This is a genomic window from Sphingopyxis sp. (assembly GCF_035998905.1).
Taxonomy (GTDB): Bacteria; Pseudomonadota; Alphaproteobacteria; order Sphingomonadales; family Sphingomonadaceae; genus Sphingopyxis.
This window is the reverse complement of the sequence record NZ_DASYHG010000019.1, coordinates 55779-109225: the sequence shown is the minus strand read 5'-3', so window position 1 is coordinate 109225 and position 53447 is coordinate 55779. Positions and strand designations below refer to the sequence as shown.

Here is a 53447-nt window from a genome sequence, read left to right as displayed (position 1 = left end):
GGCGGACAATCGAACAGGCTATCGGTCATCTGGTGCACGAGGTGCGCTACGTCCGCGACCTCATTTCCGTCACGGTCAATTCGTCACGCTGGGGAAAGGTTCTGGGCGGGGTATTCCTCGCGATCGCCTAGGCGATCGCGCCTTCGGCAGGTCCGTGGCCTAGCGCCAGATAATCGTCCGACTGCATTTCGGCGAGGCGGCTCGCGGTACGCTCGAACTCGAACGCGCCGTCGCCCGCGACGTAAAGCTGGTCGGGCATCGCGGCCGCGCTCGCGAGCAGCTTGACCTTATATTCGTAAAGCGCGTCGATCAGCGTCACGAAGCGCGCGGCTTCGTTCCGGTTCTCCGGCCCCATGCGCGGGATGCCGACAATGATCACGGTGTGGAAATGGCGCGCCACCGCCAGATAGTCGGCCGCGCCGCGCGCTTCGCCGCACAATCGCTTGAACGAAAAGACCGCGACGCCCTTCAGCGCCTTCGGCACGTGCAGCATCCGCCCGCCGCCGACATCGAGTTCGAGGCTGGGGACATGCGCGCGGTCCTCGGGGGGATAGTCGGTGAGGCGGAAGAAGGCGGCCGACAGCGCCGCGCTCGCCGCATCGTCGGCGGGGACGAACCAGCGCGCGCCGTCGCCGAGCCGGTCGCGGCGATAATCGGTCGGGCCATTGAGGCTCATCACGTCGAGCCGTTCCTCGACGAGCGCGATGAAGGGCAGGAAATGTTCGCGGTTGAGCCCGTCCTTGTAGAGATCCTTCGGCGGGCGGTTCGAGGTCGCGACCATCGTCACCCCGCGGTCGATCAGCGCGGTGAACAGGCGCGAGAGGATCATCGCGTCGGCGCTGTTGTTCACCACCATCTCGTCGAACGCCAGGCAGCGCGTATTTTCGGCGAGCGCGTCGGCGACGAGCGGGATCGGATCGCCGCTCTCGCTCTTGCGCACCTCGCGCATCCGCGCATGGACGTCGAGCATGAAGGCGTGGAAATGGACGCGCTTTTTCCGCTGAATGGAGAGATGATCGTAGAAAAGATCCATCAACATCGACTTGCCCCGCCCGACCGCGCCCCAGAGGTAGACGCCGCGCAGCGCCGCGGGCTTGCGACCGGTCAGGCGCCACAGCAGGCTGCCGCGCGGCGGCACCGCCTCCAGCTCGGTCTGCAGCCGGTCCAGCCGCCCGGCGGCGGCGCGCTGTTCGGGATCGGGCTTGAGTTCGCCCGCCACGACGAGGGCGTCATAGGCCGCCAGAACAGTGATCACTTGCCGCTCGCCTTGCGGATCGTCCCGGCAAAGCTCAGCACGATATGGCTGTCGCCTTCGCCCTGAACGACGAGGCCGCGCAGGAAGATCAGGCGGCCGGTTTCGCGCACCAGTTCGACCACGGCATCGAGGGGTTCACCGACGCGGCCCGCGCCGACGAACTGCGTCGACAGGTCGAGCGTCACCGAATGACCGGCGTTGAGCGATCCGAACTGGTGCGACGCCGCGAACAGCGCGATGTCGACAAGCGCGAGCGTCACCGCGCCGTGAACATTGTCGCCGAGGTTGCTGTGTTTGCGTTCGGGGATCATGCGCACCCGCGCGCACGGACGGCCGTCGGGCGTCGGGGGTTCGGCGCGGACGGTCAGAGGTTCAATGAAGCTGTTGAAGCGCGTCGGGTCCTTGAGGTTCCAGCTGACCCAACCATCGTCCAGCGCCTCCGCGCTGAAATGGTCCCGCCGCTTCGGTTCCTCGATCCCGTCGTTCACACCTGCCGCTCGGCCTCGAGCTTCTTGATCTCGGCGATCGCGCGCGCGGGACTCAGGCCCTTGGGGCACGCGTTCGAGCAGTTCATGATCGTGTGGCAACGATAGAGGCGGAACGGATCCTCAAGCTCGTCGAGCCGTTCGCCGGTCATCTCGTCGCGGCTGTCGGCGAGCCAACGATATGCCTGGAGCAGGATCGCGGGGCCGAGGAATTTGTCGCTGTTCCACCAATAGCTCGGGCAGCTCGTCGAGCAGCAGGCGCACAGGATGCACTCGTAGAGGCCGTCGAGCTTCTCGCGCTCGGCGGGCGACTGGAGCCGCTCCTTGCCGCTCGGCGTCGTCGTCTTGGTCTTGAGCCAGGGTTCGATCGACGCATATTGCGCATAGAAATGGGTGAAGTCGGGGACGAGGTCCTTGATCACGTCCATCGCCGGCAGCGGGGTGATCGTGATGTCGCCCTTCAGATCCTCGATCGCGGTGGTGCAGGCGAGACCATTCTTGCCGTTCATGTTCATCGAACAGCTGCCGCAAATACCTTCGCGGCACGAGCGGCGGAAGGTCAGCGTCGAATCCTGTTCGCTCTTCATCTTGATGAGCGCGTCGAGCACCATCGGGCCGCATTTTTCGGTATCGATCTCGAACGTGTCGAAATGCGGGTTCTGGCCCTTGTCGGGATCGTAGCGATAGACCTTGAATTTCTTGACGGCGGTCGCGCCCTCGGCCTTGTGGACCTTGCCCGTCTTTTGCGGGCGGCTGTTCTTGGGCAGGACAAATTGAGCCATATCGCGGTCTTCCCTATGCAATCGCGCGCTGCCTAGACCCGATTGGCAGCGTCGACAAGAGGGTGAAGCGCGAAAGCCGCTGGCAGGCGCGCGGGCAAGGCGCTAGGGCGGCGATGATGAGCGAAAGCGCCGACCAGCCCGCCGTTACCAGCCGCAGCGTCGCGCGCGGGCTCGGCACCACCGTGCTGGCACGGCTGGGTGCGGTGGTCGAGATCGTCGCGCAGCCGCTCTATGTCCTGATGTTCGGCCTCGCCGGATACGGCCTCTATGCCGTGCTGTGGGCCGCAATCAACCTGCTCGAGAATATCTTCGATCTCGGCATGACCAGCGCAATGCAGCGTACCGTGCCGCAATCGGCGAGCGACGCCGACGCCGCAGCAGCGCTGCGCACCGCGATGCTGTTCGGCGTCGGACCATGCCTGGTTGTCGCGGCGCTGATCGCGATCTTTGCCGCCGAACTCGGCCCGCTGCTCAATGTCGCGGCGAAGGACCGCGACCTCGTCACCCCGGCGATCCGCATCTTCGTCTGGGCTCTCCCGCTGTGGGCATTTGTCGAGATCGCAACCTCAGCGCTGCGCGCGCGCATGGTGTTCGGCGCCGAAATCCGCCTCCGGATCGTGTGGGAACAGGTGATGCGGCTAGTGTTCGCCGGCCTGTTCTTCGCGGGCGGGCTTGGGCTCAAGGGGCTGTTCATTGCGCATCTCTGCTCGCTGGCGATCACCGCGGCGCTCAGCGTCCGCCTGCTCGCGCGGCACTACAGCCTTGCAGATATGTGGCGCGGCGCGCGGGCGAGCGACACGGCGCGCAACACCTTCTGGGCGGGGCTGTCGATCCTGCCGTCGAACATCATCGCACGCCTGTTCGGCGACGCGCCCGCGCTGATCCTCAACCTGTTGCTTCCGGGCGCCGCGGGCGCGGCGGCGGCGGGGCTGTTCACGATCGCGCGCAAGCTGTCGAGCGTCGTCCAGCTCGTCCGTATCGCCTTCTCCTATGTCATGGCGCCGCTCGCCGCCAGCGCCGAGCGGCAGGACCGGCGGCAGGTCGCCGACATCTATGCCTATGCGACGCGGTTGATATCGGCGATCGCGCTTCCGCTCGCGGCGGTGCTCGCGGCGGGCAGCAGCTCGTTGCTCAGCCTGTTCGGCGATCAGGCGCAGGGCGCACAGGCGGCGCTGATCGCCCTGCTCTTCGCCCGCGCGGCCGAAGCCGTGCTCGGGATTTCGGCGCCGGTGCTGCAGGTCGTCGCGGCATTCCGGCACCAGCTCACCGCCAGCATTTTCGGCGTCGCGGTCGCGCTCGGCACCGGCTGGCTGATCGTCGGGCACCTCGATCCGCTGACCGGGGTGACCCTCGCGACGGCGACCGGCCTCGTCGTCATGGCGGCGGTCCCGATGCTCCAGCTCGCGGTGACCGAAAAGCTCCAGCCGTTCGATGCGCAGTTTCCGGGCGTCGCGCTCCGCGGGCTCGTCGTCACGGCCGCCGCGGGCGCTGCCGCGCTGTTCGCGAGCCGCCTGCCCGACCCCGTCGCACTGCCGTTGATCGTCCTGATCGCCGCCGGATCGATCTGGCTCGCGCTCCGTTTCGCGCTCCCGCTCGCCGACCGCACCTCGCTGGGCAAGACCGGCCGCGCATTGCGGCTCTTCGAGCGCGAGGCGTTGTGACCCGCGGCGCCCCGCCCGCAGGTGTCGCGATCTACGATCTCGACCGCACCGTGCTTCGCAAGCCGACCTTCACGCTCTTCCTGCTATGGGCGGCGCGGCGCGAAGCACCGTGGCGGCTGATGCTGCTGCCCGCGCTCGCGGCGCTAATGATCGGTTATGCGCTGCGCCTCTATGGCCGCGACCGCTTCAAGCCCGCCGCCATCCGCCTGATGCTGGGCAGGCGCATCGCGCCGGCGCGTGCCAGCGCGCTCGCCGCCGACTTCGCGGCATGGCGTGTGCCGCGAGATGTCCCGCCGGGCGCCGCGGCGTGCATCGCGCGCGACCGCGCCGAAGGATACCGGTTGCTGATGGCGACCGCGGCGCCCGAGTTCTACGCGGGCGCGATCGCCGAGGCGCTCTGCTTCGACGCGATCGTTGCCTCGCGTCACCGGCGCGATGCCGACGGGAACTGGCTTCCGCAACTCGATGGACCCAATTGTTACGGCGCGGAAAAGGCGCGGCGCGTCGGCGAGTGGCTCGCCACCCATCCGGCAGACGGGGCAGCGCATATCCGCGCCTATTCGGACCATGCCAGCGACGCGCCGACCTTTGCGCTCGCCGACGAAGCGTGGCTGGTCGGGCGCGGGGACAAGTTCGTGCGGCGGGCCGCGAAGCACGGCTGGCGGGTTGCCGATTTCGAGGATGCCGCAGCGGGAAGGCTTCCCTGATGCGTACGCTGTTCCTGTTCATCGGCGAACCGCACCAGATTTTCCACGCGCTGCCGATCGCCGCCGAGATGGCGGCGGCCGGCGAGGAGGTCGAGGTCGCGGTCGCGAGCGGCGACCATCTGCGCATGGTCGAACAGGTCGCGCTCGCCTATCCGGGCTTTGCGCCGCGCATCACCTTGCTCGGCCAGCGCGGTCTCGCGCGCTGGCTGCGCGATTGGGGGCTGTTCCGCAATCCGCGGCTGCCGATGCTGTTCGGCGCTTTGCCTTTCCTGCGCGGCCTCGATGCGATCGTCGTCCCCGAACGGACGACGACCGCGATCCGGCATTTCCTGCCGCGCCGCACGCGGCTGGTCTTCACCCCGCACGGCGCGGGCGACCGCGCGATCATGCTCGACCCGCGCGACCGGCATTTCCATTTCGTGCTCGTCGCGGGCGAGAAAAGCGAACAGCGACTGCTCGGCGCGGGAACGATCCGGCCGGGCCACTATGCCGTGAACGGTTATGTGAAGCTCGACCTGATGCCGCGGCTGCAGGCGGCGCGCGAACCCCTTTTCGCGAACGACCGGCCGACCGTCCTTTACGCGCCGCACTTCCGGCGCGACCTGTCGTCGTGGGACCGCTTCGGGCGCGACCTGATCGCTTGGTTCGCCGCGCAGGATCACTATAATCTGGTCGTCGCGCCGCACGTCCGCCTGTTCGCCGAAGCGAGCGAGGCCGAGCGCGCGGCGGTCGAGCGGCTCGCCGTGCCCGGCAAGATCCTGATCGACCTCGGGTCGGACCGGCTGTTCGACATGAGCTATACCAGCGGCGCCGACATCTACATCGGCGACGTCAGCAGCCAGGTGTACGAGTTTCTCGCCACGCCGCGGCCGTGCCTGTTCCTCAACGCGCACCGCGTTCCTTGGCAGGGCGATCCCGATTATCTGTTCTGGACGCTGGGCGACGTCGTCGACGATCTCGCCGGCCTGCCGGCGGCGCTCGACGCGGCGCCGGCGCACCATGTGCGCTACGCCGGCGCCCAGCGCGAACGGCTCGCCGAATCGATCGGCGGCGACCCTGCCGGCGCCGCGCGGCGCGGCGCGGAGGCGATTTCGGCCTTTCTTGCAAAGGACGTCCCAGAGGATAAGAGCGGCGGATGACCGACGCAAACTTGCCCGCGCTGACGCCGATCGGCGAAAATCCGACCCCGATCTGGGGCATGACCAACACCGAACGGCTCCGCCGCCTCGCAAGCGCCGAGGGGTTGCCCGAAGCAGCGAGACCGTCGGGCGCGCATATCTACGCCAACCTCGCCTATGTCTTCGACCCCGTGTGGCTGCGCCATATCGTGCCGCTGCCGGGCACCGTCGTCATGAACGGCGACGAACTGGTGCTCGCCCACCTCGTTGGCGGAATGCGCCCCGAAGATATCGCGCAGCATCGCGGCACGCTGACGATCATCGACTATAAGGACAATCCGCAAATCTATAACCGCCAGCTCCGCAAGCTCGACTGCCCGTTCATCCAGCGGCTGACCCCCGAAACGCGACGCGCGATCGAGCGGAAAAGCTATTTCGGCGCCTACAAGGGCGTTACCGACGCGCTGACCAAATATCTCTGGCCCGAACTCGCGCTGTGGCTGACCCGGATCGCCGCGAGCATCGGAATGACGCCGAACATGGTGACCGCGATCGGGGCGACGCTGTGCGTCTATGCGACATATCTGTTCGCTTATGGCCATTATTGGGAAGGGATGCTCGCGGGCTTCATCTTCATGGTGCTCGACACCGTCGACGGAAAGCTTGCGCGCTGCACGATCACCTCGTCGAAATGGGGCAATGTCGCTGACCATGGTGTCGACCTGATCCACCCGCCCTTCTGGTGGTATTTCTGGGGCGTCGGGCTCAGCACATGGGGTCTCGCGTTGTCGACGCAGACTTTTGTCTGGGTCATGGCTGCGGTCGTCGCGGGCTATGTGCTCCAGCGCGTGATCGAGGGATTGTTCATCAAGGATTTCGGCATGGACATCCATGTCTGGGAGAAGTTCGACAGCCGGTTCCGCCTGATCACCGCGCGCCGCAACCCCAACATGGTCATCCTCTTCTTCGCGACGCTCGCCGGGCGCCCCGATATCGGCCTGATCCTGCTCGCATGGTGGACGATCATCTCGCTGGTCGTCCATGCGGTGCGGCTGGTGCAGGCCTATGCCGTCAAACGTTCGGGCCGCCCGATCACCAGCTGGATGGAAGAAGCATGAACGACACGATCGCAAAATTCGGCCATCCCGCGACGCTGATCGCCGAATATGAGCATTGGGTCGTGCTGCTCCGCCCCGCGCAGCCGACGCTCGGCGCGCTGGTTCTCGCGGCAAAATCGGACGCGACGGCGTTCGGCGACCTGCCCGCCGAAGCGCATGCCGAACTCAAGGTCGCGACCGCCGCGATCGAGGCGGCGCTCGGCCAAGCCGTCGACTATGCGAAGATCAACTATCTGATGCTGATGATGGTCGACCCGCACGTCCATTTCCACGTGCTGCCACGCTACGATGGCGAACGGTCGGGCGCGGGGCTGACAGTGGCCGACGCCGGCTGGCCGGGGCAGCCGGACCTCGGACATGCGGTGAAGCTGGGCGATGCAGAGGTCGCTGCGCTCACCGGCTGGCTCAAACCCTATTTCGCGTAGCGGCCTTCTTCGGCCCATTTCGCGGTCAGCGCGTCGGCGGCCTCGACGTCCTGCGGGAAGTCGACTTCCTGCCATTCGAGCCCTTCGATCGACACGGTGCCGACGCGGTTTCCCTTGGCGATGATGTCGATCGCGCGCAGATACCAGCGCTCGACCCCGTCGGGGGTGCGCATCATCTGGTCGACCTGGTTGCGGAAGATCGACGGGCCATCGCCGACGAAGGCGAGCATGCCGATCGACTCGGCATTGGTGTCGGGGGGCAATAGCCGCTTGCCGATATGATGCAGACGGCCTTCGGCGTCGCGGTTCACCTTCATATCGTCGTCGTCATAGTCGGCCTTGACGTCGACGGTGACGTTAATCGGCTCGTTCGCGCCTTCGATCAGCTTCGCGACGATCTCGTCCGAAATGATGGTGTCGCCGTTGAGGATGATGAAATCGCGGTCCATCTCCTCGCGCGCGATCCAGCAGGTGCCGAGATTGTCGGCGACCTGGAAGAAGGGATTGAACAGGGTGCGGATGCGCGCGCCGGTGTCGCGGTAGAGCTGCAGCGCATGATCCTCGACGCGTTCGGTACGAAAGCCCGTGACGACGACGATATCCTTGATCCCGTTCGCGACGAGCGCCGCGACCTGCCAGCTGATGAGGCTGCGGCCATTGAACTCGATCAGGCATTTGGGAATGTCGCGGGTCAGCGGCAGCAGGCGCGAGCCTTGCCCGGCCGACAGGATGATGGCTTTGTCGATGCTCATAGGGGTTGGCCTATAGCCGCTTCGCGCCGTGCGGCAAATATCGCGTCGATCAGTTCGATATCCGAAGGCTTGTCGGCGTCGATGCACGCCTCGGCCTCCGACATCGGCACGACCTTCGCCTTGAGGCCGAAGCGAAGCCCCGCGCGCGCCACCCCCTGCTGGATGGTGAAGAGGCGGAGCAGCGCGCCGAGCAGCAGCCAGGGGCCGAAGGCGGCGATGATCTTGAGCCCCTTCTTGCGGTCGCGCTCGATGCGCCCCCAGAAATCGAGCAGCGGCAGCACGCGTCGGCCGCGCAGCCGGAACATGTTCGCCCCCGACCACCAGCCGCCGCGGAATTTGAGCCATGTCCGCTGCGACTGCGGATAGCGCGCGAGCAGCACATCGCGCTCGACCATCGCGACCGCGACATCGCTATCCTCCGCGCCGCCAAGAAACTCGGCGATCATCGTCGGCGTCAACAGCACATGATCGGCAGTCGTAACGAGCAGCGGATCGTCGCACGGCGGCAGCGCGGCAGCGAGCGAGCTGCTGATCCCCTGCCCCGAATCGATGAAATGCAGGTTGGCAAAGCCCGCGAGCCCCGGTTCGGCCGCGAGTTCGCCGCTGTTCTGTGCGAGGATCGTGATTGCACCGACTTCGGGTGAGGCGCGCAGCGCCTTCACGACGTGGACGAGCATCGCCTGCCCCGCGATCGGCAGCAGCGCCTTGGTCGGCACGCCGCTCCCGGTCAGCAAGGGGTCGGGCCCCGGACGGCTGCCCGCAAGTATGATCGCCGGGATCGGCGCGCTCATTGTGCCGCGCCCGATGCGGGGGCAATGCGGCGGCCGGTTACGCCGCGGAGGAAGTCGGTCGCTTCTTCGAGCACCGGCCCCTTGTTCTGGAACGGCGCGGCAAACGCCATCACGATGCCGGTATGCCCCATGCCCGGATAGATGCGCAGCGTCACCGGGCCGCCCGCCTTCTCGATCGCGGCGGCGAGGTTCTGGCTGTTACGCGGGCGCACCGTGTCGTCCTCGTCGCCCGTTGCAAGCCACAGCGGCGGCGCGTCGCCGCGTGCGAAGTGAATCGGCTGCGTCTTTTCGATCGGCTTGACCTTGCCCATCGCCTTGTCGCCGCGGCCACCCTTTTCGAGCGGCAGGAAATCATAGGGGCCGGCAAGCCCAGCAACGCCGCGGATGATCGACGGATCGCTCTTCGCCGCGCGCAGCCATTGCGGGTCGAGCGCGAGCATCGCGGCATTATAGGCGCCCGCCGAATGGCCCATCAGCGCGATCCGGTCGGGATCGCCGCCGAGCTTGGCGATATGTTCGTGCGTCCATGCGACCGCCGCCGCGCTGTCTTCGATAAAGTCGGGCCAATGCGCCTTAGGTACGAGGCGATAGTCGGGGATCACCACGACAAAGCCCTGCCGCGCGAGCGCGCGTCCGGCGAAGCCGTAACTGCCCCGCTCGCCGCTGTCCCAGCCGCCGCCATAAAAGAAGACGACGACCGGCAACCGGTCGCCCTCTTTGAGACTATCGGGTACCCAAATGTCGAGCGACTGGCGCGGCCCGTTGCCATAGGGCTGGTCGCCAATCAGCAGCCGCGCCCCGTCGCCCTGCCCGAGCAGCCGGTCGGCCATGTTGAGCGACTTGGCGCCGCCCGCGACGATCATCTTCGCTCCGCCGCCGAAGAGCAGCACGAGCAGGATCACCACGAAAAGGAATTTGATCAACCGTCGTCCTTTGGAAACCGGCCCCGTCATCATCCGCGCCCTACAGGGCGGCGGCGCGGCGAACAAGCGACAGCGCGACAAGCTTCGCGACCTTTTCCGCGTTCGCGCGTAGGACAGGGCAATGACCAATCCCTTCTCCCGCCCCGCCCTTGTCTGCAACAGCCAGAGCGGCAGTCATGACGACGCCGTCCTCGCCGCGATCGCGGAAAGCTGCCGCGCGGCAGGAACGCCGCTCGTCGCCATCTTCGCGCTGCCCGACGACGATATTCCCGACGCGGCCGAGCTGGACCGGCAAGGCATCGACCTGCTGCTCGTGTGGACGGGCGACGGGACGATCAATGCCGCAGCGCGCGGTGCGGCGGGCTGGGACGGGGCGATCCTGCCGCTGCCCGGCGGGACGCTCAACCTGCTGTCGAAGGCTCTGCACGGCGACCGCACGGCACCTGAGATTCTGGCCGACGCGCTTCAAGGCACGGGGCGGCGCGGTTCGATCCCGACGATCCGGTCGGATGGCGGGGACGCGTTCATCACCGTCGTCGCGGGGCCGGCAACGCGCTGGGCCGAGGTGCGCGAAACGATGCGGCAGGACGGATTGATCGAGGCGAGCCGCGCGGCACCCGATGCGCTCGATGCGATGACCAACGCGCCGGGGGTCAGGGTCGCCGGGCATGAAGCGGCCTATCCTGCGGTTATCCTCACCCCCACGCCCAAGGGCATCCGCGCCGACGGAATATTGACCGGGGGGACAGGCGACGTATTGCGCCACGGCCTTGCGTGGCTCGGCGGCGATTTCCGCGACGGGCCGAGCGAAGAAATTGCGACCGACGCGACGGTCACCCTCGAAAGCGAGGCGCCGATCAGCCTTGAATATGATGGCGAGCTGGATGAGGTCACTTCGCCTGCCCGCTTCGATCTGGGCGCGAGCGCGGTGGATTTTCTGGCGACGGCATGACGCGGCTCTTCCACATCAGCGACCTCCATTTCGGACTCGAGGACCCGGCCGCGCTTGACTGGTTCCGCGAATGCGTGCGCCGCGAACAGCCCGACGCGGTGCTGATCACCGGCGACCTGACGATGCGCGCGCGCAGCCATGAATTCGCCGCGGCGTGCGACTGGATCGGCGCGCTCGACGTGCCGGTAACGGTCGAGGTCGGCAACCACGACCTGCCCTATTTCAACCCGATCGAGCGCTTCTTCTGGCCCTATCGCCGAATTCGCGGAATCGAGCGCCTCGTCGAACGCGAACTCGACCTGCCCGGCGTCGCGGTCGTGCCGCTGAAGACGACGGCGCGCGCGCAATGGCGGTTCGACTGGTCGAAAGGCTGGGTGACGCCCAAGGCGCTCGGCAAGACGCTCGCTGCGATCGATGCGCTGCCACGCGGCACGACCATATTGGTCACCGCGCATCATCCGCTGGTCGAAGCGGGCACGAGGGGACGCGCGCTGACCCGCGGCGGCGAGCGCGCACTGACCGCGCTGGCGAAGCGCGGCGTCGCCGCGGTGCTCACCGGCCACGTCCATGATGCCTTCGACTTGGCGAAGGATACCGGGGCCGGTCCTATCCGCATGATCGGCGCGGGCACGTTGTCGCAGCGCATCCGGTCGACACCGCCGAGCTTCAACGAACTGCGCATCGACAGAGCCGCGATTGCGGTGCGGGTGCGCAACGTCGAAGCGGTTCCGACCCCCGATATGCAGATCCCGGCTATCCCGCCCGACGCGTTGCCGCCGCGCGAACCGGGCGAGCCCGTCGCGCCCATCCAGGCGGTGCCGCCGATCGATCCCCCCGTCCATTGACGCGGCGCCTTATCCCGTTACGTTGCAAGAAAAAACCAAATGGGATGAGAGACGATGCTGACCAAGGGCGACGATTTCCCGCTGCACCAGAGCGCCGAGCCGATCGCGTTCGCGGGCACCGACCGCAATTTCTACGACCGTTATTTCTTCAATGGCACCTCGCCCGACGGGTCGGTCTTTTTCGCCGCGGCGATGGGCTTCTACCCGCAGCTCGGCATCGTTGATGCGGCCTTTTGCGTGCTGGTCGACGGCGTGCAGCATAATCTGCGCGCGAGCCGCCGCTCGGGCGGCGAGCGGCTCGACCTGTCGGTGGGGCCGATCACCATCTCGATCGACGCGCCGCTCGAAACGCTGACACTCCGCATCGCCGTGAACGACGGCCCGCTCGCGGCCGAGCTGCGTTTCACCGCGCGCCATTTCCCGATCGAGGAACCGCGCTTCACCCGCCGCAACGGCACGCGCCTGTTCATGGACTATACGCGCATGACGCAGAACGGCCATTGGTCGGGCTGGCTGTCGGTCGATGGCCGGCGCGTCGAGGTCGGGACCGGCTGGGCGGGAACGCGCGACCGGAGCTGGGGCATCCGTCCGGTCGGCGCCGCCGAACCGCAACCGCCGCCAGAGGGCAATTTCAGCCAGTTCTTCTGGCTGTGGACGCCGTGCAATTTCGCCGACCGTTCGTTGTTCTTTCACAGCAACGACGATGGCGAGGGAACGCCGTGGAACCGCCGCGCGGTCCTGGTCGGTACCAATGGCGGCGAACGCCATTTTGCCGATCCTGCTTTTGCCGCCGAATGGCATCCGGGAACGCGGCGCCTGTCGAAGCTGACCGCCGACTTCGATCGCAGCACGCGGCTCACGCTGACCCCGGCCGGACCCGTGTTCGCGATGAGCGGACTCGGTTATACGCATCCCGTCTGGGGGCATGGCTTCGATCACGGCGATCTTGAGGTTGCGCACGACAGCCTATCCGAAGCCGAACGGGCATGGGGCAATCCGCTCGCAATGCACGTGCAGGCGCTCGTTCGTGCCGAACTGGTCGACGGCGACCAAAACGAAAGCGGCGTCGGTGTGCTCGAACAATTGTTCGTCGGGCCGCACGCACCGACCGGCCTCGCCGGCCTGCTGGATCCCGCCGCATGAGTTTCCCGACCTCGCCCGAGGCGATCGAGGCGAAGTGGCTCGGCGCCGTGCTCGGGCAGTCCGGAAAGCTGAGGGGGTTCAGCTCGGCCAAGGTCGGAACGGGGCAGATGTGCGACAGCTATCGCCTGACGCTCGACTGGGCCGATGGCGTCGAGGCACCGCCGACGGTCATCGCCAAATGCCCGAGCCACGACGAGGCGAGCCGCAATATCGCGAAGCTGACGGGCACCTATGTCAAGGAAGTCAGCTGGTATCGCGAACTCGCCGCCGAAAGCGGGGTTGCAGCGCCGACCTGCCACTTCGCCGATATTGCGGCGGACGATGTCGATTTCGTCCTTATCCTGTCGGACCTCGCGCCCGCGCGAGCCGGCGACCAGCTCGCCGGGCTGGGCCTCGCCGCGCTCGTTCCGTGCATCGACGCCGCTGCCCGGCTCCATGCCCATCTGTGGAACGACGCCCGGCTCGCCGATTTCGCATGGCTGTCGCGCGATAATGGCGATCTGATCCGCACACTCTTTCCGCAACTCTATCTCGGTTTTCGCGAACGCTATGCGACGCGGCTGGCGCCCGAGGTGCTCGATCTCGGCGCCGGGCTCGTCGACAAGCTGGACGCCTATCTGGCGCGCGAACCCTCGGCGCGGACGATCGTCCATGGCGACCTCAGGATCGACAATATCCTCTTCGCGCCCGGCGGCGAGGCCTGCTGGCTCGTCGACTGGCAGACGCTGGGACGCGGCAGCGGCGCCGCCGACCTGGCCTATCTCGTCGGCACCAGCATCGCCGACCCGTTCGAGCGTGCCGCCGCCGACCGGCCGGCGTTCGACCATTGGATCGCGGCGCTGGCTGCGGCAGGCGTTGCGCCCGATGCTGAGGCGCTGTGGACCGACTATCGCGTCGGCGCGCTCAGCGGCTATTTCATGGCGGTCTTCGCATCGATGAGCGTCGAACGTACGACACGCGGTGACGAGATGTTTGCGGTGATGGCCGAACGCCCGGCGCGCCAAGCGCTGGCGCTGGGAAGCCTCGACCTGTTTTAGCCGAGCCGGTGCGGGGTCGGATCGCCGAGTTCGCCGACAAGCTGGCGGTAAGCCTCTGCACGGCATCTGGCATAGTGAAGAGCCAGGTCTTCGCGCGATATCGGCAGGTCGTTCGCGAGCGCGTCGAGGATGGCCGGGTCGTCGTGCAGCGCGATTTCGCGGCCGAGCATACCCGGGTCGATATCGAGGATCGCGGCGAGCAGGCGGAAGCTCCGCGCACGCTGGCGAAACTCGAAATCCATCAGCCGCGCCGAATCCTTTTCCTCCTTGGCGAGGAGGGCCCTGCGGAGGTCGAATGCCATGCCCGCAATCTACGCCGCGTGATATGTTTCTTCAACGCGCAAAGAAAAAGGGCGGCCCGTTGCCGGACCGCCCTTCCCTCTCCACCCGTCGGTGGAAAAGCTCTTAGCGCTTCGAGAACTGGAAGCTGCGGCGGGCCTTGGCTTTGCCGTACTTCTTACGCTCGACCGCGCGGCTGTCACGGGTCAGGAAGCCTGCCGCCTTGACCGGGCTGCGCAGCGCCGGTTCGAAGCGGGTCAGCGCCTGTGCGATGCCGTGCAGGACCGCACCGGCCTGGCCCGAAAGGCCACCGCCCTTGACGGTTGCGATCACGTCATACTGGCCAACGCGCTCGGTCAGGCCGAAGGGCTGGTTGATGACGAGACGCAGCGTCGGACGTGCGAAGTAAACTTCCTGGTCACGGCCATTGACGGTGATCTTGCCCGTGCCGGGCTTGACCCACACGCGCGCAACGGCGTCCTTGCGGCGGCCGGTCGCATAAGCGCGGCCCTGCTTGTCGACCTGCTTTTCGCGAAGCGGAGCGGTCGGAGCTGCCGGAGCAACGGTGCCTTCGACGGCGCCGGCGAGATCCTTGAGATCGGTCATGGTCTGTTCGTCAGCCATTATGCACCCACCTTGTTCTTGCGGTTCATCGACGCGACGTCGATCACTTCGGGGCTCTGCCCTTCATGCGGATGTTCGGTGCCGGCGAAGATGCGCAGGTTGCGCATCTGCTGGCGGCCGAGCGGGCCGCGCGGGATCATGCGTTCGACAGCCTTTTCGAGCACGCGCTCGGGGAAACGGCCTTCGAGGATCTTCGCGGGGCTCGTTTCCTTGATGCCGCCGGCATAGCCGGTGTGCTTGTAGTAACGCTTGTCCTGCAGCTTCTTGCCGGTGAACGCCACCTTCTCGGCGTTGATGACGATGACATTGTCACCGCAATCGACGTGCGGGGTGAACGACGGCTTGTGCTTGCCGCGCAGGATGTTGGCGATGATCGATGCCACGCGGCCCACAACGAGACCCTCGGCGTCGATCAGCACCCATTTCTTTTCGACCGTTGCGGCATTGGCCGACTGGGTCGTCTTGGTCAGCGCCTTCATGGCACGCTCCTTGACAGAGATGGACTAGGACGAACGGCGATGCCGCCGCCCGAAACAAACCGCGCCGCCCGAATCCCGAAGGAACGCAGCGGCGCTTCGGAGCGGGCCAATGGCGCCCGATGAGCGGAAAGTCAAGCACAGAGCGGCTTTGCTGACGGGTATCATGATACCATTGCCGCTATCGGACAGGTTCGAGCGCGCGCACCCTTTCCTCGACGAGCGTCCGTCCGCCGCCCGGCTCGATCACCCAGCTCTGCCGTCGCTCGCGCATCACGAGCCCCGTGGCGGTGTCGATGGTCCACAGATTGTCGATCGCCAGCGGTTGCTCTGCGCCGCCGACGGGGGCCGCAGCCTGCTCGACTCTCGCGATGGTCTGCAACGCGCCGTCGTGCGTGATCGACACGCTCGCCCCGTCGGCGGGTGCCCGCGCGGGAATGGCGTGGTTTGCAGGCGCGATCAGCGCGCGGATGTCGGCGGTCGCAATCCGGTCGCGCTCGGCGGCGGGGAGCGCGGCGATCAGTTCGGCCAGCCGCCGCGCCTCAGGCCGTCCGGCCTCGGCACCCGTCGTCTCGATCCGCGCGGTCACCCGCGCCCATGTCTGTTCGGGATCGACCAAGTCGATCCGGCTGCCGTCGGGCGCGACAAGATACGCCATCGCTTCACCGACGAGCGGCTGGAGCATCATGGTAAGCGCGCGCGTGACCTCGGGCCGGGCATCCGAATCGATACGCTGCAGCAGCGCCTCGAGCCGATAGCCACGGCCGACTTGCTGCCATTCGAGCGCATAGACGAGCGCGAAATTGATCAGCGCGCCGTCGCGGCCGATGCGGCGAGTCGTGACGCGATAGGTCATCGGCACGCCGATCGGCGGAGCAAAGCGGACCTGCGCGGGCGCGGTGGCCGCGGCATCGCCGGGCAAGGCCGCCGGCAGGGGCTGGGCCAGCAGCAGCAGCGCGCCGCCGAGACTGCCCGCCAGCGTCATGCGGCGCGACGGCCCAGTCGGTGCAGCGCCGCCGCCGCGATGGCAACAAGGATCGCACCCACAACCTGGTGCATCACCGCGACCCACATCGAAACGCCCGACACGACGGTCCAGATGCCTAGCAGCATCTGTGCCGCGACGACCGCGACGAGCAGCCGCGCCTCGATGCGAGCGCCGCGCCGCGACAGGCTGCGCGCGAGGAGGAGTAGCGCGATCGCGGCAACCCACGACCACCAGCGATGGAGGAAATGGATGAGGAATGGATCGTTGGTCAGCGCCAGCCAGGCGCCGCCCGCCCAATCGATCCCTTCGGGCACGAAATGATCGTTCATCAGCGGCCATGTGCTCGCGACATAGCCCGCGTTGAGCCCCGCGACCCACGCGCCGAGCAGCAGCTGGACGAACAGGATCAGGATGACGCTGATCGCGGCGCCGGTCAGCCGCGCCGGCCGCGCGCCCCGATCCTGTGCCAGCGCGCCGAGATCGCGCGCGGTCCAGACGAGTCCCGCAAGCAGGAATAGCGCGGTCAGCAAGTGCGTCGCGAGACGGAAATGGCTGACGTCGACACGATATTCGAGCCCCGAGGCGACCATCCACCAGCCGATCGCGCCCTGCAGCCCGACGAGCGCGGCAAGCGCAGTGAGCCGCCAGCCATAGCCCGCGGGGATCGCGCGGCGCCAGGCGTACCAGATCAGCGGAACGAGGAGCGCCATGCCGACCAGACGGCCGAGGATGCGATGCAGCCATTCCCAGAAAAAGATCGCCTTGAACCCGGCGAGCGTCATGCCGAGGTTGATCTCCTTATATTCGGGGATCTGCTTGTATTTCTCGAACTCCGCGATCCACCCGGCCTCGGTCATCGGCGGGAGGACCCCCGAAACAGGGCGCCATTCGGTGATCGAAAGTCCCGATTCGGTGAGGCGGGTGATCCCGCCGACCCCGACCACGATAATCACGAGCAGCGCGACAGCCCACAGCCACCGCGCAAGCGCTGCGGGCCGGGGGGTGCGGGCGGCGGGCGAAGGCAAGGCCGAGGCGTTCGTCATCGCCGCCCTATCGGCGCTTGCCCGAAGATAGGCAAGGGTAGGAAACCGCTGATCCGGGGAAATTCATGGCCCCGACAGCGCGGCATTGATAAGCGGTGTCGATGTTACGTCCCTTTCGCTTCCTGCCCTTCGCCTTGTCGCTCGCGCTGTCGCCGGCGCCCGCGACAGCAGGCGACGCACGCACTGACTATTACTCCGCCCTCGCCGATCAGGAGACGCGCCTCGCCACCGTCGGCTATCGACTGACCACGGCGAACGCACGCTGGTGCGACGTCGTCACCCCGCAGCCCGGATGGATCCTTGGCGACTTGCGCCAGTTCGAGGCGAGCGACCGCGCGGCTGCTAGCAACATCTATCGGTCCGGCGACGGCGCATTCGTCGCAGCCGTCGCGCCCGGCTCGCCGGCCGACCGCGCCGGCCTGACCCGCGGCACCCGGATCGCGGCCATAGAAGGCGATGCGATCGCGCCAGCGGATAGCGGGCCGACGATCCGGATGGATACGGCGATAGTGAAGCTCTACACGATCGATCCGACCGCCCCCTGGACGGTCACCGACGACGCCGGGCGCGTTTACCGGATGCCCCCCGCATCGGGCTGCGCGAGCGCCTTTCGCGTCGAGCTTGGCGGGGCACAGGCGGCCGCGAACGGGATATTGGTGCGGATCACGCTGAAGCTTGCCCGGTCGATCGCCGCCGACGACGAACTCGCGGCCGTCGTCGCGCACGAACTTGCGCATAATATCCTTCGCCATCGCGACCGGCTGGGCGCCGACCGTTCGGCTGCGCGTGTCCGCCGGACGGAGTTCGAAGCCGACCGGCTCGCGGTCTGGCTGATGGCCGATGCCGGCTATGACCCCGCCGCCGCCATCCGGTTCTGGAACCGGCACAAGCGTCCGCTCGTCCGTGCGGCGTCGCATCCGCCGCGCAGCGAACGCATTGCCGCGATCGAATCCGAAATCGCAGCGATGCAAGCGGCACGCGCCGGCGATGCTGCGGCAAGGCCGCCGCTGATCGACGCGCCTCCGCCCTTGGAATGAGGTGCGGCGTATCCTATTTCCGGAGTATTCCATCCCTCCAACAAGGACGACGCCATGACCCGTGAGACTGCGATTTTCGCCGGAGGCTGTTTCTGGTGCACCGAGGCCGTGTTCCAGTCGCTCGGCGGCGTCGAAGGCGTCGAGAGCGGTTATATCGGCGGCACCGTTCCCGATCCGACATACAAGCAAGTTTGTGGGGGCGACACCGGGCATGCCGAAGCGATCCGCATCACCTTCGATCCTGCGGTCATTTCCTACGCCGACCTGCTCGACGTTTTCTTCGCGACGCACGATCCGACGCAGCTCAACCGGCAGGGGAACGACATCGGTACCCAGTATCGCAGCGCGATCTTCCCGCTCGACGCCGCACAGGCCGACGCCGCACGCGCCGGGATTGAGCGTGCCGCGCCCGACTGGCCCGCGCCGATCGTCACGACGATCGAGAGCGCGTCGGACTGGTACCCCGCCGAGGATTATCATCAGGCCTATTGGGAGGGCGAAGGCCAGCGCAATCCCTATTGCATGGCGGTCATCCCGCCGAAACTGGCCAAATTGCGCAAGGGCTTCAGCGACCGCCTCCGCACCGCCTAGCATAGCATAGCATATGGCGTGACGATCTTGTTGCCATAGGGCTGCATGACGTCACTTTTCATTGACTTTCCAAACGTTTTGGCTAGCGGACGCGCCTTCGCTGGGGCAGGATGCCCCTGAACCGCAGTTGGGGGCACGGCCAGGTGCTGGCATCACTGTTTCTGATCGGCGCGCTGTTCACGACGCCACCGATGTCGGTCCAGGCCGCAAGCCAGACGCTCGTCGACGATGGCACCGGCGGGATGACGCGTGCCGTCAACCGGATGGTGGGCGGCATCGTCAGCTATGCGCGCTGGCCCGATGCTGCGCCGCCCGGAGGACGCGTGATGTGCCTTGTGGGCACGCCGCGGCTGAGCGAGCGTATGGCGCCCGACCTTCCGGGTCCGGGCGCCGTCATCGTCCGCCGCATGACCGCCGCCGCCGTGACGCCCGAATGCGACATCCTGTTCCTCGGCCGTATGCCCGTCGCCGACCGGCGCCAGTTGATCGCGTGGGTGCGCGGACGCCCGATCCTGACGATCACCGACGACGACGCGGCGTGCATCTATGGCGCGATGTTCTGCCTGAACAGCCGGGCCGCGAGCCTCAGCTTTTCGGTCAATCTCGATGCGATCGGGCGCGGGCCGCTCCGCATCGACCCGCGCGTCCTGCGCATCGGCCGCGGCGAGGGAGGGGCGTCATGACCGGCCAGACCCCTCCGCCGGTCGAACGGATCGGCGCGCGCACGACGCTGCAAAAGCTGCTGTCGCGCTTTCATTTCGGGATCACGCTGTTCGCAGTGGCGCTGTCGGGCCTCACCATCCTGCTCGCGGGGGTTACCGCGCTGCGCGGTTATGCCGACCGCAATATGGAGCTGGCGGCGCAATTGGGCGCCTATGGCGTCGAGCCCGCACTCGTGTTCAACGATCCGCAGGCGGTGCGCGAAGGACTCGAACCGCTGACGCGCATTCCCGGCATCGCGCGGCTGCGCGTGCTGAACGACGTCGGGCGGCCGGTCACCGAATGGACCTCGCCCGCCGCCGACCCGGCGCCGATTCTCACACGCATATTCTTCCCGCGCCCGTTTGCGGTGACCGTGCAACGCAACGGATCGGCCATCGGCACGATCGAGGTGTGGGGCGATAGCTCGACCTTGATCGACTATGTCCGGCTCGGCCTGCTTGCGGGGCTCGGCTGCCTGCTCGTCACCGCGTTCGGGACGATCTTCCTCGCGCGGCGGTTCGAATATGAACTGGTCAAGCCGCTGAACGAGATCGCCACCGTTGCGCATGACGTGCGCCTGCACCGCCGGTTCGACAAGCGCGTCCAGCCGCTCGGCATCGCCGAGCTCGACCGGCTGGGCGGCGATATCAACGCGCTGCTCGACGAGCTGCAGGGCTGGCAGGGGCATATGGAAAGCGAACGCGCCATGCTCGCGCACCGCGCCTCGCACGACCCGTTGACCGCGATGCCCAACCGCGCCGCCTTCGACGAACAGCTCGCGCTGCGCATCGAGGCGGCCGAAGGACGCGGCAGCCGCTTTGCGCTGCTGTTTATCGACGCCGACAATTTCAAGGCGGCGAACGACAATTTCGGTCACGCCGCAGGCGACACAGTGCTCGTTGCTCTGTCGGCGTGCATCAAGGACACGCTTCGCAAGGGCGACTTTGCCGCGCGCATCGGTGGCGACGAGTTCATCGTGATCATCGACCCGCTCGACACCGAAGCGATCCCCGAAGAATTGGCAAACCGGATTCGCGCGTGCGTTTCCCAACCCGTCGCGCTGCCGGGCGGCGAGACGTATCGCGCCGCCGTCAGCGTCGGGGCCGCGATTTTCCCCGACGACGGCCGCGACGCGACCGCCCTGCTCACCGCCGCCGACGCCGCGATGTATGCCAACAAGATGACCAGCCGTTCCCGATAATCACCAGCGGAGATACCCCGTGGCCTTCCATTTCCCCCGATCGATCCGAGCCCTTTTCCTGACAGTGTTCGCCGCGATGCTCGCCGCGTGCCAGAGCGTGCCTGCGCCCGCCGGCTTCCCGCCCGAACAGATCGCCGCACTGAAGACCGAAGGGTTTGTCGAGGGCGACGCCGGCTGGGCACTGACGTTCAACGAACGGCTGCTCTTCGCCTCGAACGAAAGCGCGATACAGCCCGAACAGGAAGCGCGGATCGCGACACTGGCGCGCAACCTGACCTCTGTGGGTATCATGACCGCACGCGTCGAGGGGCACTCCGATTCGACCGGCACCTCGGCGTATAACCTGACCCTGTCGCAAGCGCGCGCGCAGGCGGTTGCCGCGCCGCTGACCGCAGGCGGGATGCGCTTTACGGCGGACCAGGTCGTCGGGCGCGGCGAGGCGGTCCCGATGTCGAGCAACGACACGGCCGAAGGCCGCCAGGACAACCGGCGCGTCGTCGTCATCGTCACGCCGCAGTGAGGCGGATCGGCACCGCTTTTCTTGATCGACGATCGCCGCTAAGCCCGCAGCCATGAAACCGATCCGCAAAGCCGTCTTCCCCGTCGCCGGCCTCGGCACCCGCTTCCTTCCCGCGACCAAGGCGATCCCCAAAGAGATGCTGCCCGTCGTCGACCGGCCGCTGATCCAATATGCGGTCGACGAGGCGCGCGAGGCAGGGATCGAACAGATGATCTTTGTCACCGGCCGCGGCAAGAGCGCGATCGAGGACCATTTCGACGTCGCTTTCGAACTCGAAAAGACGATGTCCGAACGCGGCAAGGATTTGTCGGTGCTCGAACCGACGCGCCTCGGACCCGGTAACTGCGCCTATGTCCGCCAACAGGAACCGCTCGGGCTCGGCCACGCGATCTGGTGTGCGCGCGACATTGTCGGCGACGAGCCTTTCGCGATCTTCCTGCCGGACGAATTCATGCACGGGTCGCCCGGCTGCATGAAGCAGATGGTGGATGCCTATGCCCAGGTGGGCGGCAACCTGATCTCGGTGCTCGAAGTGCCGCACGAACAGGTATCGAGTTATGGCGTCATCGCGCCCGGCGCGCGTGACGGGGCGCTGACCGAGGTGACGGGCCTTGTCGAAAAGCCGGCGATCGAAGCTGCGCCGTCGAACCTGATCATTTCGGGCCGCTATATCCTGCAACCCGAAGTGATGCGGGTGCTCGAAAAACAGGAAAAGGGCGCGGGCGGCGAAATCCAGCTGACCGATGCGATGGCGACGATGATCGGCAACCAGCCCTTCCACGCCGTCACCTTCGACGGCGCGCGCTATGACTGCGGGTCGAAGGCGGGGTATATCCAGGCCAATCTCGCAGTCGCGCTCGAACGGCCCGACATGGCCGACGAGGTCCGCGCCTTTGCGATCGACCTGTTGAAATAGCCCGGCGGAGGCCTCGCCCCCGCCCGGAAAGCGGTTATTCGCCTTCGATATTCGGCTTGGGGAAGGTGTCGGCCCCCAGCGTTTTGTAAAGCAATCCGCCGACCGCCCCGCCGATCAGCGGCGCGAGCCAGAACAACCACAATTGCTGGAGCGCGATGCCGCCGACGACAAGCGCCGGGCCGGTGCTGCGCGCCGGGTTGACCGAGGTGTTGGTCACCGGGATCGAAATCAGGTGGATCAGCGTCAGCGCAAGGCCGATGGCGATCGGGGCGAAGCCCGCTGGCGCGCGGCCGTCGGTCGATCCCATGATGATCCACAGGAAGAAGGCGGTCAGGACGATTTCGATGATGAAGCCCGACCAGATGTCATACTGTCCCGGCGATCCGGCACCGAACCCATTGGCGGCGAGGCCGTTGGTCGCAAGGTCGTATGACTGGCTGCCGCTGGCGACGTAAAAGAGCAGGAATGCCGCGACGATCGCGCCGAGCACCTGCGCAATAACGTAAAGCGGGATGTCGCGCGCGTCGAAACGCCCGCCCGCCCACAGTCCGACGGTGACTGCCGGATTGAGATGACATCCCGAAATATGGCCGATCGCATAGGCCATGGTGACGACCGTCAGACCGAAAGCGAGCGAGACACCGAGCAGTCCGATCCCGACATCGGGAAAGGCGGCGGCCAGAACCGCGCTGCCGCAACCGCCGAATACAAGCCAGAACGTGCCGATAAATTCGGCCAAACCCTTTTGGATATTCGTCATCTTGACCCTCCTCCCCGCCGGCGGCCTCAGACGCCTCCGGCGCTCGGGCCATCCTACCAGCGCTGCGCCATCGGGCAACCCCTTGTCCGGGCGTGACGAATCAGGCGACGGCGACCGCTTCGACGAAGCGTTGCGCGCGCTGGTGCAGCGACAGCGCGGCGTCGGTCAGCCCGGCTGACAATTTGCCGAGCGATTGGGCGCCGTCGCCGACCGCGGTCGCGCCATGCCCGATCTCGCGGACACGCGCATCGATCTCGCGCCCCGCGAACACCGCCTGCTCGACATAGCTTGCGATCATCAGCGTCGTCGCACTCTGCCCATCGACCGCTTTGTCGATCGCGTCGGAGAAGCCGTTGTTCGCGTCGATCGCCTTTTCGACCTCGTCGAAACCCGCTGCGACCTGCCCGACAATGTCGCGGATCCGGTCGACATATTGGGTGATGTCGCCGGCGGCGATGCGCGTCTGGTTCGCCAGCACCTTCACCTCCGATGCGACCACCGCAAAGCCGCGGCCCGCATCGCCGGCGCGCGCCGCCTCGATCCCCGCGTTGAGCGCGAGCATGTTGGTGCGGCTCGCCATGTCGATGATCAGCGCGAGCATCTGCTCGATCGACTGGCTCGCCGATTTGAGCGCGATCGCCCGCTCGCTCGCCTGTTTGATCTTGCGATAGGCATCGCCACGAACCGCACGGGCCCGCGATCCGTCGTCGACGATCTTCGCCATCGTCGCAGCGAGCGCATGACCGCGATCGCCGAGTTCCTGCAATCCCGCGAGCGTCTGCGCAGTGGCGCCAGCGACGGTCACCGCGTCGCTGCCGGTCTGGCGCGCGCGTTCGGACAGCGTCCCCGCGACCGCCTCGACCTTGCGCGCCATCTCCGACAGCGCGGCGGTCAGCGCGGTGATGTCTTGCTGGAACCGGCGCCCGGCGTCGTCGATATGCGTCGCGCGCGTAGCGCGCTCCTCTGCCAATTCGACCTCGCGCAGCATCGCCAGCTTCGCAAGCTGGCCGCCGTCGAGCGTTTCGACAAAACGCCCCGCGCGGACGAGGATCAGTTCCTGCTGCCCCGGCGACCGTGCGACGATGCGCAGCAGGTCGGGGGTCGAGCAGGCGACATCGGCGACCGGGCAGGGTTCGATCATCGAGGCGATCGAGCCCCCGATCGTGGGATTCTGCATCAGCGAGAACCAGAAGGGGCAGAAAAGCAGTTCGCGCACACGCTGTTCGCGGATGATGCCGATGGGGCGGTCGCCGGCGTCGATCACCGCCAGCGCGCGTAGTTGCGGGTTACCGCGAAACAGGTCGATGACCTCGGACATATGCGCGTCGGCACCGATCGCGGACGCGTGGCCCGGCGATGGCGTAAAGGCATATCCCATGGCGTTCATCTGACTCTCTTCATGCTGCGACCCGTTCGCGCATGACCTAGGGCCTGTCGGTAAACAGTAATTTAACCATTTATTTCAGTGATGTGACACATGGGCCACCGATCGTGGCGGCCCGTCGCAATATCCTGTTCAGATCGCGGCGGTTATGCGATGGGACGCCAGTCCGCGAGGAGAAGAGAAATGCGCGTCCTGATTGCTGCCTTGCTGGCCGCCCCCCTGCTCGCTGGCTGCGTCAGCGCGGTCAAGACCGTCGTTACCGCGCCGGTCAAGGCCGTGGGGCAGGTCGCCGACTGGTCGACGACGAGCCAGGACGAGGCCGACCGCAACCGCGGCCGCGAAATGCGCAAGCGCGAGGAACAGATGGGCAAGCTGTCGCGCCAGCGCGACAAGGCGGCCGAAAAATGCCGCGACGGCAAAGCCGACCAGTGCCAGCGTGTCGAAGTGCTCGAGCATGAGATCGAGGCGCTGATGGCGGCGCCGCGTTAGAATTGATCGCGGTACCAGCCCGCTCCCTCACCCGGCCTCCCATTTCAGCATACTCTGTGCGAGGCCGGGTGGGGGAGCGGGCTGGTACCGCCTTCGCCGTCAGGCGAAGATGATCAACGCACCCGCCGGCCCGTCCACACGACGCGGCCGACCAGCTGAACCGACGCCATCGGCAAATCGTCCCAGCTGCGATAATGCGGATTGTCGCTGATCACCGAAATGCGCCCCTGTCCCGGCGCGCGCGCGACGCGCTTCACCATCAGCACATCGTCCATGCGCAGCACATAAATGCCATCGCGCAGCCGCGCCGCGGCGTCGCCGCCGTCGACCAAGATATCGTCGCCATCGTCGAGCGTCGGCGCCATCGAATCGCCCTCGACGCGAATGATGCTGAGCGCGCGCGGGTCGGCGCCAAGGTCGCGCAGCCATTTGGGGTCGAACGCGACTTCGCCCTCGACCGCCTCGCCGTCGACGCTCGCGCCGGCACCTGCAGAGGCACCGATTGCCAGTTTCGGCACGAGAATCATTCCAGGCCCCCGCGCCCGCGCCGGACTTGCCACGCGCTGCACCGGGCCTCCGAGCATCGCCTCGGGCACCCCCAGATAAGCGGCAATACGCGCGCGGTCGTCTTCGGCGAGGCGCCGCGGCGATCCGCGCTTGATATATTGCTGGATGTAGGCGGGATTGCGCCCGATCACCTGCGAGATGCGCGCATAGTCGACCCCCCTTTCGGTCAGGAGGCGGTCGAGCGCCGCACGCGGGTCCTGGGCAAAATCGGTCATAGGATTTGTTGGGGCCGGTCCTTCCTATTTCGTCTCTAGCAAGCGGATTTTTCCTAGACAAGTAGGAAATCGAATATCAAATAGGAAATATCCTATCGGGTGAGTCGCCCGGTTTCCACTGCGATCTGGGAGGAAAATATGGAGCGCAGCCTGTTGCAACGGATCGAGGCCTTTCTGAAGGAATCGGCGATGCCGCCGAGCGTGTTCGGCCGTGACGCGGTGCGCGATCCGCGGCTTGTCAGCGACCTGCGCGGGGGGCGCGAACCGGGGCTTCAGCTGATATGTCGTATAGAACATTTCATGAACAAATGGCGTGCCGACCGCCGCGCGGGCCATGTCGCGCCGCAGGGCGACCGCCGTCTACGCGCGATGCGCCGTCCGGGTGCGGGAACGCGGGTATGATGCGCTGGTCGCCCGCTGCGCCGCCGCGCCCCGGCTGCCCGCACCGCCGGCTTCGCCACCTGCTGCTCCGCGAAATGCCGCCCGGGCTGGCGGTCGGCGCATCGACGTTTCGCCCATGGGCGAGCGCAAGCTTCGTCGGGGCGCGGCACCTGTTCCCGTGCACGCTCGCGGCCGGCGACGCCGAAACGGTGCGCCGCGCGCTGCACGACCGGCTGGGTGCGACCGAATGGGCGCTGCCTGGGCATATCGTCGCCGATGTCGTGGTCGAATGCGGCGCCGGGCCGGACCGGCTGCAAATCGAAATATTGACGGTCGAGGACTAGCCCGCGCGCGTCAGCCGACCGACTGGCGCGTCATCCGCTGCAAGGTGCCGAGTGCAGCTTCGAGCGCGAAGTCGACTTCGGGTTCCGGTTCCGCGACAAAGCCATCCGATACCGGAATGGTCGCCTTCGCAACCACATCCAGACGGCGGCGCGACAGCCCTGCCTCGAATCGCGCGACCATCGCGCCGAGCGACTTGTCGGCGGTATCGGGCAGTGGCGGCGGCGCGGTCATTTCGGCGGGTTGCAGCCAGGGCGCCTCGCCATCGAACTCTTCTTCGGGGGCGAGGTCGGCGAGGACGAGTTCCTCCTCTTCCGCCGCGACCGCTTTTCCTGACCATGGGTCGAGTCCGGTTTCATAAGGGCTGACCGTATCGATCGGCCCCAGCCCGCCCGCGGGCAGGTCGCGCCCGGCGCGGATCGGCGGACGCGGCGGATCGTCGGGGTGCAGGTCGACGCGGCGGCGCGTCAGCACCGGCTCGTCATCGTTCGCCTCGTCGGGCGCACGGCGGAAACGGTCGCGCAGCGAAGACAGCCCCGCCGCTTCGGGTTTGGCGATCAACAGCGCGACAAGCCCCGCCAGCACCGCAGCGATCGCCGCCATGCCGAACGCCAGCGCCAGCCGCCCGCCATTGCCGATCGGCGGCACGAACAGGTCGGAAAGCCGGTCGAGATAAAGGTTCCAGCTGATCCCCGCGACCCACGAAAAGGGCATCACGGCGGCGAACAGGAAGGTCAGCGCCGCAGCGCCGATCACCGCCGGAATCGCGGGCTGGAGCGCGCGCAGCAGCGCAGTCGCTATATCCCTGGCCCGGTTCTCGCTGGTCTCTTCCATATCGTCCCAAATCCATCGGCCCGGCGGGCCATCTATCGTCAGTTCGCGCGGCGACGTCAGGCGCCGCGCAGCAATCGCTGGTAAACCGGCTCGTAACGTAAAATGTTTGATGACCAGTTACGATGGGTTTCGACAAAAATACGTGCCGTGCGCCGGCGCTCGGGCCACATTGCCCTGTTTTCCAGCAGCCTGGCGAGCGCGTCGGCAATCGCGGCCGGGTCGTCGGGCGCGAACAGCGTGCCGGTCACGCCATCCTCGATCAACTCGCGGTGACCGCCGACGCTCGACGCCGCAACCAGCTTGCCCTGCGCCATCGCCTCGAGCGGTTTCAGCGGCGTGACCAGATCGGTCAGCCGCATCTTCTTGCGCGGATAGGCGAGGATATCGATCAGCGAATAGTAACGCTCGACCTCGGTGTGCGGCACGCGGCCGACGAAATGGATATGCGCCGCTGCGGGCGACGCTGCGGCCTGCGCTTTTAGCGCCCCCTCCATCGGGCCGCCGCCAACGAGGAGGAGCCGCGCCCGCGGCTGCACCGCGACGAGCGCGGGCATCGCCGCGATCAGGTCGTCGATTCCTTCATAATCGTAGAAGCTGCCGATGTAGCCGATCACTGCATCCTCGGCGGCGAGTCCCAGCGTTTCGGCAAGCGCATCGTCGCGCGGCGGCGGATCGCCGAACAGGTCGAGGTCGACGCCGTTCGGCGACACGGTGATCTTGTGCGCGTCGATACCGCGCGCGATCAGGTCGCCGCGCAGCCCTTCGCAGATCACCGCGACCGCGTCGGCCGATTTGACCGCATGGGTTTCGAGGTGCTTGGTCAGCCGATAGCGCAGGCTGCCCTCGCGCCCGGTGCCGTTGCCGACCGCCGCATCCTCCCAGAATGCACGGATTTCATAGATGACCGGAATACCGAGCTTCTTGCCGACGCGCAGCGCCGCAAGCCCGTCGAGCACGGGCGAGTGCGCGTGCAGCACATCGGGCTTCCATTCCTTCGCCAGCGCCTCGACGCGTTTCGCCAGCGCGCCGATTTCGCGCCATTCGCGGATCGGCGCGCGCGCGGGCGCGATCGGCGGGGTGCGGTAAAAGGTCAGCCCGTCGACCGTCTCGCCATCCGGCCCCGGATCGGGGTGGCGTACGCCGGTAACGCCCGCCACCGCCCATCCCTTCGCGGCCTGCGCCTTCATCAGCGCGCGGGTACGAAAGGTATAGCCGCTGTGCGCGGGCAGGCTATGATCGAGGACGTGCAGGATGCGTGTCATAGGCCAGTGCACTGACATACAAGCCTTAACGCGGCGTCAACCCCGATCGCGTAGCGGGAGCGAACATGGTCGACAATTTCTCCATTGGCCTGACGCACGCCTTGATGGCGATTGCACTCTGGCGCCTGCTCCATCGCGACGATCTCGACCGCGAGGTCAGCCCGCGCATGCTCTGGCAGCAGCGCCGCGATGCCGAACGCGCCGAAGCGGACGCTCGCCCCGATGCGTGACCTTGCCTTCGTCGCCTTTCTTTTTGCCTTCATCGGGGTCGGCTTCAGGAAGCCGTTCCTCTTCATACTGTGCTTTTGCTACATCGACATCGTCGCGCCGCAACGGCTCAGCTATTTCCTGATCAATTCGATCCCGATCTCGCTGATCGTCTTCGGACTCGCGATCGTCGGCTGGCTCGCGGTCGACGACAAGCGCGACACACGGTGGTCGGGCCGCCAATTCCTGCTGGCGGCGCTGCTCTTCTATTGCTGGATGACGACGATCAACGCCGACTTCCCGGTCGAGGCCGCCGACAAATGGAGCTGGGTGTGGAAGGCGCTCGTCTGGGCGATCTTCCTGCCGCTCACCTTGCGCACGAAGCTGCGCATCGAATCGCTCGTCCTCTTCATGCTGCTCTCGGCGGCGGCGATCGCGATCGCGGGCGGGATCAAGACCGCGGCCGGCGGCGGCGGCTATGGGACGCTGCAATTGCTGCTCAACGAAAATTACGGCCTCTACGAAGGATCGATCATGTCGGCGGTCGGGATTTCGATTATCCCGCTGATCCTCTGGTATCGCAGGCATGGCACGATTTTCCCGCCCGACTGGCGCGTCTCGATCTTCTGCTTTGCGCTCGTTTTCGCCTGCGCGCTGCTGCCGATCGGCACACAGGCGCGTACCGGGCTCGTCTGCCTCGTGATCCTCGCGGTCATGTCGCTGCGCGCGGTGAAGCACCGCTTCCTCTACATGGCGGGTGCGGGCCTTCTCGCGGTCGCGGCGATCCCCTTCCTGCCGCAAAGCTTTACCGAGCGAATGGAGACGATCCGCGACCATAAGTCCGACCAGTCGGCCTCGACGCGCGTTGCCGTGTGGGCGTGGACGTGGGAATATGCGAAGGAAAATCCGTTCGGCGGCGGCTTCGAAGCCTATATCCAGAACCATGTCCGCGTCGAAAAGGCGGCGAGCGCCTATGACCCGAACGCGCCGCAGAACGCGCAGGCGACGGTCTATGAAGAAAAATCGCGCGCCTATCATTCGAGCTATTTCGAAATGCTCGGCGAACAGGGCTATCCCGGACTCGCGCTCTGGCTGCTGATCCACGCCATCAGCCTCGTCCGCATGGAGCAGCTCCGGCGGCGCTACATCAAGACGCGGCGCGCCGAGGAACAATGGATCGCGCCGCTCGCGACCGCGCTCCAGCACGGCCATGTCACCTATATGGTCGGATCCATGTTTGTCGGCATCGCGTTCCAGCCGTTCATCTACATGATGCTCGCGCTCGAAATGGGGCTGTCGACCTATGTCCGTCGGCGCGAGCAGGAAGCGGGGTGGCGCCCGCTGACCGCGCGTCCGGCGCAGGTTCCCGCGCGCCACCCGGCGACGCATCCCGGCTGACGCCGGAACCAACAGGCGGGGCGGGCGCTATAAAGCCATGTCCGCCACGCGCCTGATCCACGTCGACGACAGCCTGCCCGGCATCGGCCGCGAGCGCTCGGGGGCCGGATGGCGCTACCGCGATGCCAAGGGAAAGATCATCCGCGAACGGGGCGAAATCGATCGCCTCAACGCGATCGCGCTGCCGCCCGCCTATGAGGATGCGTGGTTTTGCCCGGCGCCGAACGGCCATATCCTCGCAACCGGCTATGACGCGCGCGGACGCAAACAATATCGCTATCACCCCGAATTCCGCATGGCGCGCGACGCCGACAAATATGACCGCTGCGCCGCCTTCGGCCATGCGCTGCCATTGCTGCGCGCGCGCCTCGTCGATGACCTGAACCGCCGGACGCTGTGCTCCGAGCGCGTCGTCGCGGCGGTCGTGCGCCTGCTCGACCTCGCCGCGCTCCGCGTCGGGAACGAGCAATATGCCGCCGCGAACAGGAGTTTCGGCGCGACAACGCTGCGCCAGCGCCACGCCAAACTCTCGGGCAAGACGCTTCGCCTCAAATATGTCGCGAAGGGCGGCGCGAAGCGTGAGGTGGCGATCAGCGATCGCAGCCTTTCCACGCTCGTCCGCCGGTTGCAGGACCTTCCCGGCCAAAATTTGTTCCAATATGCCGAAGGCGACGGCTTCTGCGCCGTCGGCTCCGACGATGTGAACGCCTATATCCGCGAGGCGATGGGCGGCGAATTCAGCGCCAAGCACTTCCGCACCTGGTCGGCGAGCGTCGAGGCCTTCGCTTTCCTCTACGACGCCCCCGAACCGCCGACCTTGAAGGCCATGCTCGAACATGTCGCCGATCGCCTCGGCAACACGCCCGCGATCGCGCGCAAGGCCTATGTCCACCCCGCGATGCTCGCCGCGGCGCAGGCGCGCGAAGATTTCGCAGCCGGGGTCGGCAACCTCCCACGCGCGACGCGCTATCTTTCGCGTTACGAACGCGGATTTTTGACCTATCTGGAGCGGGCGCCCGCGGCCGCGGTGCTGCTCCAATCCGCCTGATCCGATTCAAGAGGACCCCCGGACCCCCATGACTTTCTCCTTGCTTGCCGCTGCGACCTCCGCCGCCCCGAAAACCGCACCCGCGCGGGCGGCCCCGACCAACCCGCTCGACGACCTCCAGCGCTGGTGGGACATGAGCGTCGCCTGGGTGGATAGCCACTGGCTGCAAATCGGCATCGCCATCGGCGTCGGCCTGATCATCTATTTCCTGCTGTCGATGGTCCGCAGCTTCGCGCTCAAACATGCCCAGCGGGCAGAGGGCGAGATGACGCTCACGCATATCGCCGGACGGGTCATCCACAAGACGCGATCCGGTGTGCTTGCGATCATCGCGATCCGCATGGTCGCAGGCTATGCGCAGCCGCCAGCGATCATCATGCAGACGGTCCAGTTCGTCTTCACCGTCGCGGTGGTGCTCCAGGTTGCGATCTGGGCGCGAGAGATCGTGCTCGGGCTGATCCAGCGCCGCGCCTCCGAGGGTCAGAACGAGACGCTATCGAACGCGATGGGCATCATCCGCCTGCTGATCAGCGTCGCCTTGTTCGCGATCGCGGCGATCGTCATCCTCGACAATATGGGGGTCAATGTCACCGGCCTGATCGCCGGTCTCGGCATCGGCGGCATCGCGATCGGCCTTGCCGCGCAAGGCATCTTCTCCGACCTCTTCGCCTCGCTCTCGATCATCTTCGACCGGCCGTTCCGCGTCGGCGAGACGATCAAATATGACATGAGCACCGCGACGGTCGAGCGCATCGGGCTGAAAAGTACGCGCCTCCGTTCGCTCAACGGCGAATTGCTGGTGATCTCGAACACAAATCTGCTGAGCAAGGAGATCACCAATTTCGCGCACCTCCATCGCCGCCGGATCACCTTCAAGATCGGCGTCATCTATCAGACGAGCCCCGAGATGCTGCGCGACCTTCCCGCGCTGCTCGAGGAACAGGTGGTCGCGGGCGGACAGGAATTCATCCGCTCGAGCTTCCTGACCTTCGGGCCGTCGAGCCTCGACTTCGAACTGCTCTTCGACGTGTTCAGCGACGAGTTCGACGTCGTCGCCGCGGCGCGCACCGATATCGGCATCCGCCTGTTCGAGGCGATGGCAAAGGCGGGATATGAGTTCGCCTATCCGACCCAGACCACCTTTACCGCGGCGCCCGACGGGACGATGATCATGCCCTATTCCGAGTCTCCGAAACCCAAGGGGAGCGCCGCGAAGGCAGCCAAGCCCGGCTGACGCTACGGCGCGGCGGCTGCGGGGGTTGGCCCTTGTGCAACGCGTCAAGAGAGGCCTAGAACGCGCCCCGAACCAGCTATTGAGGGGATGATTTATGGCCACCACCACGCCGCAGGAGCTGCAGACCAAGGTCGGGCAGAATATCGGCACGTCCGAATGGGTGCTCGTCGATCAGGACATGATCAACAAATTCGCCGACGCGACGGGCGATCATCAGTTCATCCATATCGACGAGGAAAAGGCGAAGCTGACGCCCTTCGGCGGCACGATCGCGCACGGCTTCCTCACACTCTCGCTGATCCCGATGCTCGGCGCCAAGACCGACGCGCCGAAGATCGAGGGCGTCAAGATGGGCGTCAACTACGGCGGCAACAAGGTCCGCTTCCTCGCCCCCGTCCGCTCGGGCAAGCGCGTACGCAGCCATGTAAAGCTGCTCGAGCTCGAGGAAAAGCGCCCCGGCCAGTGGCAGCAGACCAACGAAATCACCGTCGAGATCGAGGGCGAGGAAAAGCCCGCGCTGATCGCCGAGTGGATTACGCAATTCTTCGTCTGAACAGGATTTGACCGGCAGACCTCCCCCGAAAAGATAACCGGAACCAACAAGAAGGACCCCAATCATGCGTGACGCCGTCATCGTTTCCACCGCCCGCACCCCGCTGACCAAGGCGGCGCGTGGCTCGTTCAACAACACGCTTGCCCCGACGCTGGGCGCCCATTCGGTCCGCGCGGCGGTCGAGCGCGCCGGTCTTGAGGGCGGCGAAATCGACGACGTGCTGTTCGGCGCGGCGATGCAGCAGGGATCGCAGACGATGAACATCGGCCGCCTCGTCGCGCTGCGCGCCGGCCTGCCCGTCACCGTCCCCGGCATGTCGATCGACCGCCAGTGCTCGTCGGGCCTGATGACGATCGCGACCGCCGCGAAGCAGATCATCGTCGACCGTCAGGACATTGCTGTCGCCGGCGGCATCGAATCGATCTCGAAGGTCAGCGGCAGCGGCAAGGTGTTCATCGAGACCGACGCCGAGCTGATCGCGATGCACGGCGCCACCTATATGCCGATGATCGGCACCGCCGAGGTTGTCGCGAAGCGTTACAACATCAGCCGCGAAGCGCAGGACGAATATTCGCTCCAGTCGCAGCAGCGCACCGCCGCCGCGCAGGCGTCGGGCAAGTATGACGACGAGATCGTCGCCTGCAAGGCGACCATGGCGGTCGTCGACAAGGAAACGAAGGAAGTCAGCTTCAAGGAGGTCGTCGCCGACAAGGACGAGTGCAACCGTCCCGACACGACGCTCGAAGGGCTCGCCAGCCTGAAGCCGGTGATGGGCGAAGGCCACACGATCACCGCGGGCAACGCGAGCCAGCTCGCCGACGGTTCGTCGGCGTGCGTCGTGATGGAAGCCAAGGTCGCCGAAAAGCGCGGTCTCCAGCCGCTCGGCCGCTATGTCGGCATGGCAGTCGCGGGCACCGAACCCGATGAAATGGGTATCGGCCCCGTCTTCGCGATCCCCAAGCTGCTCGAACGCTTCGAGCTCAAGATGGACGATATCGGCCTGTGGGAACTCAACGAAGCCTTCGCCGTGCAGGTGCTCTATTGCCGCGACAAGCTCGGCATTCCGAACGAGCTGCTCAATGTCAACGGCGGCTCGATCTCGATCGGCCACCCCTTCGGCATGACCGGCGCGCGCTGCGTCGGCCACGCGCTGATCGAAGGCAAGCGCCGCGGCGTCAAATACGCCGTCGTCACCATGTGCATCGGTGGCGGTCAGGGCGCAGCGGGCCTGTTCGAGGTCTTCTGATTTGCGCCTGAACGCCCCGCGTATCGAGCCGGTCGACCTGGACCGGCTCGATGCCGACCAGCGCGCCGCGCTCGAACCCTTCCTTGCCTCCGATGGGGGCAAGGTCGGGGGCGGCAAGATCCTCAACATCTTCCGCACCCTTGCCCATGCGCCAAAGGCGCTCACCGCCTTCCTCGGCTGGGGCAATTATATCCTCTCGAAGCGCAATGCGCTTTCGCCCCGCGACCGCGAGCTTGTCATCCTGCGCACCGGCTACAACTGCCGATCGGGTTACGAATGGACCCAGCACAAGCGCATCGGGCTCGACTGCGGCCTTTCCGAAGACGAGATCGCGCGCATCAAGGCCGGTCCCGACGCCGAAGGCTGGAGCGACCTCGATCGCGCGATGCTCCGCGCCACCGATGAACTCTCGTCCAGCCATTTCGTCAGCGACGCCACCTGGATGGCGCTCGCGCCGCTCGGCGACAAGGGCCGCATGGACCTCGTCATGACCGTCGGCCAGTACACGCAAGTTTCGATGATTTTGAACAGCTTCGGCATCCAGGTCGAGGATGGCTGGGACGTCGACCCCGACCTCAGGGCCTGATCAAATTGGGAGAATGACATGAGTGCCATCGGTGTGATCGCCACGCTGCGCGTGCAGCCCGGCAAGGAAGTGGAATTCGAAGGCGTGTTCGCCGAACTCGCACCCGCGGTCGCCGCGAACGAGCCGGGCAACAGCTATTACCGCCTGTTCCGTACCGCCGAGGCCGGCGTCTACAAGGTGCTCGAATGCTATGACGACGATGCGGCAGTCGAGGCGCACCGCGCGTCGGATCATTTCCGCACCCTCGGCGCGAAACTCGGCCCCTGCCTCGCCGGCGCGCCCGAAATCGAGCGTCTCGCCGCAGTCTGATCGCTGCTAGCCCAGCTCGGCAATCTCTTTCGCCCGGTCGCCGAGGAGGTAGCGCGGTCCGGAACCGCGCTGCGCCGCCTTGTCGTCGCGGTTATAGAGTCCGCATTTCTTCAAGGACAGGCAGCCGCACCCGATGCAATCGCCGAGCAGTTCGCGTGTCCGCTGCAGCGCCGCGATTTGCGCGTCGATCCGCGCGCGCAGCCCCGTGCTGATCCGCGTCCAGTCGGTTCCGTTGGGCGTCCGTCCCGCGGGAAGCCGCGTCAGTTCGGCGGCGATCTCCTCAAGGCTCAATCCCAGTTGCTGCGCGATCAGGATGAAAGAGACGCGGCGGATATCGGCACGCAGGAAGCGCCGCTGCCCGCCCCCAGTGCGCAACGCCTCGACCAGTCCCTTCGCTTCGTAAAAGCGGATCGCCGACACCGCGACGCCGGTGCGCGCCGCGAGTTCGCCGATGGCGATCAGGTCGGTCCGGTGCATCGCGGGGGCTCCTTTCTTTTCTCTTGATCTAAACCTCACTTGAGCTTTCATAAGCCGCGCGTCAACGCGAATCAGGAGAAGACAAGGTGACGCACCCCTTCATCGAGCATGTAAATCTGACGGTCAGCGATCCCGACCGCACGGCGGGAATTCTCTCCGCCGTCTTCGGCTGGCACGAACGCTGGCGCGGCCCCGCGCGTGACGGCGGCCGAACGATCCATCTCGGCAGCGACTCCGCCTATATCGCGCTCTACACCGGCCCCGACGGGCAGCATGCCGGCCTCCAATATGAAAAGGGTATCCCGCTCAACCATGTCGGCGTGCAGGTCGACGATCTCGACACGATCGAGATGCGCGTCAAGGCGGTGGGCCTCGTCCCGTTCGAACATGGCGATTACGAGCCGGGCCGCCGCTTCTATTTCCTCGACCCCGACGGCATCGAATATGAAGTCGTCAGCTATGCCGAGCCGCGCCTGCGTTGAACGGGGCAACGGCCAGCCGATTGCGGCGTTGATCGGTCATCGAGGGGACGAAAGGAGCCGTTCCCATGGCCGACGATATCAAAAAGCAATTCTGGAAAGCACTCGCCGACAGCCCCTATGTCATGGTCGGCGCGACCGGCGAGCGCGAACATCATATCCCGATGAACGCGCAGCTCGACAAGGATGCCGACAGCGCCTTCTGGTTCTTCACCGCAACCGATAACCGGCTTTCAGGCGGCGGTCCTGCGATGGCGCAATTCGCATCGAAGGGCCACGACCTCTTCGCCTGCATTGCGGGTACGCTGGTCCGCGAGAGCGACCGCGCGATACTCGACAAATTATGGAACAACAGCATCGCGGCCTGGTACGAAGGCGGCAAGGACGACCCGAAACTCGTCCTGCTCCGCTTCGATCTCGACAATGCCGAAATCTGGACCGCCGACCCGAGCATCAAGGGCCTGTTCAAGCTCGCGACGGGGATGACGATGAAGGAAGGCGAACTCGGCCAGCACGCCGAAGTGGCGCTCTAGGGTCCTGGCCCTAGATTCCGATTCGCCCCTCGCGAAACTCGAACCCGCCCTCGCGGTCGCGTTCGAGCAAGGCGGGGCCGTCGAGGTCGACCCAGCGCGCGCGCTGCGCCAGAACAAAAGCTGGCGCGATCGCAAGGCTGGTGCACAGCATGCACCCGGCCATGATCGACAGCCCTGCCGCATCGGCCGCATCGGCGATCTTTAGCGCCTCGGTCAGGCCGCCCGCCTTGTCGAGCTTGATGTTCACCCCGTCGTAAAAGGGGCCGATCCGCGCGATGTCGGCGGCGGTCTGACAACTTTCGTCGGCGAGGAAAGGGATCGGTGCATAAATGGGATCGAGCAACGCGTCAGCGCCCACCGGCACCGGCTGCTCGATCATCTCGACCCCCATGTCGGCGAGGGCTTCGGCCTCGCTCAATATGTCGATCGCGCCCCAGCTTTCATTTGCATCGACGATCAGTCGCGCTTCGGGCGCGCCTCTGCGCACGGCAGAGACGCGCAGGCGATCATTTTCGCCGGTCAGCTTCAGCTTGAGCAGGCGATAGCCGTCGGCCGCGGCTGTCGCCGCCTGTTCGGCCATCGCGCCGGGCGATCCGAGCGAGATGGTGAAGGCGGTGACCCGCGACGTCGGCGCCCCATCGCACCCGGCGAGCTGCCAGAGCCGAAGGCCGCGCTGCTTGGCTTCAAGATCCCACAGCGCACAATCGAGCGCGTTGCGCGCCGCCCCCGCCGCCATCAACTCCTGTACCGCAGCGCGTGCGTCCGCCGCGCCCATGTCGGCGATATGCGGCGCGGCGAGCAAGATCTGGTCGCGGCACCCCACCGCGTCCTCACCATGATAATAAATGGGGGTGCCCTCGCCGCGCCCAACGGCGCCTTCTCCTTCGATTTCGGCGACGACGACATCGATATGCGTCCTCGCGCCGCGGCTGATGACGAACGCGCCCGCGACCGGCCAGCGTTCGACGCGAGCGCTTTTCAGTTGGATAGCCATGCGGGGACAGTAATGATCAAATGATGACCGGCAAATCCCTTTCCGAACGTATCGGCGATCTTGGCCACCGCCTCGCGGTCGAGGCGCACGCCGCCTGGCTCGCCGCGCGCGACCCGCGCGTGCCCTGGCTCGCGCGCGTGCTGGCGATCGCGGTCGCCGCCTATGCGCTGTCGCCGATCGACCTGATCCCCGACTTCATTCCGGTGCTCGGCTGGCTCGACGACCTGATCGTCGTGCCCTTGGGCCTGCTCGCGGTCCGCCGCCTTATCCCCGCCCCGCTCTGGGCCGAGCTTCACGCCGCCGCCGAGGCGGCAAGCGAACGCCCGTCGAGCCGCACCGGAATGGCGTTCGTCCTGCTGCTGTGGGCGGGGCTGCTCTATATAGTCTATTGGAGCGTGCGGACGTCGCCCTGGCATTGACCAAGCGACGACCGACGGCTCCCGGCTATTCCGCCCCGTCGATCCGCAGCAGCTGCTTGCCTTGGCTGGCGCCGCTGAACAGGCGCAGGAAGGTCTGCGGGACAGCCTCGAAGCCATGCTGGATGTCGGTGCGATAGCGTATCTGACCACCGCGAACCCATTGCCCGAGCTGGTCCATCGCGGTGGGCACCCGATCCAGATGATCGAGCAGGATGAAGCCGCGCATCTCTGCACGCTGCGAGACCAGGCGCATCAGGTTGCGCGGACCGGGCGCAGGGCGCTCGTCATTGTAACCCGCGATGGCGCCGCACAGCACGATCCGGCCGAAACGCCCGATATGCGCGATTCCCGCTTCGAGCGTGGCGCCGCCGACATTGTCGAAAAACAGGTCGATCCCTTCCGGCGCGAGCGTCTTCAGCCGCGCGCGTATATCCTCGTTGCGATAGTCGATGGCCGCATCGGCGCCATAATCCTCGATCAGCCAACGGCATTTTTCGGGCCCGCCGGCGATCCCGATGACGCGCGCACCATGGAGGCGCGCGACCTGCACCGCGATCGATCCGACAGCGCCGGCTGCGCCTGAAACCAGCACGCAATCACCCGCGCCAAGCCGCCCGACTTCCAGCATCCCGACATAGGCGGTGAGGCTGGCCGCGCCCAGCACGCCCAACGCCTCTTCGGGCGCGACGCCGGGGGCTATTCGTACCGGATCGGCTTCGCCGGCCCGCGCGGCGACCGCATAATCCTGCCAGCCGAACAGACCCCGTACCATGGTCCCCTCGGGGTAAGCGGGGTTGGCCGAGGCGACCACGCGCGCAGCGGCGCTGCCGCGCACCGGCTCGTCGATCGCGATCGGCGGCATATAGCTCGCCACGTCATCCATCCAGCCGCGCTGGGCAGGATCGAAACCGAACATGAGGTTGCGGACGAGAATTTCCCCCGCGGCCAGATCGGGACGAGGCAACGGCGCGTCATATCGCCGGAAATCATCGACAAGCACCTGCCCCGCGGGACGGCGTGCCAGCAGCCATTGGCGATTGATCGTCTGTGCGGGCATGGCAACACTCCGGTGCCCGAAAGCGGGCAGGAATGTTATGGCTGCCGCTCACCGCCGTCGCCAGCCCGCCATTGTCCTGCCGCGCGCACATATTGTTTTCAGGGATGGCTGGCCGACTTCGACCTCACCCGCCGTGCGCGCGAATCCATTTCTCCACGACCGGCGCAATCTCCTCGCGCCACTTGCGGCCGTTGAAAATGCCGTAATGGCCGACGCCCTTGGCCATCAGATATTTCTTCTTTTCGGCCGGCAGTGCCTTGGCGATCGTCAGCGCCGCCTTGGTCTGGCCGATTCCCGAAATATCGTCGCGCTCGCCCTCGATCGCGAGGATCGCGATATCCTCGATCAGGCCGACATCGACCGGCTGGCCGCGATGCGTCATCTCGCCCTTCGGCAACAGATGGCGCTGGAACACCGCATCGACCGTCTGGAGGTAAAATTCAGCGGTCATGTCGCACACAGCGCGATACTCGTCGTAGAATTCCTTGGTCTTGTCGGCGCTTTCGCCGTCGCCATCGACCAGATGTTTGAACATCTCCCAATGGCTCATCATGTGATTGCCGAGGTTCATCGACATGAAGCCCGCAAGCTGGAGGAAACCCGGATAGACCCGGCGCCCGGCGCCCGGATACCAGGCCGGAACGGTCGCGATGACATTTTCCTGGAACCAGGCATAGGGCCGCGTCGTCGCATGCTCGTTCACCGCGGTCGGCGCCTTGCGCGTATCGATCGGCCCGCCCATCATCGTCAGCGTCTTCGGCCGGCACTTGTGCTTGTTCGCCGCCATGATCGCTGCGGCGGCGAGGCTCGGCACCGACGGCTGGCACACCGCGAGCATATGCGCGCCGGGGCCGATATGTTCGAGCCACGCGATCAGGTAATCGACATAATCGTCGAGGTCGAACTTGCCCGCCTCCAGCGGCACGTTGCGCGCGTCGCGCCAGTCGGTGATCCACACGTCGTGACCGGGCAGCATCCGCTCGACCGTGCCGCGCAGCAAGGTCGCATAATGGCCCGACATCGGCGCGACGATCAGCAGTTTGGGCGCATCTTTCGACCCCTTATGCTTGAAATGCTTGAGCTGACCGAAAGGCTTGCGCGCTTCGACTACCTCGGTCACTCGCACCGTCTCGCCCGCGACCTCGGTTTCGTACAGCTCGAACCCCGGCTTGCCGCGCGGTGCCGAAGCATGCGCGAACACCTCGAGCGCCGAGGCGAACATCGGGCTGCCGCTGAAATAGCCGAGCGGATTCGCCGGATGCTGCATCACCTGCGCGCCCGCTGTAGCGAGCGCGCTCGCCCCCGCGAGCCAGTTCTTCTGCATGTCAAAGGCGTGATACAGCATATTCGATTCTTCCTTGCGTGACCCCGGCGGCACTCTTCGGCGCCTGCGCATTGGTTAGCAGTCTAGGGGCTCCGTCTCATTGTGCAATGCATCAAAATCATTGCGAGGCGTACCGATTGCGAATAATCTTCCTGCCGCAGGCGCCTGCTGCGCCGATGGAGTGATTATGTCTGAGATTGCGGGCAACCGCTAACATCCCGGCGAAAACGGGATGTGCGTTGCGTGCCGACCCCGGTCGGCGCGCTGTTGTTGCATGCAAAATCCGGACATATCCCATGAATATCTCGAAAGCGGAGCAGCGTGTGCTCCATGTGCTGGCGCAGGGCGGCATGATCCGCCATCGCCGCGGCGAAGACGGCCATATCGTCGAGGCCCTGTGCTTCACCCGCGACGGCTTTGTCCTCGCCAGTACCGGCCTGCCCTTGTTCAACCGGCTGCGGCGCCGCGGCTTCATCGGCTCGCACGGCGGCGCGCCGTACCGCATCACGCAGGCGGGGCTTCGCGCCGTGCGCGCGCAGCTCGACAATCGCTGAAAAATGGGGAGCGCGGCATCTTTGCCGCGCTCCTTGCAGCGCGACTTCAAAGCGCTTGAAGCAGCGCCGCATTCTGGATCGTTGAGCGCGGTCTCTACCGCTGCTAGGGGCGGTGCGATGGCCAGCCAAACCGACCTTTCCGCCGCGAAAGCTTCCGCTGAATCCCGCCGCAAGCTCGGCAGCCTGCGCATGGTGTGGCATTATGCCAGCCGCTACCCGCTGCAACTGATCGTCGCTGCGATCGCGCTCGGCATCGCGGCGCTCGCGACGCTGGCGATCCCCTATCAGTTCAAGGAAATGATCGACAGCGGCTTCATCGCCGGCGGCGGCAACGTCGCACCGCATTTCCGGCTCTTCTATGCCATTTGCATCGCGCTCGCCGTCGCGACCGCACTGCGTTTCTATTTCGTGAGCTGGCTCGGCGAACGCACCGTCGCCGACATCCGCCAAGCGGTTCAGCAGAACCTGCTGCGCCTCGCCCCGGGCTTTTTCGAGGAAAACCGTCCGTCCGAAATCGCATCGCGCATGACGTCGGATACCGCGATCATCGAACAGGTCGTCGGTACCACCGTATCGGTCGCCTTGCGCAACACGGTGATGGGCATCGGCGGCATCATCTATCTGTTCAGCCTCTCGCCCAAGCTGACGGCGGGCATATTGCTCGGCATCCCCGTCATCATCCTGCCGATCGTCCTTCTCGGGCGGCGGCTCCAGAAGGTCTCGCGGACGAGTCAGGACCGCGTCGCCGACATCGGTGCGACCACCGCCGAACAGATGGGCGCGATGAAGATCGTCCAGGCGTTCGGTCAGGAAACGCGCGAGGCCGAACGTTTCACGGGCGCCGTCGAAGCCAATTTCGCGACCGCCAAGCGCCGCATCCGCCTCCGCGCGATCATCACCGCGACGGTCATCGGCCTGCTCTTCGGCGCGATCACCACCCTGCTCTGGTACGGCGCCGAGGGCGTCGCGCAGGGGACGATTACCGGCGGCACGATCGCCGCCTTCGTCCTCACCGGCGGGCTTGTCGCGGGCGCGTTCGGCGCGCTTACGGAGGTCTATGGCGACCTGCTCCGCGCCGCAGGCGCGGCTGAGCGGCTGAGCGAGTTGCTCCATGCCGAAGCGAGCATCGCCCCCCCGGCAAAGCCGCGCCGTTTCCCCGAGCCGCCCGTCGGTACGCTCGAATTCGCAAACGTCGAATTCCGCTATCCGACGCGCCCCGACGCACCGGCGCTCCACGATTTCAGCCTCGCGATCCGCCCGCGCGAAACGGTGGCGATCGTCGGCCCGTCGGGCGCGGGCAAATCGACGCTCTTCCAGCTCGCCGAGCGTTTCTACGATCCGCAGCGTGGACAGATCCTGCTCGACGGCGTTCCGCTAATCGAAGCCGACCCCGCCGACATCCGCGCGCGCATCGCGATGGTGCCGCAGGAAACGGTGATCTTCGCCGCCTCGGCCCGCGACAACCTTCGCTACGGCAATTGGGACGCCGGCGATGAAGAGCTATGGGAAGCCGCGCGCGCCGCCAATGCCGAAGAGTTCCTCCGCAAGTTGCCGCAAGGCCTCGACACCTTCATGGGCGAGGGCGGCGCGCGCCTGTCGGGCGGCCAGCGCCAGCGCGTCGCGATCGCGCGCGCGCTGCTCCGCCGCGCGCCGCTGCTCCTGCTCGACGAAGCCACGTCGGCGCTCGACGCCGAGTCCGAAAAGCTCGTCCAGGACGCGCTCGAAACGCTGATGCACGACCGCACGACGATCGTCATCGCGCACCGCCTCGCGACCGTGCGCGCCGCCGACCGCATCGTCGTGATGGACGACGGCCGCATCGTCGAGGAAGGCAAGCACGACGAACTCGTCGCCGCCGACGGTCTCTATGCCCGCCTCGCGCGACTCCAGTTCCAGGACAAATTCGCCGCCGCCTGACCACCCCGATCAACGAAGGATATGACGATGCTCTACGACCTTACCGTGCCGGCGTATCAGAACGGCCTGCGCGCCTTGTCGGGGGAGCTTTCGCGGGCCCGCACATGGGGCGAGGAGAATGGCATCGGCGAGTTGCAGTTCGCGGTCGCGCGCCTCGCGCCCGACATGTTCCCGCTCGCCGCACAGGTCCGCTTTACGTGCATCCAGGCGCTGCAGCCGCTCGCGCGCCTCGCCGATGCCGATGTCCTCGATTTTCCCGACGACGCGACCGATTTCGCCGGGATGCAGGATCAGATCGGGGCGGCCCTCGCCTTCCTCGACGCGGTCGATCGCGCCGCGCTCGGCGATGACGGGGACCGCGGGGTCAGCTTCACGCTGCCCAACGGCATGGCCTTCGACATGCGCGCGTTCGACTATGTCCGCGACTGGGCACAACCGCAATTCTACTTCCACCGCACCGCGGCCTATGCGGTGCTCCGCCATATGGGCGTCCCGCTCGGCAAGGCCGACTATGTCAGCTATATGATGCGCTACCTCCGGCCCGGAACAGCCCCCGCCGCCTGACGGGCGGCGAGAACCGGGCCGGCGATCAGATCAGGCCAGCGTAGCTGTGGATCCCGGGGAAGGCGAGTTTCGACCCGCCGTTGCGCCGGATCGCACCGATCGCTTCATCGACTCGCAAATAGCGTGCGCGAGCGTCGGGTTCGAGCAGGATCGCCGCAGGGTCGGGACGCTCCGCGGCTTGTTTTACCAACAAGCCGAGCTGCGCCAGGTCGACGGCCTCCTCATTCCAGCGGATCACGTCTGCGGTGTCGATCGTCACCCGATTCGCGTCGAGCACCTTCGCATCCGGCGGTGGCCCGGCGGGCAGCGTGACATCGACGCTGTGCGTGGGCGGCGGGATGGTGATGATGAACATCACCAGCATCACCAGCATCACGTCGATCAGCGGCGTCGTGTTGATCATAGGACTGGCATTGGGATCGGTGCGGAAAATGCTGCGGCGTCGGCGCATGGCTTCTCTCCCGGTTCGGGGAGGCGGTCCGCGACTATCGGGAGCCCACCCCGTCATCGAAGCAAGGGTGACCCTCGCTTCATCTGTAATGGTATATCATAATATCGCCAAGACAAGGGCAATTTCGACAATCTCGTCGCGGTGCACCTGCACGCGCCGCGCATAAAGAAAGGGCGGCACCTTCCGGTACCGCCCCTCTTTTCTTCCAGTCCCGGTCGGGGATGGAAATCGGTCTTACATGCCCGAGTTCGGACCGTAAGTGATTTCCACGCGACGGTTCTGGTCGTTGCGGACGCCGTCGGCGGTCGCAACGGCCGGACGGGTTTCGCCGAACGCCTGCGCGCTGATCGAGCCATCCGAGATACCGCGAGCGGTGAGATAGCTGCGAACCGCGGTGTTGCGGCGTTCCGACAGGCCGACGTTGTACTTGGCCGAACCCGAACGGTCAGCGTGACCGGCGAGCATGACCTGCGTACCCGTGCAACCACGGTTGTAGGCGCTGATCGCGTTGTCGAGCGTCGAAGCCGCTTCCGGCGTGATGTCCGACTTATCCCAGTCGAAGTACACGATGTACGGTCCGGGCTCACACTGCACGACCGGCGGCGGCGGCGGAGGCGGCGGGGGCGGCGGGGGCGGCGGGGGCGGCGGCGGGGGAGCCGGTTCCACCGGCGCCGGAGCGCCACCGAAGTTGAACGTCAGCGTGCCGAGGATCGAGTGCGAACGGAAGCGCGTCGAAACGTCGCGGCCGCGCTGGTCGACCAGGTCGAGGTTGTCGGCGTTGAAGAAACGATACTTCAGGCCAACGTCGATGTTGCTGCTCAGCGGAGCGCGGATACCCGCGATCGCCTGCCAGGCAAAGCCCGTGTCCGAATCGTCGAGGAAGTTACCGGCATAGACCGGCTCAACCGAAACGCGGGCAACACCGGCACCACCGCCGACAAAGCCCTGAAGGCCGTCGTCGTCGCCGAAGTCGAGCATGCCGTTGACCATGAAGCTCAGCGCATTGGTGTCGCCGGCGAGATCGAACGAACCGGTTGCCAGGTTGCCTGCGCCGCTAACCGACTGCGGGATGCCCGGGGTTGCGAAACGGCCCGACTTGATGTCGGCTTCACGATAGCCGACTTCGACTTCCGCGCGGAAACCGCCGAAGTCATAACCGACGGTGCCTTCGAAATCATAGCCAGCGCGATGATCGAGCGTACCGGCATTGTTGAAGGTGCCGATATCGAGGTCCAGGTCCTCGACGAGCATTGCGCCAGCACCCACACCAACATACCAGGAGTTGTCGCGCGCCAGAACGGGCGACGCCAGGGTGGTGGAGGCCAACGCCAGAGCGACGGCAAGCTTCCTCATAGTAATTCCCCTTTCAATTGAGATATACGTCTCGGCAGACGTCCTACTCGCCGCTTTGGTTCCGTGCAAGTGAACAAATCGTCAATCTGTTGCCAAAAAGTCGCACTAACAACGCGATCGAACGGAAATTCAGCCTGAAATCAGAAGACCCTGCGCGGCGAGGTGAAGGATCAACGTTGAGATGGCACTACGCGCTTCGGAGTCGATTGTCGACCCGCCCGCCGGTGGCTCGATCACGCCGGGCGCGATCCATGCACCCGCTTCGAAATGAAGCTGCACCCGGTCGGTCAGCCGGGTCACCGACATTCCCTCGCGCGGGGGCACGAAACGCCATCCGCCGGCGGTCCAAAGCGCCAGCGCATTTTCCTGATCCGCCCAAGCACCGGTCGGCGCGGCACCGACGATCCAGCATTGCCCGTTGACGGGGTCGGAGGGCGGAACGGCCAGCGGCCCCGCCTCGATCGCGGGATGGATCAGCGCGTCGAGCCGCGTCAAAGCCTCGTTATGCGTCACCTCCTTTTGCGCCTGTGCGACGGCAAGTAACGGTAACGCAAAACGCGATGTAGTGGGCATGTCGGTCATGGCTTATCCTTTCAGGTCAGCGGCAAGGACAATGGGGACGACAGTGCGAAGTCGCCCGCCTGGCGAATCTCGAGGGTGCACCCGGGCGGCAGTTCGGCGAGTTCGGCTGCGCCGATATCGAGCGTCGTCGACGCGCGCTCCCACGGGCCGATGCCGGCGACCGGCGGCGAAATGGCGATACGCCACACCTCACGGCTTTCGCCCATCGGCAGGTCGACATGGTCGCGCCAGCCGGTGTCGACGCGGCTGCGCCGGATCCAGCCGACCGTCACCCCGCCTGCGTCGTCGGGCCGGATTTGCCCGTGCACCGGCGCCAGCGGCCGCAGCGCCCCGCCCCATCCCGGTATCATGACCTCCGCCAGCGCCGTCCCGCCGCGCGGCGCCCATTGCAGCACCGCCGCGCCCGCTTCCGCCCATCCCGCGACCGTTTCGGGCAGCGTCAGCAGCGCGGGGTCGTCGAGCAGGACGAAGGGCGTACCCGCCATATGCAGCACGTCGGCCGCGGTGCCGGCACGCCCGCGCAGCAAGCGCGACAGGCGCCAGACCCCCGGCGCCACGGTATCGGCGGTGCCGAATTGCAACAGTTCGCCGCCCACCATCGCCCGGTTCGCGCCCCCGAGCAGGGCCGAATCGTCCACCGATTCGAGCGTCATCGCCGGATTGACCAGTTCGAGCAGCACGGTGTTCGAAAGATCGAACAGGCCCTCGGTCCCCGCGGCGAGCGGCGCAACAAGCTGCCCCAGCGCCGCCGCCGGCCGCAGCGTACCGACGGGGACCGGTTCCGTACCCGGCGCCGCGACGACCCAGCAATCGGCGCCGCGCCAGCCATTGTTGCTTCCGGCCCCCGCGACCAGGATATGCGGCGCCGAAGCAGCCGGACTACCGGTGTTTGGCAGGTCGAACAGATGCACCGTGCCCGCGGCATCGGGCCAATCGGGCGCAGGAACCGGAATCCCGGGCGACGCCGGAAGCTCGACGGCGGGCAGCGGCGCATGGCGCTTGAGTTCGAGCAGGATTTCGCGCGCCCGAACCGTCCGCCCCACCAGCCGCCAGGCACTGCCGTCGGCCAGCGTCACCACCCGGCCGACCGGCAGAGCGAGCGCCGCCAGGTCGGCGTGCCGGATCAGCGTCTCGCGGCCGTCGGCGGCGGCTCTCGCCAGCCGCTGGGCCAGCGCGCGCGCCGACGCCGCGGGCAGGACCGCGGGCAGGTCGATCCGCTCCTCGCGCACGCCGCCCCCCGCGACCCGGCTCGATTGCTGTCCAAGCTGGTAATCGCGCTCGGGTTCGTAATGGCGCAACCGGACCGAGCCGGGCAGCGCCGACAACGGCGCGCGGCGCTGCTCGGCCCGGTCGGCCTCCGCTTCGCCGCGGCGCGCTTCACGAAAATCGTCCATCGCCAACGCGGCACCCATCATCGCGGCGGGCGCCAGCCGCCACGGGCCGGAGCCGCTCGCCAATCGGACACCGTCGACGTCGAACAGCGGCGCCAGCGCGTCGCGCGCGCGGTCGCCCGACGCCGCATAGCCCGAAAAGCGCCAATCACCGATGCAAAGGCCAGCCTCGCCGAGCAGGCTGTTGCCGACCAATCCGGCATCGATGTTCCCGGGATCGGCCTCGACCTCGAAAGTCAGCGATGGAATCCGGTTGCCGAATGATCCCAGCTCCAGATCCTCGAACACCGCATAGGCGAGCCCGCGAAAGGCGCTCGCCGAACCGATCCCGAGCGCCGAGGCGACCAGCGGGTCGACCGCTTGGTCCTCGCCTCCGTCATGCCAGCGAAAGGTGCAGCGCTCCTGGAATGTCCCGCTCGATCCACGCAGCAGATTGCCATCGGCCCAGATCCGCCGGATCGCGCCGATCGGCCGCGACGACAGCGCCACCGCGAGCGATACCGAATAGCTATATTCGGTCGTTGACGGCCGCCCCTTGCCACCGCCCCTCTTGCTCCGCCGCTCGATCAGGTCGGTCGCCCAGATCACGCTCCCCGCGACGCGCATCGTCCCGAACAGCTGCGGGATTTGCTGGCCATAGGTCGACGCCTGCACTTTCAGGTCGACGAGCCGCGGCCCTTCGCGCCCCTTGGGTTTGAAAATCGCCGCATCGACCTGCTGGCCGATTGCCGCGCCGATCGCGGCTCCCACCGGCCCACCGACAATCCCGCCGACCACCGTCAGCACCAAAGTCGCCATTGCTATTCCCCGTTTGAAAGGCGCCATCGCACCGCAGCGCGCGCCAGCGCATCGAGCGGTGCCTCCACCACGCGGCGCAGTCCGGCATGGGCGTGAATCAAGGTCTCCGACCCCAACAGGCCGAGATGATATTGCCGCGCCGGATGCACGATCAGCACGACATCGCCGACGCGGGCTGCATCGACCACGGCGCAAAACCCCGCTTCGACCAGCGCCGCTTCGATGCGCGCCCGTGCCCAACCGCGCAGCGGATAGCCCACCGGCCGCACCAGCCGCCGCCCCGCCGCGGCATAGGCCGCCCACACCAGCCCCACGCAGTCGAGCCCCGTCGCCGGGTCGCACCCCTGCGGCCGGAACGCCGCCCCCACCATCGCCCGTGCCGCTGCAAAGGCGCGCGCGCCCGCATCATCCACCGGGGTAACGCGTCAGCAGGTCGTTGCCCGGCAGATGCGCTTCGCCGCGGAAATTCACCGCGTTGGCAAAGCGGTCGCGGCAGGTCGCGAGCTGCCGGTCGCATCCCTCGATCAACCGCACACGGACCGGAGCCGCCGGAACAAAGGCCGGTGCCTCTGCCAGGTGCAGGATCGCCCCGTCGGCGGCGATCACCGGGCTCGCCAGCCCGCAATTGGCCCCCTCGATCCACATCAGCTCGCCAAATCCCATGGCGCCTGCGACGGCGTTGAGCGTCACCGCGCGGCCGTCGACCGCGATCACACGCCGAAAATGCGTCAAGGGCGCGAGGTCGACGCGGCACGCGCGGTCGCCCAGCTCCGCCCGGCACGACGGCGACGTCGCGGGGCACACCGGCCGGTCGAGCAGCCGCGTCACCCCCTGCAATTCCGCCGCAAAGGCCGATCCGCGCCGCTCAATGGCGCCCAGCGATCCCCGCGCGACCGTCACCGGTGCGACGCCGGGCGCACTCCAGTCGGTCACGAACAGCTCCAGCTCCGCTCCGTCCCAGCGCCCGGCGTCGAGATCGCGCGCCGCGATCGCATCGCTGGCAATCGCGCCTTCCAGATCCATCGTCGCCGCGTCGAGGCTGTCACTCGTCTCGATCGCCGACGGCTTCATCCCCGGCGCGGCGCGATAGACGATCCCGCCCATGGCGATATCGCGGTCATGCGAGGTCAGCCCGATCACGACCCCGTCGCGCCGCGCCAGCCGCCAGCACCACGCGAGGGTGACGACTTCTTCGCGCAGCCATCCCGGCGCTTCGAGCATCACCATGGCGCCCGCACTTCGATCAGCGGCACGCTCGCCAACTCACCCGCAAGAAAGGTCGCACGGCTCACCTCCAGCCGGTCGTCGGCAAATCGTACCGGCACATCGAACAGAAAGCCCGCGCGCACCGCGACACCCGGGGCCGGCGCCGCATCGAGCAACACCTCGCCTTCATCGGTCACCAGAAACGCCGCGATCTCCAGCCCGTCGACCGACACGCGCACGCTGCCCTCGACCGGCAAGGCGACCCTGCGCACCTGCTCGGCATCACCGGCACCATAACGCTTCACCAAGGCAAATTGCCGACGCACGCCATCGCCGATCCCCAGCATCTGGTCACCCGCCGCCGGCAGTCCGCCATCGGCCGCCGAGCTGCCATCGAACGGATCGCGAAAGCGGAACGCCCGCGCCGCACCCCGCCGTGCGCGAAAAAAATCGGCAAGCAACCGCACATCGTCCTCCGACCGGATGCCCGGCCCCGCGTCATAGCGCATCCGCGCCTCCGCCCATTCGCTCGCGCGCTGCTCATGCCCCGACGGCGAACTCACGATCTGCGTCGAAAATTCGGTCGCGACCATCGCTTCGCGCCCGATCGCCAGCGGGAAATCCACCGCATCGAAAGCCTGCACCGCACCCTCCCCGTCAAATGTCACGAACCCGTCGCGCGCCACCTGCGGCAGCGCCCAGACAAAGGCGCGCGCCAGGCCGGCACGCCGCGCGCGATCGGCCGCATCAGCGATCGCCGCCCATTGCGCGCGATCTTCCGCGCGCGGCACGAAACCCGAAAAATAATGCTGATCTTCAATTGGATAACCGAGCCGCAGCACCATCGCCGCGCGTGCACCCGCAGTCTCCGCCCCGCGCCCGCCGGTCGCCCAGTCATAATCTTCGAGCTGCAGCACATCGAACGCCGGCGCCGCCCACCCGAGCGGTACATTGGCGCGCCGCACCGCGGGCGCCGCGGGGTCGAGAACGGTCGGCAGGTAAACGAGCAAATGACTGACCAGCCCCGCCGCCCCAGCCTCGTCGCGCGCCGCCGCAACCAAAGCCGCGGTCGATCCCGCCAGCAACACGCCCAGCGCATCGAGCATCGCCAGCTGCGCCGCGCCCAGTGCCCCGCGCACGTCGGCAATCGCCACGCTCGCCGACCCCAGCGCCGCCGTCGTCGCCGCATCATAGGCACAGATCCGCCCGCCCGCGGCGATCCACCACCATGGCTCGCCGACCTGGAATTTCAGCGGCAAGCCCGCCGCCACCGCAATCCCTACGAACGCCCGCGCAACCAGCTGCAAATATCCCATCGCCGCCGCATTCGCCGGGGAAAGCAAGGTCGACGGCGGCTCCCACCCCGTCAGCGCGGGCGCGCCCTCCGCATCGCGCTGCTTCCAGTCGGCCGGGCAATAGGCGTCGAACAGCTCGTAGGAGAGTGACCAGATCACGCCCAGCCCGGCATCGCGGCACGCCGCCGCGAACGCCGCATGCCACGCCGCGCACGGCGCGTTGAGCGCCCCGCCCGCAACGCTCGTGTGAAAACTGTCTCCCACGGCCTCGAGCCGCATATAATGGCTCATTCCGACATAATGGACGATGTCGCCGCGATAGCCGAGCTGCACCACCTGCCGCACCAGCCGCGCCGGGGTCAGGTGATAGCTGTCGTCATAGCCGCTCGCGATCCCGAGGCCATGTTCGGGCATCACCACATCGCCGATCGCCAGCACCGATCCCGATCCCGACACGGCGATCGCGCTCATCTCGGCCCAGCCCGCCCCCGGCGCCGCCAGCACGGCGTCGCCGCCGTCATAGTCTGGCGGCACCAGCGAAATGAACATCCGGTCGATGTCGCCCGCCCACACCGGGTCGGCCTCGCCGGGCAACAGGAAACCGCCGTTCAGCGAATCGAAATCGAGGGTGACGACCGCATCCTCGCCCGTCCCCACCGCATAATTCCACAGCCGTATATACCAGGCACGCGGGTTTCCCGCCGCATCGCGCCCCTCGATCGTCAGCGTCGGCCCGTGCAGCGCATCGAGCGGCTTGATCCCGCCCGAGCGCCACCGAAATTTGAGCTGGGTATGCCGGAAATCGCGTTTCGTCTCATAGGCGAGCAACGGATGGTCCCAGCGATCCTCTGCCTCCCAGATCAGCCCCGCAAGGTCCTGCTTGCGGTAAAACACCGCCTCGACGCGCAGCGCGCCCGGCGCATCGCTCGTCACGCTCGCCATCATCGGCCGCGCAAAATCGACCGTCCAGAAGCGCGGGTCGAACCGCTTGAGCCAGCCTTTCCGATGATGCGGCTCGGCGGCCGCCACGAGCGCCCAACCCATCAATCTTCTCCCGCCGCGACAGCGCGCCGCACCGCGCGCGCCAGTTGCCGCCCGGTTTGCGCCAGCCTTTGCGGCTCGCTCCCCGCGTCGCCGCGGACATTCACGGTGATCGCGATGTTGCGCGTGACCCCGCCCGCCGCCTCGATCCGGCCGCTCGCCGTCGGCACGAACAATTCGGGGCCGCGCTCGCCGACGCGATAGGCGCGCCCGGCGCTCACCGGCCCGCCCGTCGCGCGCCCCGGCGCCCCGAACAGCGCCATCGCGATCGACGTGCCGAGCGACAGCAACCCGCCGGCGCCGCCCCCCGATCCGCCACCGCCGCCCATCGCGGCGTTGATGCCGCCCGAAATCGCCGCGCGCGCGATGTCGTTCATCACCGACAGCGCCAGCCGTTTCAGGTCCTCGAACCCCATCTTGCCGCTGACGATCGCGCGCGACAGTGCGCGCTCGATCGCACGCCCCGCATCCTCGGCGCCCGCGACGAGCGGTCCGCCCAGCTCGGCGCGCAGCGCCGCTATGTCGCGCCGGAACGCGCCGGTGTCGGCGCGCACCGCCACGACCATCTCGTCGATCTCGTCACCCATCGGGAAACCTCTCCATCATTGCCGCGAGCGCCGCGCCATCGACCGGCGCGTCCGCGTCGGCCTCGACCCATCCGGCCAGCGCCGCGCGCACGTCGGCGGGGGTCGCCACCCAGAATTCGTCGGGCCGCCATCCGGCGACGCGCGCCATCACGCCGGCCAGCGCAACCGCCGCCCGGCCCAGCCGCTCGTCCGCCATCTCATCGTCCCTGCAATATCTGCCCCAGCAGCACGCGCAGCGCCGGGGTTACCGCCGCCAAACCCTCTGCGACGACCGCCTCGCCGACCGCCTCGCGCGTCAGCGTCTCGGGCCGCTCCTGTATACAGTGCCAGAACAGGCAGGCGAGTTCGCCCAGCGCCAGCCGCCCCTCGGCAGCGCGCTCGACCAGCGCGAACAGCGGCCCCAGCTCGGCCTCCGCCGCCACTAGCGCCGCAAAGCTCGGGCGCAGCACCAGCACGCGCCCGTCGACGCGCAGCTCGGCCTCGCCGCGCAGCGCGTTCGCGCCGCTCACAAGCTCACCACCGCGCCGCTCGACTCCAGGTTCAGCGTGTAGTTGCGCTCGCCATTATAATCGCCGGCATAATCGAGCCGCGTGACGAGGAAACGCCCGCGCATCCGCTCGCCACTTTCAAAGCTCAGCTCATAGTCGTCGAGAACCCCCGACAACGCCGCGCCGCGCAGTCGCACCTCGGCGTCCGACCCGGTAAAGATACCCGCCGCGCTCACCGAAACCGACCGCACGCCGGCCCCCGACAACAGCTCGCGCCAACCGCCCGAATCCTTGGTCGTGACGTTCACCGCGTCGCCGTTCACCGACATCTGCGTGGTGCGCAGGCCCGCGACAGTCCGATACGTGGGCGGCACGTCGCCATCGCCGATCTTCAGCAGAAAATCGCTCCCATTTTCAATCGCCATCGTCTAATCTCCTCGGGTAAAAAATCATCCGCTAACGGGGAGTCGCAGGATGCTGATCACGACAATAGTTTTGGCGCTCATGGCGCAGTCGCCCTCGGCGACGGTCGACACGACGCGCGCCGCCTTCACCAAGTGCCTGCGCACCGACATGAAGAAGGCGCTCGAAGCCAAGATGGAAGAGGCCGAATATGAGATGACGGTGAAGGCGAATTGTTCGACCGAACGCGAAGCCTTCCGCAAGGCGGTGATCGCGCTGGGGCGCTCGGGCGGCGATTCCGAAAAGGTCGCGGGCGAGGACGCCGAGATGCAGATCGACGATTACCACG

65 protein-coding genes (2 of these 65 cut by a window edge) are annotated in these 53447 nt (G+C 66.8%); 34 read left to right on the top strand and 31 right to left on the bottom strand.

Annotated elements, in window-relative coordinates:
• Nucleotides 1–131, top strand: partial view of a hypothetical protein gene (locus VGN62_RS10400; RefSeq protein WP_327453462.1) — the final stretch only. Its footprint begins 913 nt before the window's first position; only the last 131 of its 1044 coding nucleotides appear in the window; the start codon falls outside the window, past its left edge; the stop codon is at nt 129–131.
• On the opposite strand, the gene zapE is transcribed toward VGN62_RS10400, so the two are convergent.
• The 3 genes from zapE to VGN62_RS10385 are packed head-to-tail and all read right to left on the bottom strand — an operon-like array spanning nt 128 to nt 2522.
• Nucleotides 128–1255 (bottom strand): cell division protein ZapE, encoded by a 1128-nt coding sequence (gene zapE / locus VGN62_RS10395; protein ID WP_327453460.1) that lies wholly within the window; start codon nt 1253–1255, stop codon nt 128–130. The two genes, VGN62_RS10400 and zapE, sit on opposite strands and share 4 nt — an antisense overlap.
• Nucleotides 1252–1743 carry a PaaI family thioesterase gene (locus VGN62_RS10390; RefSeq protein ID WP_327453458.1) on the bottom strand — a complete coding sequence of 164 codons (492 nt, stop codon included), beginning with the start codon at nt 1741–1743 and terminating at the stop codon, nt 1252–1254. The genes zapE and VGN62_RS10390 overlap by 4 nt, the downstream gene beginning before the upstream one ends.
• Nucleotides 1740–2522, bottom strand: coding sequence for a succinate dehydrogenase iron-sulfur subunit (locus VGN62_RS10385; RefSeq protein WP_327453456.1), 783 nt, complete (start codon nt 2520–2522; stop codon nt 1740–1742). The genes VGN62_RS10390 and VGN62_RS10385 overlap by 4 nt, the downstream gene beginning before the upstream one ends.
• Before the next feature lie 116 nt (nt 2523–2638).
• Between VGN62_RS10385 and VGN62_RS10380 the strand changes: the two genes are divergently transcribed.
• From VGN62_RS10380 to VGN62_RS10360, 5 genes are read left to right on the top strand one after another with little or no spacing between them, the layout of a single operon-like run.
• The gene (locus tag VGN62_RS10380; RefSeq protein WP_327453454.1) at nt 2639–4183 is read left to right on the top strand and encodes a lipopolysaccharide biosynthesis protein; all 1545 of its coding nucleotides are present in this window, start codon (nt 2639–2641) and stop codon (nt 4181–4183) included.
• Entirely contained in the window at nt 4180–4890 is a 711-nt protein-coding gene (locus VGN62_RS10375; protein ID WP_327453452.1) for an HAD-IB family phosphatase, read from the top strand. The genes VGN62_RS10380 and VGN62_RS10375 overlap by 4 nt, the downstream gene beginning before the upstream one ends.
• Nucleotides 4890–6029 carry a hypothetical protein gene (locus VGN62_RS10370; RefSeq protein ID WP_327453450.1) on the top strand — a complete coding sequence of 380 codons (1140 nt, stop codon included), beginning with the start codon at nt 4890–4892 and terminating at the stop codon, nt 6027–6029. The genes VGN62_RS10375 and VGN62_RS10370 overlap by 1 nt, the downstream gene beginning before the upstream one ends.
• Entirely contained in the window at nt 6026–7126 is a 1101-nt protein-coding gene (locus VGN62_RS10365) for a CDP-alcohol phosphatidyltransferase family protein (RefSeq protein WP_327453448.1), read from the top strand. Before VGN62_RS10370 ends, VGN62_RS10365 begins: the two co-directional genes overlap by 4 nt.
• Entirely contained in the window at nt 7123–7551 is a 429-nt protein-coding gene (locus VGN62_RS10360; protein WP_327453446.1) for an HIT family protein, read from the top strand. Before VGN62_RS10365 ends, VGN62_RS10360 begins: the two co-directional genes overlap by 4 nt.
• Here the strand turns inward: VGN62_RS10360 and VGN62_RS10355 are convergent.
• Genes VGN62_RS10355 through VGN62_RS10345 form a run of 3 tightly spaced genes read right to left on the bottom strand, consistent with a single transcriptional unit; the run spans nt 7539 to nt 10017 of the window.
• Nucleotides 7539–8303, bottom strand: a complete 765-nt coding sequence (locus VGN62_RS10355) for a phosphocholine cytidylyltransferase family protein (protein WP_327453444.1) — start codon at nt 8301–8303, stop codon at nt 7539–7541. The genes VGN62_RS10360 and VGN62_RS10355 overlap by 13 nt on opposite strands.
• Nucleotides 8300–9094, bottom strand: coding sequence for a nucleotidyltransferase family protein (locus tag VGN62_RS10350; RefSeq protein ID WP_327453442.1), 795 nt, complete (start codon nt 9092–9094; stop codon nt 8300–8302). Before VGN62_RS10350 ends, VGN62_RS10355 begins: the two co-directional genes overlap by 4 nt.
• Entirely contained in the window at nt 9091–10017 is a 927-nt protein-coding gene (locus VGN62_RS10345; protein ID WP_327453440.1) for an alpha/beta hydrolase, read from the bottom strand. The genes VGN62_RS10350 and VGN62_RS10345 overlap by 4 nt, the downstream gene beginning before the upstream one ends.
• Nucleotides 10018–10138: 121 nt before the next feature.
• Here VGN62_RS10345 and VGN62_RS10340 point away from each other — a divergent pair, with 121 nt between their 5' ends.
• From VGN62_RS10340 to VGN62_RS10325, 4 genes are read left to right on the top strand one after another with little or no spacing between them, the layout of a single operon-like run.
• Nucleotides 10139–10969 carry a diacylglycerol/lipid kinase family protein gene (locus tag VGN62_RS10340; RefSeq protein ID WP_327453439.1) on the top strand — a complete coding sequence of 277 codons (831 nt, stop codon included), beginning with the start codon at nt 10139–10141 and terminating at the stop codon, nt 10967–10969.
• The gene (locus VGN62_RS10335) at nt 10966–11814 is read left to right on the top strand and encodes a metallophosphoesterase (RefSeq protein WP_327453437.1); all 849 of its coding nucleotides are present in this window, start codon (nt 10966–10968) and stop codon (nt 11812–11814) included. The genes VGN62_RS10340 and VGN62_RS10335 overlap by 4 nt, the downstream gene beginning before the upstream one ends.
• Before the next feature lie 54 nt (nt 11815–11868).
• Nucleotides 11869–12957: a hypothetical protein gene (locus VGN62_RS10330; RefSeq protein WP_327453435.1), complete on the top strand. Its 1089-nt coding sequence runs from the start codon at nt 11869–11871 to the stop codon at nt 12955–12957.
• Nucleotides 12954–13994 carry a phosphotransferase gene (locus VGN62_RS10325; protein ID WP_327453433.1) on the top strand — a complete coding sequence of 347 codons (1041 nt, stop codon included), beginning with the start codon at nt 12954–12956 and terminating at the stop codon, nt 13992–13994. Before VGN62_RS10330 ends, VGN62_RS10325 begins: the two co-directional genes overlap by 4 nt.
• Here VGN62_RS10325 and VGN62_RS10320 read toward each other — a convergent pair.
• The 5 genes from VGN62_RS10320 to VGN62_RS10300 all read right to left on the bottom strand — a co-directional run bounded on the left by VGN62_RS10320 (nt 13991) and on the right by VGN62_RS10300 (nt 17404).
• Nucleotides 13991–14296 (bottom strand): hypothetical protein, encoded by a 306-nt coding sequence (locus tag VGN62_RS10320; protein WP_327453431.1) that lies wholly within the window; start codon nt 14294–14296, stop codon nt 13991–13993. The genes VGN62_RS10325 and VGN62_RS10320 overlap by 4 nt on opposite strands.
• A gap of 103 nt (nt 14297–14399) precedes the next feature.
• Nucleotides 14400–14897 (bottom strand): 30S ribosomal protein S9, encoded by a 498-nt coding sequence (rpsI, locus tag VGN62_RS10315; protein WP_327453429.1) that lies wholly within the window; start codon nt 14895–14897, stop codon nt 14400–14402.
• Nucleotides 14897–15376 (bottom strand): 50S ribosomal protein L13, encoded by a 480-nt coding sequence (gene rplM / locus VGN62_RS10310; RefSeq protein ID WP_327453427.1) that lies wholly within the window; start codon nt 15374–15376, stop codon nt 14897–14899. Before rplM ends, rpsI begins: the two co-directional genes overlap by 1 nt.
• A 178-nt stretch (nt 15377–15554) precedes the next feature.
• Complete coding sequence (locus tag VGN62_RS10305) at nt 15555–16358, bottom strand: hypothetical protein (RefSeq protein ID WP_327453425.1); 804 nt, start codon at nt 16356–16358, stop codon at nt 15555–15557.
• A complete protein-coding gene (locus VGN62_RS10300) occupies nt 16355–17404 on the bottom strand; it encodes a COX15/CtaA family protein (protein WP_327453423.1) in 1050 nt (349 codons plus the stop codon). The genes VGN62_RS10305 and VGN62_RS10300 overlap by 4 nt, the downstream gene beginning before the upstream one ends.
• Nucleotides 17405–17505: 101 nt before the next feature.
• Between VGN62_RS10300 and VGN62_RS10295 the strand changes: the two genes are divergently transcribed.
• From VGN62_RS10295 to galU, 6 genes are all read left to right on the top strand, one after another.
• Nucleotides 17506–18441 carry a M48 family metalloprotease gene (locus tag VGN62_RS10295; RefSeq protein WP_327453420.1) on the top strand — a complete coding sequence of 312 codons (936 nt, stop codon included), beginning with the start codon at nt 17506–17508 and terminating at the stop codon, nt 18439–18441.
• 54 nt (nt 18442–18495) lie between these two features.
• Nucleotides 18496–19032 (top strand): peptide-methionine (S)-S-oxide reductase MsrA, encoded by a 537-nt coding sequence (gene msrA / locus VGN62_RS10290; RefSeq protein WP_327453418.1) that lies wholly within the window; start codon nt 18496–18498, stop codon nt 19030–19032.
• Nucleotides 19033–19142: 110 nt separating this feature from the next.
• Complete coding sequence (locus VGN62_RS10285) at nt 19143–19715, top strand: YfiR family protein (RefSeq protein ID WP_327453416.1); 573 nt, start codon at nt 19143–19145, stop codon at nt 19713–19715.
• Nucleotides 19712–20935, top strand: a complete 1224-nt coding sequence (locus VGN62_RS10280) for a diguanylate cyclase domain-containing protein (RefSeq protein ID WP_327453415.1) — start codon at nt 19712–19714, stop codon at nt 20933–20935. The genes VGN62_RS10285 and VGN62_RS10280 overlap by 4 nt, the downstream gene beginning before the upstream one ends.
• Nucleotides 20936–20954: 19 nt before the next feature.
• Nucleotides 20955–21455, top strand: a complete 501-nt coding sequence (locus VGN62_RS10275; RefSeq protein WP_327453414.1) for an OmpA family protein — start codon at nt 20955–20957, stop codon at nt 21453–21455.
• 52 nt (nt 21456–21507) lie between these two features.
• Nucleotides 21508–22371: a UTP--glucose-1-phosphate uridylyltransferase GalU gene (gene galU, locus VGN62_RS10270; RefSeq protein ID WP_327453412.1), complete on the top strand. Its 864-nt coding sequence runs from the start codon at nt 21508–21510 to the stop codon at nt 22369–22371.
• 34 nt (nt 22372–22405) lie between these two features.
• Here the strand turns inward: galU and aqpZ are convergent, their stop codons facing one another.
• Together aqpZ and VGN62_RS10260 are read right to left on the bottom strand one after the other, a co-directional pair.
• Complete coding sequence (aqpZ, locus tag VGN62_RS10265; RefSeq protein WP_327453410.1) at nt 22406–23131, bottom strand: aquaporin Z; 726 nt, start codon at nt 23129–23131, stop codon at nt 22406–22408.
• Between the two features lie 100 nt (nt 23132–23231).
• The gene (locus tag VGN62_RS10260; protein ID WP_327453408.1) at nt 23232–24518 is read right to left on the bottom strand and encodes a methyl-accepting chemotaxis protein; all 1287 of its coding nucleotides are present in this window, start codon (nt 24516–24518) and stop codon (nt 23232–23234) included.
• Nucleotides 24519–24698: 180 nt separating this feature from the next.
• Here VGN62_RS10260 and VGN62_RS10255 point away from each other — a divergent pair, with 180 nt between their 5' ends.
• Nucleotides 24699–25004, top strand: a complete 306-nt coding sequence (locus tag VGN62_RS10255; protein ID WP_327453406.1) for a hypothetical protein — start codon at nt 24699–24701, stop codon at nt 25002–25004.
• A gap of 113 nt (nt 25005–25117) precedes the next feature.
• Here the strand turns inward: VGN62_RS10255 and VGN62_RS10250 are convergent, their stop codons facing one another.
• The gene (locus VGN62_RS10250; RefSeq protein ID WP_327453404.1) at nt 25118–25786 is read right to left on the bottom strand and encodes a S24 family peptidase; all 669 of its coding nucleotides are present in this window, start codon (nt 25784–25786) and stop codon (nt 25118–25120) included.
• 138 nt (nt 25787–25924) lie between these two features.
• Between VGN62_RS10250 and VGN62_RS10245 the strand changes: the two genes are divergently transcribed.
• Together VGN62_RS10245 and VGN62_RS10240 are read left to right on the top strand one after the other, a co-directional pair.
• On the top strand, nt 25925–26188 hold the full coding sequence (locus VGN62_RS10245; RefSeq protein ID WP_327453402.1) for a hypothetical protein: 264 nt from the start codon (nt 25925–25927) through the stop codon (nt 26186–26188).
• Nucleotides 26185–26511: a hypothetical protein gene (locus VGN62_RS10240; RefSeq protein ID WP_327453400.1), complete on the top strand. Its 327-nt coding sequence runs from the start codon at nt 26185–26187 to the stop codon at nt 26509–26511. Before VGN62_RS10245 ends, VGN62_RS10240 begins: the two co-directional genes overlap by 4 nt.
• 10 nt (nt 26512–26521) lie before the next feature.
• Here the strand turns inward: VGN62_RS10240 and VGN62_RS10235 are convergent, their stop codons facing one another.
• Together VGN62_RS10235 and VGN62_RS10230 are read right to left on the bottom strand one after the other, a co-directional pair.
• The gene (locus VGN62_RS10235) at nt 26522–27343 is read right to left on the bottom strand and encodes a hypothetical protein (protein WP_327453398.1); all 822 of its coding nucleotides are present in this window, start codon (nt 27341–27343) and stop codon (nt 26522–26524) included.
• A 56-nt stretch (nt 27344–27399) separates the two neighbouring features.
• Complete coding sequence (locus VGN62_RS10230) at nt 27400–28605, bottom strand: TIGR04063 family PEP-CTERM/XrtA system glycosyltransferase (RefSeq protein ID WP_327453397.1); 1206 nt, start codon at nt 28603–28605, stop codon at nt 27400–27402.
• A gap of 65 nt (nt 28606–28670) precedes the next feature.
• Between VGN62_RS10230 and VGN62_RS10225 the strand changes: the two genes are divergently transcribed.
• From VGN62_RS10225 to VGN62_RS10190, 8 genes are all read left to right on the top strand, one after another.
• Nucleotides 28671–28835 (top strand): hypothetical protein, encoded by a 165-nt coding sequence (locus VGN62_RS10225; protein ID WP_327453395.1) that lies wholly within the window; start codon nt 28671–28673, stop codon nt 28833–28835.
• On the top strand, nt 28828–30210 hold the full coding sequence (locus VGN62_RS10220; protein WP_327453735.1) for a putative O-glycosylation ligase, exosortase A system-associated: 1383 nt from the start codon (nt 28828–28830) through the stop codon (nt 30208–30210). Before VGN62_RS10225 ends, VGN62_RS10220 begins: the two co-directional genes overlap by 8 nt.
• A 37-nt stretch (nt 30211–30247) precedes the next feature.
• Nucleotides 30248–31258, top strand: coding sequence for a DNA topoisomerase IB (locus tag VGN62_RS10215; protein ID WP_327453393.1), 1011 nt, complete (start codon nt 30248–30250; stop codon nt 31256–31258).
• Between the two features lie 28 nt (nt 31259–31286).
• Nucleotides 31287–32492, top strand: a complete 1206-nt coding sequence (locus VGN62_RS10210; protein WP_327453391.1) for a mechanosensitive ion channel family protein — start codon at nt 31287–31289, stop codon at nt 32490–32492.
• A gap of 94 nt (nt 32493–32586) precedes the next feature.
• Complete coding sequence (locus VGN62_RS10205) at nt 32587–33045, top strand: MaoC family dehydratase (RefSeq protein WP_327453389.1); 459 nt, start codon at nt 32587–32589, stop codon at nt 33043–33045.
• A gap of 64 nt (nt 33046–33109) precedes the next feature.
• Nucleotides 33110–34291, top strand: a complete 1182-nt coding sequence (locus VGN62_RS10200; protein WP_327453387.1) for an acetyl-CoA C-acyltransferase — start codon at nt 33110–33112, stop codon at nt 34289–34291.
• Between the two features lies 1 nt (nt 34292).
• On the top strand, nt 34293–34877 hold the full coding sequence (locus VGN62_RS10195) for a carboxymuconolactone decarboxylase family protein (RefSeq protein WP_327453385.1): 585 nt from the start codon (nt 34293–34295) through the stop codon (nt 34875–34877).
• A gap of 18 nt (nt 34878–34895) precedes the next feature.
• A complete protein-coding gene (locus VGN62_RS10190; protein WP_327453383.1) occupies nt 34896–35186 on the top strand; it encodes a putative quinol monooxygenase in 291 nt (96 codons plus the stop codon).
• Between the two features lie 6 nt (nt 35187–35192).
• On the opposite strand, the gene soxR is transcribed toward VGN62_RS10190, so the two are convergent.
• Nucleotides 35193–35663 (bottom strand): redox-sensitive transcriptional activator SoxR, encoded by a 471-nt coding sequence (gene soxR / locus VGN62_RS10185; protein ID WP_327453381.1) that lies wholly within the window; start codon nt 35661–35663, stop codon nt 35193–35195.
• 86 nt (nt 35664–35749) lie between these two features.
• Between soxR and VGN62_RS10180 the strand changes: the two genes are divergently transcribed.
• Both VGN62_RS10180 and VGN62_RS10175 read left to right on the top strand, forming a co-directional pair.
• Nucleotides 35750–36145: a VOC family protein gene (locus VGN62_RS10180; protein ID WP_327453379.1), complete on the top strand. Its 396-nt coding sequence runs from the start codon at nt 35750–35752 to the stop codon at nt 36143–36145.
• Nucleotides 36146–36210: 65 nt separating this feature from the next.
• Nucleotides 36211–36675: a pyridoxamine 5'-phosphate oxidase family protein gene (locus tag VGN62_RS10175; RefSeq protein ID WP_327453377.1), complete on the top strand. Its 465-nt coding sequence runs from the start codon at nt 36211–36213 to the stop codon at nt 36673–36675.
• A gap of 10 nt (nt 36676–36685) precedes the next feature.
• Here the strand turns inward: VGN62_RS10175 and VGN62_RS10170 are convergent, their stop codons facing one another.
• Nucleotides 36686–37669: a dipeptide epimerase gene (locus tag VGN62_RS10170; protein WP_327453375.1), complete on the bottom strand. Its 984-nt coding sequence runs from the start codon at nt 37667–37669 to the stop codon at nt 36686–36688.
• A gap of 23 nt (nt 37670–37692) precedes the next feature.
• Between VGN62_RS10170 and VGN62_RS10165 the strand changes: the two genes are divergently transcribed.
• Nucleotides 37693–38088: a YkvA family protein gene (locus VGN62_RS10165; protein ID WP_327453373.1), complete on the top strand. Its 396-nt coding sequence runs from the start codon at nt 37693–37695 to the stop codon at nt 38086–38088.
• A 25-nt stretch (nt 38089–38113) separates the two neighbouring features.
• Here VGN62_RS10165 and VGN62_RS10160 read toward each other — a convergent pair whose 3' ends face one another.
• Together VGN62_RS10160 and VGN62_RS10155 are read right to left on the bottom strand one after the other, a co-directional pair.
• Entirely contained in the window at nt 38114–39145 is a 1032-nt protein-coding gene (locus VGN62_RS10160; protein ID WP_327453371.1) for an NADP-dependent oxidoreductase, read from the bottom strand.
• 124 nt (nt 39146–39269) lie between these two features.
• Nucleotides 39270–40490: a polyhydroxyalkanoate depolymerase gene (locus VGN62_RS10155; RefSeq protein ID WP_327453369.1), complete on the bottom strand. Its 1221-nt coding sequence runs from the start codon at nt 40488–40490 to the stop codon at nt 39270–39272.
• Between the two features lie 275 nt (nt 40491–40765).
• On the opposite strand from VGN62_RS10155, the gene VGN62_RS10150 reads away from it, so the two are divergent.
• The 3 genes from VGN62_RS10150 to VGN62_RS10140 all read left to right on the top strand — a co-directional run bounded on the left by VGN62_RS10150 (nt 40766) and on the right by VGN62_RS10140 (nt 43504).
• Nucleotides 40766–41023, top strand: a complete 258-nt coding sequence (locus VGN62_RS10150; RefSeq protein ID WP_327453367.1) for a YjhX family toxin — start codon at nt 40766–40768, stop codon at nt 41021–41023.
• Between the two features lie 117 nt (nt 41024–41140).
• Nucleotides 41141–42940 carry an ABC transporter transmembrane domain-containing protein gene (locus VGN62_RS10145; protein ID WP_327453365.1) on the top strand — a complete coding sequence of 600 codons (1800 nt, stop codon included), beginning with the start codon at nt 41141–41143 and terminating at the stop codon, nt 42938–42940.
• A 27-nt stretch (nt 42941–42967) separates the two neighbouring features.
• Nucleotides 42968–43504, top strand: coding sequence for a DUF1993 domain-containing protein (locus VGN62_RS10140; protein WP_327453363.1), 537 nt, complete (start codon nt 42968–42970; stop codon nt 43502–43504).
• Nucleotides 43505–43529: 25 nt separating this feature from the next.
• Here VGN62_RS10140 and VGN62_RS10135 read toward each other — a convergent pair whose 3' ends face one another.
• The 11 genes from VGN62_RS10135 to VGN62_RS10085 form a co-directional block, all read right to left on the bottom strand.
• Nucleotides 43530–43907, bottom strand: coding sequence for a biopolymer transporter ExbD (locus VGN62_RS10135; protein ID WP_327453361.1), 378 nt, complete (start codon nt 43905–43907; stop codon nt 43530–43532).
• A 282-nt stretch (nt 43908–44189) separates the two neighbouring features.
• Complete coding sequence (locus VGN62_RS10130) at nt 44190–45308, bottom strand: OmpA family protein (RefSeq protein ID WP_327453358.1); 1119 nt, start codon at nt 45306–45308, stop codon at nt 44190–44192.
• A gap of 129 nt (nt 45309–45437) precedes the next feature.
• Nucleotides 45438–45890: a DUF2793 domain-containing protein gene (locus tag VGN62_RS10125; protein WP_327453356.1), complete on the bottom strand. Its 453-nt coding sequence runs from the start codon at nt 45888–45890 to the stop codon at nt 45438–45440.
• Between the two features lie 11 nt (nt 45891–45901).
• A complete protein-coding gene (locus VGN62_RS10120; protein WP_327453354.1) occupies nt 45902–48079 on the bottom strand; it encodes a phage tail protein in 2178 nt (725 codons plus the stop codon).
• A 2-nt stretch (nt 48080–48081) separates the two neighbouring features.
• The gene (locus VGN62_RS10115) at nt 48082–48492 is read right to left on the bottom strand and encodes an NlpC/P60 family protein (RefSeq protein ID WP_327453352.1); all 411 of its coding nucleotides are present in this window, start codon (nt 48490–48492) and stop codon (nt 48082–48084) included.
• Complete coding sequence (locus tag VGN62_RS10110) at nt 48485–49300, bottom strand: DUF2163 domain-containing protein (RefSeq protein WP_327453733.1); 816 nt, start codon at nt 49298–49300, stop codon at nt 48485–48487. The genes VGN62_RS10115 and VGN62_RS10110 overlap by 8 nt, the downstream gene beginning before the upstream one ends.
• Nucleotides 49300–51624, bottom strand: a complete 2325-nt coding sequence (locus tag VGN62_RS10105; protein WP_327453350.1) for a DUF2460 domain-containing protein — start codon at nt 51622–51624, stop codon at nt 49300–49302. The genes VGN62_RS10110 and VGN62_RS10105 overlap by 1 nt, the downstream gene beginning before the upstream one ends.
• The gene (locus tag VGN62_RS10100) at nt 51624–52208 is read right to left on the bottom strand and encodes a tail tape measure protein (RefSeq protein ID WP_327453348.1); all 585 of its coding nucleotides are present in this window, start codon (nt 52206–52208) and stop codon (nt 51624–51626) included. Before VGN62_RS10100 ends, VGN62_RS10105 begins: the two co-directional genes overlap by 1 nt.
• Nucleotides 52201–52404: a phage tail assembly chaperone gene (locus VGN62_RS10095; protein WP_327453346.1), complete on the bottom strand. Its 204-nt coding sequence runs from the start codon at nt 52402–52404 to the stop codon at nt 52201–52203. The genes VGN62_RS10100 and VGN62_RS10095 overlap by 8 nt, the downstream gene beginning before the upstream one ends.
• A gap of 1 nt (nt 52405) precedes the next feature.
• Nucleotides 52406–52717: a gene transfer agent family protein gene (locus tag VGN62_RS10090; protein WP_327453344.1), complete on the bottom strand. Its 312-nt coding sequence runs from the start codon at nt 52715–52717 to the stop codon at nt 52406–52408.
• A complete protein-coding gene (locus tag VGN62_RS10085; RefSeq protein ID WP_327453342.1) occupies nt 52714–53121 on the bottom strand; it encodes a phage major tail protein, TP901-1 family in 408 nt (135 codons plus the stop codon). The genes VGN62_RS10090 and VGN62_RS10085 overlap by 4 nt, the downstream gene beginning before the upstream one ends.
• A gap of 49 nt (nt 53122–53170) precedes the next feature.
• Between VGN62_RS10085 and VGN62_RS10080 the strand changes: the two genes are divergently transcribed.
• Nucleotides 53171–53447 carry the 5' portion of a hypothetical protein gene (locus VGN62_RS10080; protein WP_327453340.1) on the top strand. Its footprint extends 59 nt past the window's final position, so only the first 277 of its 336 coding nucleotides appear in the window; its start codon is at nt 53171–53173; its stop codon lies off the right edge, out of view.

What these genes read in the sequence shown, in the direction of transcription:
- VGN62_RS10330 (WP_327453435.1), top strand. Translation starts at nt 11,869, where the DNA reads ATGCTGACCAAGGGCGACGATTTCCCGCTGCACCAGAGCGCCGAGCCG.
- VGN62_RS10285 (WP_327453416.1), top strand. Translation starts at nt 19,143, where the DNA reads ATGCCCCTGAACCGCAGTTGGGGGCACGGCCAGGTGCTGGCATCACTG.
- VGN62_RS10205 (WP_327453389.1), top strand. Translation starts at nt 32,587, where the DNA reads ATGGCCACCACCACGCCGCAGGAGCTGCAGACCAAGGTCGGGCAGAAT.
- VGN62_RS10295 (WP_327453420.1), top strand. Translation starts at nt 17,506, where the DNA reads ATGTTACGTCCCTTTCGCTTCCTGCCCTTCGCCTTGTCGCTCGCGCTG.
- VGN62_RS10260 (WP_327453408.1), bottom strand. Translation starts at nt 24,518, where the DNA reads ATGAACGCCATGGGATATGCCTTTACGCCATCGCCGGGCCACGCGTCC.
- VGN62_RS10120 (WP_327453354.1), bottom strand. Translation starts at nt 48,079, where the DNA reads ATGGCGACTTTGGTGCTGACGGTGGTCGGCGGGATTGTCGGTGGGCCG.
- VGN62_RS10365 (WP_327453448.1), top strand. Translation starts at nt 6,026, where the DNA reads ATGACCGACGCAAACTTGCCCGCGCTGACGCCGATCGGCGAAAATCCG.
- VGN62_RS10165 (WP_327453373.1), top strand. Translation starts at nt 37,693, where the DNA reads ATGACCGGCAAATCCCTTTCCGAACGTATCGGCGATCTTGGCCACCGC.
- VGN62_RS10140 (WP_327453363.1), top strand. Translation starts at nt 42,968, where the DNA reads ATGCTCTACGACCTTACCGTGCCGGCGTATCAGAACGGCCTGCGCGCC.
- VGN62_RS10280 (WP_327453415.1), top strand. Translation starts at nt 19,712, where the DNA reads ATGACCGGCCAGACCCCTCCGCCGGTCGAACGGATCGGCGCGCGCACG.
- VGN62_RS10305 (WP_327453425.1), bottom strand. Translation starts at nt 16,358, where the DNA reads ATGACGCTGGCGGGCAGTCTCGGCGGCGCGCTGCTGCTGCTGGCCCAG.
- galU (WP_327453412.1), top strand. Translation starts at nt 21,508, where the DNA reads ATGAAACCGATCCGCAAAGCCGTCTTCCCCGTCGCCGGCCTCGGCACC.
- VGN62_RS10340 (WP_327453439.1), top strand. Translation starts at nt 10,139, where the DNA reads ATGACCAATCCCTTCTCCCGCCCCGCCCTTGTCTGCAACAGCCAGAGC.
- VGN62_RS10215 (WP_327453393.1), top strand. Translation starts at nt 30,248, where the DNA reads ATGTCCGCCACGCGCCTGATCCACGTCGACGACAGCCTGCCCGGCATC.
- msrA (WP_327453418.1), top strand. Translation starts at nt 18,496, where the DNA reads ATGACCCGTGAGACTGCGATTTTCGCCGGAGGCTGTTTCTGGTGCACC.
- VGN62_RS10085 (WP_327453342.1), bottom strand. Translation starts at nt 53,121, where the DNA reads ATGGCGATTGAAAATGGGAGCGATTTTCTGCTGAAGATCGGCGATGGC.
- VGN62_RS10235 (WP_327453398.1), bottom strand. Translation starts at nt 27,343, where the DNA reads ATGGAAGAGACCAGCGAGAACCGGGCCAGGGATATAGCGACTGCGCTG.
- VGN62_RS10230 (WP_327453397.1), bottom strand. Translation starts at nt 28,605, where the DNA reads ATGACACGCATCCTGCACGTCCTCGATCATAGCCTGCCCGCGCACAGC.
- VGN62_RS10150 (WP_327453367.1), top strand. Translation starts at nt 40,766, where the DNA reads ATGAATATCTCGAAAGCGGAGCAGCGTGTGCTCCATGTGCTGGCGCAG.
- VGN62_RS10095 (WP_327453346.1), bottom strand. Translation starts at nt 52,404, where the DNA reads ATGGCGGACGAGCGGCTGGGCCGGGCGGCGGTTGCGCTGGCCGGCGTG.
- VGN62_RS10220 (WP_327453735.1), top strand. Translation starts at nt 28,828, where the DNA reads ATGCGTGACCTTGCCTTCGTCGCCTTTCTTTTTGCCTTCATCGGGGTC.
- VGN62_RS10250 (WP_327453404.1), bottom strand. Translation starts at nt 25,786, where the DNA reads ATGACCGATTTTGCCCAGGACCCGCGTGCGGCGCTCGACCGCCTCCTG.
- VGN62_RS10380 (WP_327453454.1), top strand. Translation starts at nt 2,639, where the DNA reads ATGAGCGAAAGCGCCGACCAGCCCGCCGTTACCAGCCGCAGCGTCGCG.
- VGN62_RS10155 (WP_327453369.1), bottom strand. Translation starts at nt 40,490, where the DNA reads ATGCTGTATCACGCCTTTGACATGCAGAAGAACTGGCTCGCGGGGGCG.
- VGN62_RS10135 (WP_327453361.1), bottom strand. Translation starts at nt 43,907, where the DNA reads ATGATCAACACGACGCCGCTGATCGACGTGATGCTGGTGATGCTGGTG.
- VGN62_RS10190 (WP_327453383.1), top strand. Translation starts at nt 34,896, where the DNA reads ATGAGTGCCATCGGTGTGATCGCCACGCTGCGCGTGCAGCCCGGCAAG.
- VGN62_RS10350 (WP_327453442.1), bottom strand. Translation starts at nt 9,094, where the DNA reads ATGAGCGCGCCGATCCCGGCGATCATACTTGCGGGCAGCCGTCCGGGG.
- rplM (WP_327453427.1), bottom strand. Translation starts at nt 15,376, where the DNA reads ATGAAGGCGCTGACCAAGACGACCCAGTCGGCCAATGCCGCAACGGTC.
- VGN62_RS10360 (WP_327453446.1), top strand. Translation starts at nt 7,123, where the DNA reads ATGAACGACACGATCGCAAAATTCGGCCATCCCGCGACGCTGATCGCC.
- VGN62_RS10125 (WP_327453356.1), bottom strand. Translation starts at nt 45,890, where the DNA reads ATGACCGACATGCCCACTACATCGCGTTTTGCGTTACCGTTACTTGCC.
- VGN62_RS10300 (WP_327453423.1), bottom strand. Translation starts at nt 17,404, where the DNA reads ATGACGAACGCCTCGGCCTTGCCTTCGCCCGCCGCCCGCACCCCCCGG.
- VGN62_RS10130 (WP_327453358.1), bottom strand. Translation starts at nt 45,308, where the DNA reads ATGAGGAAGCTTGCCGTCGCTCTGGCGTTGGCCTCCACCACCCTGGCG.
- VGN62_RS10370 (WP_327453450.1), top strand. Translation starts at nt 4,890, where the DNA reads ATGCGTACGCTGTTCCTGTTCATCGGCGAACCGCACCAGATTTTCCAC.
- VGN62_RS10335 (WP_327453437.1), top strand. Translation starts at nt 10,966, where the DNA reads ATGACGCGGCTCTTCCACATCAGCGACCTCCATTTCGGACTCGAGGAC.
- VGN62_RS10240 (WP_327453400.1), top strand. Translation starts at nt 26,185, where the DNA reads ATGATGCGCTGGTCGCCCGCTGCGCCGCCGCGCCCCGGCTGCCCGCAC.
- aqpZ (WP_327453410.1), bottom strand. Translation starts at nt 23,131, where the DNA reads ATGACGAATATCCAAAAGGGTTTGGCCGAATTTATCGGCACGTTCTGG.
- VGN62_RS10105 (WP_327453350.1), bottom strand. Translation starts at nt 51,624, where the DNA reads ATGGGTTGGGCGCTCGTGGCGGCCGCCGAGCCGCATCATCGGAAAGGC.
- VGN62_RS10255 (WP_327453406.1), top strand. Translation starts at nt 24,699, where the DNA reads ATGCGCGTCCTGATTGCTGCCTTGCTGGCCGCCCCCCTGCTCGCTGGC.
- VGN62_RS10320 (WP_327453431.1), bottom strand. Translation starts at nt 14,296, where the DNA reads ATGGCATTCGACCTCCGCAGGGCCCTCCTCGCCAAGGAGGAAAAGGAT.
- VGN62_RS10145 (WP_327453365.1), top strand. Translation starts at nt 41,141, where the DNA reads ATGGCCAGCCAAACCGACCTTTCCGCCGCGAAAGCTTCCGCTGAATCC.
- VGN62_RS10245 (WP_327453402.1), top strand. Translation starts at nt 25,925, where the DNA reads ATGGAGCGCAGCCTGTTGCAACGGATCGAGGCCTTTCTGAAGGAATCG.
- VGN62_RS10170 (WP_327453375.1), bottom strand. Translation starts at nt 37,669, where the DNA reads ATGGCTATCCAACTGAAAAGCGCTCGCGTCGAACGCTGGCCGGTCGCG.
- VGN62_RS10385 (WP_327453456.1), bottom strand. Translation starts at nt 2,522, where the DNA reads ATGGCTCAATTTGTCCTGCCCAAGAACAGCCGCCCGCAAAAGACGGGC.
- VGN62_RS10325 (WP_327453433.1), top strand. Translation starts at nt 12,954, where the DNA reads ATGAGTTTCCCGACCTCGCCCGAGGCGATCGAGGCGAAGTGGCTCGGC.
- soxR (WP_327453381.1), bottom strand. Translation starts at nt 35,663, where the DNA reads ATGCACCGGACCGACCTGATCGCCATCGGCGAACTCGCGGCGCGCACC.
- VGN62_RS10200 (WP_327453387.1), top strand. Translation starts at nt 33,110, where the DNA reads ATGCGTGACGCCGTCATCGTTTCCACCGCCCGCACCCCGCTGACCAAG.
- VGN62_RS10225 (WP_327453395.1), top strand. Translation starts at nt 28,671, where the DNA reads ATGGTCGACAATTTCTCCATTGGCCTGACGCACGCCTTGATGGCGATT.
- VGN62_RS10175 (WP_327453377.1), top strand. Translation starts at nt 36,211, where the DNA reads ATGGCCGACGATATCAAAAAGCAATTCTGGAAAGCACTCGCCGACAGC.
- rpsI (WP_327453429.1), bottom strand. Translation starts at nt 14,897, where the DNA reads ATGGCTGACGAACAGACCATGACCGATCTCAAGGATCTCGCCGGCGCC.
- VGN62_RS10110 (WP_327453733.1), bottom strand. Translation starts at nt 49,300, where the DNA reads ATGCTCGAAGCGCCGGGATGGCTGCGCGAAGAAGTCGTCACCCTCGCG.
- VGN62_RS10210 (WP_327453391.1), top strand. Translation starts at nt 31,287, where the DNA reads ATGACTTTCTCCTTGCTTGCCGCTGCGACCTCCGCCGCCCCGAAAACC.
- VGN62_RS10355 (WP_327453444.1), bottom strand. Translation starts at nt 8,303, where the DNA reads ATGAGCATCGACAAAGCCATCATCCTGTCGGCCGGGCAAGGCTCGCGC.
- VGN62_RS10100 (WP_327453348.1), bottom strand. Translation starts at nt 52,208, where the DNA reads ATGGGTGACGAGATCGACGAGATGGTCGTGGCGGTGCGCGCCGACACC.
- VGN62_RS10160 (WP_327453371.1), bottom strand. Translation starts at nt 39,145, where the DNA reads ATGCCCGCACAGACGATCAATCGCCAATGGCTGCTGGCACGCCGTCCC.